Annotated in this window: 40 protein-coding genes, 2 tRNA genes, 1 pseudogene and 1 riboswitch; of the genes and pseudogenes, 24 read left to right on the top strand and 19 right to left on the bottom strand. The window is 40.8% G+C overall.

The features are described from left to right. Positions 1-51 precede the first annotated feature (51 nt). The 4 genes from cobQ (at position 52) to I8752_RS35805 (ending at position 2,795) form a co-directional block, all read left to right on the top strand. Complete coding sequence (cobQ, locus tag I8752_RS35820) at positions 52-1,539, top strand: cobyric acid synthase CobQ (protein WP_214436895.1); 1,488 nt, start codon at positions 52-54, stop codon at positions 1,537-1,539. A gap of 15 nt (positions 1,540-1,554) precedes the next feature. Next, positions 1,555-1,794 (top strand): 2Fe-2S iron-sulfur cluster-binding protein, encoded by a 240-nt coding sequence (locus tag I8752_RS35815; RefSeq protein WP_214436889.1) that lies wholly within the window; start codon positions 1,555-1,557, stop codon positions 1,792-1,794. 577 nt (positions 1,795-2,371) lie between these two features. After that, on the top strand, positions 2,372-2,584 hold the full coding sequence (locus I8752_RS35810; RefSeq protein ID WP_214436888.1) for a type II toxin-antitoxin system HicA family toxin: 213 nt from the start codon (positions 2,372-2,374) through the stop codon (positions 2,582-2,584). Next, positions 2,577-2,795: a type II toxin-antitoxin system HicB family antitoxin gene (locus tag I8752_RS35805; protein ID WP_214436887.1), complete on the top strand. Its 219-nt coding sequence runs from the start codon at positions 2,577-2,579 to the stop codon at positions 2,793-2,795. The genes I8752_RS35810 and I8752_RS35805 overlap by 8 nt, the downstream gene beginning before the upstream one ends. A 48-nt stretch (positions 2,796-2,843) precedes the next feature. Here I8752_RS35805 and I8752_RS35800 read toward each other — a convergent pair whose 3' ends face one another. From I8752_RS35800 to hisC, 4 genes are all read right to left on the bottom strand, one after another. Continuing rightward, positions 2,844-3,290 (bottom strand): SRPBCC family protein, encoded by a 447-nt coding sequence (locus tag I8752_RS35800; RefSeq protein ID WP_214436886.1) that lies wholly within the window; start codon positions 3,288-3,290, stop codon positions 2,844-2,846. Between the two features lie 56 nt (positions 3,291-3,346). After that, positions 3,347-4,786, bottom strand: coding sequence for a 9,9'-di-cis-zeta-carotene desaturase (gene zds, locus I8752_RS35795; RefSeq protein ID WP_214436885.1), 1,440 nt, complete (start codon positions 4,784-4,786; stop codon positions 3,347-3,349). A gap of 297 nt (positions 4,787-5,083) precedes the next feature. Further along, a complete protein-coding gene (locus I8752_RS35790; protein WP_214436884.1) occupies positions 5,084-5,260 on the bottom strand; it encodes a ribbon-helix-helix domain-containing protein in 177 nt (58 codons plus the stop codon). 2,031 nt (positions 5,261-7,291) lie between these two features. Further along, the gene (gene hisC, locus I8752_RS35785; RefSeq protein ID WP_214436883.1) at positions 7,292-8,353 is read right to left on the bottom strand and encodes a histidinol-phosphate transaminase; all 1,062 of its coding nucleotides are present in this window, start codon (positions 8,351-8,353) and stop codon (positions 7,292-7,294) included. 203 nt (positions 8,354-8,556) lie between these two features. On the opposite strand from hisC, the gene I8752_RS35780 reads away from it, so the two are divergent. The 5 genes from I8752_RS35780 to I8752_RS35760 all read left to right on the top strand — a co-directional run bounded on the left by I8752_RS35780 (position 8,557) and on the right by I8752_RS35760 (position 12,998). Further along, positions 8,557-9,135, top strand: a complete 579-nt coding sequence (locus I8752_RS35780) for a hypothetical protein (protein ID WP_214436882.1) — start codon at positions 8,557-8,559, stop codon at positions 9,133-9,135. Between the two features lie 25 nt (positions 9,136-9,160). Continuing rightward, positions 9,161-9,610: a TIGR00725 family protein gene (locus I8752_RS35775; RefSeq protein ID WP_225896124.1), complete on the top strand. Its 450-nt coding sequence runs from the start codon at positions 9,161-9,163 to the stop codon at positions 9,608-9,610. A gap of 568 nt (positions 9,611-10,178) precedes the next feature. Next, positions 10,179-11,381, top strand: a complete 1,203-nt coding sequence (locus I8752_RS35770; protein ID WP_404827143.1) for a glycoside hydrolase family 10 protein — start codon at positions 10,179-10,181, stop codon at positions 11,379-11,381. 216 nt (positions 11,382-11,597) lie between these two features. Then, positions 11,598-11,834, top strand: a complete 237-nt coding sequence (locus I8752_RS35765) for a hypothetical protein (RefSeq protein WP_214436881.1) — start codon at positions 11,598-11,600, stop codon at positions 11,832-11,834. Between the two features lie 276 nt (positions 11,835-12,110). Beyond that, positions 12,111-12,998, top strand: coding sequence for a polysaccharide deacetylase family protein (locus I8752_RS35760; protein WP_318780942.1), 888 nt, complete (start codon positions 12,111-12,113; stop codon positions 12,996-12,998). 113 nt (positions 12,999-13,111) lie between these two features. Here the strand turns inward: I8752_RS35760 and I8752_RS35755 are convergent, their stop codons facing one another. Together I8752_RS35755 and I8752_RS35750 are read right to left on the bottom strand one after the other, a co-directional pair. Further along, on the bottom strand, positions 13,112-13,867 hold the full coding sequence (locus tag I8752_RS35755) for a hypothetical protein (RefSeq protein WP_214436880.1): 756 nt from the start codon (positions 13,865-13,867) through the stop codon (positions 13,112-13,114). A gap of 31 nt (positions 13,868-13,898) precedes the next feature. Continuing rightward, the gene (locus I8752_RS35750; protein ID WP_214436879.1) at positions 13,899-14,063 is read right to left on the bottom strand and encodes a hypothetical protein; all 165 of its coding nucleotides are present in this window, start codon (positions 14,061-14,063) and stop codon (positions 13,899-13,901) included. A 124-nt stretch (positions 14,064-14,187) separates the two neighbouring features. Here I8752_RS35750 and I8752_RS35745 point away from each other — a divergent pair, with 124 nt between their 5' ends. From I8752_RS35745 to I8752_RS35730, 4 genes are all read left to right on the top strand, one after another. Then, positions 14,188-14,511 carry a phasin family protein gene (locus I8752_RS35745; RefSeq protein WP_214436892.1) on the top strand — a complete coding sequence of 108 codons (324 nt, stop codon included), beginning with the start codon at positions 14,188-14,190 and terminating at the stop codon, positions 14,509-14,511. A 78-nt stretch (positions 14,512-14,589) separates the two neighbouring features. Beyond that, positions 14,590-15,108, top strand: a complete 519-nt coding sequence (locus tag I8752_RS35740) for an FKBP-type peptidyl-prolyl cis-trans isomerase (RefSeq protein WP_214436878.1) — start codon at positions 14,590-14,592, stop codon at positions 15,106-15,108. Positions 15,109-15,420: 312 nt separating this feature from the next. Next, positions 15,421-16,059: a hypothetical protein gene (locus tag I8752_RS35735; protein ID WP_214436877.1), complete on the top strand. Its 639-nt coding sequence runs from the start codon at positions 15,421-15,423 to the stop codon at positions 16,057-16,059. A 10-nt stretch (positions 16,060-16,069) separates the two neighbouring features. Further along, a complete protein-coding gene (locus tag I8752_RS35730; protein ID WP_214436876.1) occupies positions 16,070-16,867 on the top strand; it encodes a pentapeptide repeat-containing protein in 798 nt (265 codons plus the stop codon). Between the two features lie 37 nt (positions 16,868-16,904). On the opposite strand, the gene I8752_RS35725 is transcribed toward I8752_RS35730, so the two are convergent. Continuing rightward, positions 16,905-17,777: a 6-carboxytetrahydropterin synthase gene (locus I8752_RS35725; RefSeq protein WP_214436875.1), complete on the bottom strand. Its 873-nt coding sequence runs from the start codon at positions 17,775-17,777 to the stop codon at positions 16,905-16,907. Positions 17,778-18,299: 522 nt separating this feature from the next. On the opposite strand from I8752_RS35725, the gene I8752_RS35720 reads away from it, so the two are divergent. Beyond that, on the top strand, positions 18,300-24,035 hold the full coding sequence (locus I8752_RS35720) for an alpha-2-macroglobulin family protein (protein WP_214436874.1): 5,736 nt from the start codon (positions 18,300-18,302) through the stop codon (positions 24,033-24,035). An 18-nt stretch (positions 24,036-24,053) separates the two neighbouring features. Here I8752_RS35720 and I8752_RS35715 read toward each other — a convergent pair whose 3' ends face one another. From I8752_RS35715 to pstS, 7 genes are all read right to left on the bottom strand, one after another. Further along, positions 24,054-27,380 carry an ATP-binding protein gene (locus I8752_RS35715; protein WP_225896123.1) on the bottom strand — a complete coding sequence of 1,109 codons (3,327 nt, stop codon included), beginning with the start codon at positions 27,378-27,380 and terminating at the stop codon, positions 24,054-24,056. A gap of 245 nt (positions 27,381-27,625) precedes the next feature. Further along, the gene (locus I8752_RS35710; RefSeq protein WP_214436873.1) at positions 27,626-29,041 is read right to left on the bottom strand and encodes an NYN domain-containing protein; all 1,416 of its coding nucleotides are present in this window, start codon (positions 29,039-29,041) and stop codon (positions 27,626-27,628) included. 520 nt (positions 29,042-29,561) lie between these two features. Then, the gene (locus I8752_RS35705) at positions 29,562-30,347 is read right to left on the bottom strand and encodes a phosphate ABC transporter ATP-binding protein (protein WP_214436872.1); all 786 of its coding nucleotides are present in this window, start codon (positions 30,345-30,347) and stop codon (positions 29,562-29,564) included. A gap of 561 nt (positions 30,348-30,908) precedes the next feature. Then, on the bottom strand, positions 30,909-31,688 hold the full coding sequence (gene pstB / locus I8752_RS35700) for a phosphate ABC transporter ATP-binding protein PstB (RefSeq protein WP_214436871.1): 780 nt from the start codon (positions 31,686-31,688) through the stop codon (positions 30,909-30,911). Between the two features lie 156 nt (positions 31,689-31,844). Next, positions 31,845-32,717: a phosphate ABC transporter permease PstA gene (gene pstA / locus I8752_RS35695; protein WP_214436870.1), complete on the bottom strand. Its 873-nt coding sequence runs from the start codon at positions 32,715-32,717 to the stop codon at positions 31,845-31,847. A gap of 45 nt (positions 32,718-32,762) precedes the next feature. Further along, the gene (gene pstC / locus I8752_RS35690; protein WP_214436869.1) at positions 32,763-33,755 is read right to left on the bottom strand and encodes a phosphate ABC transporter permease subunit PstC; all 993 of its coding nucleotides are present in this window, start codon (positions 33,753-33,755) and stop codon (positions 32,763-32,765) included. 88 nt (positions 33,756-33,843) lie between these two features. After that, positions 33,844-34,884, bottom strand: a complete 1,041-nt coding sequence (gene pstS, locus I8752_RS35685) for a phosphate ABC transporter substrate-binding protein PstS (protein WP_214436868.1) — start codon at positions 34,882-34,884, stop codon at positions 33,844-33,846. 524 nt (positions 34,885-35,408) lie between these two features. On the opposite strand from pstS, the gene I8752_RS35680 reads away from it, so the two are divergent. After that, on the top strand, positions 35,409-36,917 hold the full coding sequence (locus I8752_RS35680) for a UbiD family decarboxylase (protein WP_214436867.1): 1,509 nt from the start codon (positions 35,409-35,411) through the stop codon (positions 36,915-36,917). A gap of 46 nt (positions 36,918-36,963) precedes the next feature. Beyond that, positions 36,964-37,503 carry an SH3 domain-containing protein gene (locus I8752_RS35675; protein WP_214436866.1) on the top strand — a complete coding sequence of 180 codons (540 nt, stop codon included), beginning with the start codon at positions 36,964-36,966 and terminating at the stop codon, positions 37,501-37,503. Between the two features lie 16 nt (positions 37,504-37,519). Here I8752_RS35675 and I8752_RS35670 read toward each other — a convergent pair whose 3' ends face one another. The 3 genes from I8752_RS35670 to I8752_RS35665 are packed head-to-tail and all read right to left on the bottom strand — an operon-like array spanning position 37,520 to position 39,430. Next, positions 37,520-38,140, bottom strand: a complete 621-nt coding sequence (locus tag I8752_RS35670) for a hypothetical protein (protein WP_214436865.1) — start codon at positions 38,138-38,140, stop codon at positions 37,520-37,522. 45 nt (positions 38,141-38,185) lie between these two features. Next, positions 38,186-38,314 carry a hypothetical protein gene (locus I8752_RS38300; protein WP_263986781.1) on the bottom strand — a complete coding sequence of 43 codons (129 nt, stop codon included), beginning with the start codon at positions 38,312-38,314 and terminating at the stop codon, positions 38,186-38,188. Continuing rightward, on the bottom strand, positions 38,315-39,430 hold the full coding sequence (locus I8752_RS35665) for a glutamate--cysteine ligase (RefSeq protein WP_214436864.1): 1,116 nt from the start codon (positions 39,428-39,430) through the stop codon (positions 38,315-38,317). A 709-nt stretch (positions 39,431-40,139) separates the two neighbouring features. Next, a riboswitch (cobalamin riboswitch) is annotated at positions 40,140-40,365 on the top strand. Between the two features lie 22 nt (positions 40,366-40,387). Between I8752_RS35665 and I8752_RS35660 the strand changes: the two genes are divergently transcribed. Beyond that, positions 40,388-40,813, top strand: a complete 426-nt coding sequence (locus I8752_RS35660) for a DUF1636 domain-containing protein (protein ID WP_214436863.1) — start codon at positions 40,388-40,390, stop codon at positions 40,811-40,813. A 37-nt stretch (positions 40,814-40,850) separates the two neighbouring features. After that, positions 40,851-41,594 (top strand): cobalt-precorrin-6A reductase, encoded by a 744-nt coding sequence (locus I8752_RS35655; RefSeq protein ID WP_214436890.1) that lies wholly within the window; start codon positions 40,851-40,853, stop codon positions 41,592-41,594. A 620-nt stretch (positions 41,595-42,214) separates the two neighbouring features. Here the strand turns inward: I8752_RS35655 and I8752_RS35650 are convergent. Next, positions 42,215-42,418: a hypothetical protein gene (locus I8752_RS35650; RefSeq protein ID WP_214436862.1), complete on the bottom strand. Its 204-nt coding sequence runs from the start codon at positions 42,416-42,418 to the stop codon at positions 42,215-42,217. 519 nt (positions 42,419-42,937) lie between these two features. Here I8752_RS35650 and I8752_RS35645 point away from each other — a divergent pair. The 6 genes from I8752_RS35645 (at position 42,938) to I8752_RS35620 (ending at position 48,674) form a co-directional block, all read left to right on the top strand. Further along, on the top strand, positions 42,938-43,597 hold the full coding sequence (locus tag I8752_RS35645; RefSeq protein ID WP_214436861.1) for a hypothetical protein: 660 nt from the start codon (positions 42,938-42,940) through the stop codon (positions 43,595-43,597). 83 nt (positions 43,598-43,680) lie between these two features. Further along, on the top strand, positions 43,681-45,522 hold the full coding sequence (locus I8752_RS35640; protein ID WP_214436860.1) for a peptidoglycan D,D-transpeptidase FtsI family protein: 1,842 nt from the start codon (positions 43,681-43,683) through the stop codon (positions 45,520-45,522). Between the two features lie 88 nt (positions 45,523-45,610). Further along, entirely contained in the window at positions 45,611-46,456 is an 846-nt protein-coding gene (locus I8752_RS35635; protein WP_214436859.1) for a DUF6816 family protein, read from the top strand. Positions 46,457-46,542: 86 nt separating this feature from the next. Further along, the gene (locus tag I8752_RS35630; protein ID WP_214436858.1) at positions 46,543-48,354 is read left to right on the top strand and encodes an ABC transporter ATP-binding protein; all 1,812 of its coding nucleotides are present in this window, start codon (positions 46,543-46,545) and stop codon (positions 48,352-48,354) included. A gap of 111 nt (positions 48,355-48,465) precedes the next feature. Continuing rightward, positions 48,466-48,548: transfer RNA gene (locus I8752_RS35625), tRNA-Tyr, on the top strand. Positions 48,549-48,602: 54 nt separating this feature from the next. Then, a tRNA-Thr gene (locus tag I8752_RS35620) sits at positions 48,603-48,674 on the top strand. A 345-nt stretch (positions 48,675-49,019) separates the two neighbouring features. On the opposite strand, the pseudogene I8752_RS35615 reads toward I8752_RS35620, so the two are convergent. Next, a pseudogene (locus I8752_RS35615) lies at positions 49,020-49,304 on the bottom strand (IS701 family transposase); the annotation flags it as partial. Positions 49,305-49,379: the final 75 nt, after the last annotated feature.

The raw sequence follows: 49,379 nt of genomic DNA, 5'->3' as shown, positions 1-49,379 counted from the left end.
CCTCTGCCCCTCCTCCCCTCTGCCCCTTATTTTGAAAAACTGATAGTGACTATGAAAGCAATTATGGTAGTGGGAACAACATCCCATGCAGGGAAATCACTGATAAGCACAGCTATTTGTCGCATTTTGTCGCGGCGTGGTTGGCGAGTGGCTCCCTTTAAAGGTCAAAATATGGCTTTAAATGCCTATGTCACTGCCAGTGGAGGAGAAATTGGCTTTGCTCAGGCGGTACAAGCTTGGGCAGCAGGAGTTGTGCCTTGGGTAGAAATGAACCCCATTTTACTCAAGCCTCAAGGGGATATGACTTCCCAAGTAATTATTAAGGGCAGACCTGTAGGCAAGGTCAACGCTGCGGATTATTACGAGCAATATTTTGAACTGGGTTGGCGAACAATCGAAGAATCCCTACAGCATTTGGGTACAGAATTTGATTTACTAATTTGCGAAGGCGCTGGGAGTCCGGCAGAAATTAACCTCAAGCACCGCGACTTGACTAATATGCGGGTGGCTAAATATTTAAATGCACCAACTTTACTGGTAGTCGATATCGATCGCGGTGGTGCTTTTGCCCATGTGATTGGGACTCTAGAGTTACTAGAACCTGAAGAACGCGAACTAATTAAAGGTGTTGTAATTAATAAGTTCCGAGGACAGCGATCGCTTTTAGAACCAGGAATAAAATGGTTAGAAGCACGTACTGGTATCCCCGTTGTTGGTGTTATCCCTTATTTTCAAGAAACGTTTCCGGCGGAAGATTCCCTTGACTTACTCGATCGTAATTCACGCAAAACTCACGCTGACCTCAACATCTCCGTCATCCGCTTACCGCGGATTGCCAACTTTACCGACTTTGACCCTCTAGAATCAGAACCCACAGTTTCTGTAAAATACCTCAGTCCGAAACAAGATTTGGGACACCCAGATGCTGTAATTCTCCCAGGTACAAAAACCACAATTGCTGACTTGCTATTACTGCAAAGAAGCGGTATGGCAGAAGCAATACAACACTATGCCGCATCTGGGGGCACAGTATTGGGCATCTGTGGTGGCTTCCAAATGTTAGGTCAAATGATAGCCGACCCAGAGGGTATAGAAGGACAAGCTGGTAGATTTCAAGGTTTAAATCTTTTACCCATCAGAACAGTAATTACAGGGCAAAAAATAGCCCGTCAGCGCCAAGTTAGCTCAAATTACCCGCAAATGGGCTTACCAGTGAACGGATTTGAAATTCACCAAGGGCGATCGCGCATCGAACAGCCGCAAAATGAGAAAGGAGATAGTCAAGCCTATCAACCTCTATTCGATGATGTTAACTTAGGGTTAGTGGATAGCTGTCAATCAGTTTGGGGGAGTTATCTCCACGGGCTTTTTGACAATGGGCCTTGGCGACGCGCTTGGTTAAATCGCCTCCGTCAACAGCGGGGATTGAAATCTTTGCCAACTGGTGTTGCCAACTACCGAGAACAAAGAGAGCAGATTTTGGACTCTTTGGCCACTGAAGTCGAAAGCTATTTAGACTTAACACCTTTTTTGTCTTAGTTAAACTAGTATTTCATGAGCGTTCGCGTCCGCTTTTTACCAGATGATATTACCGTTGATGCCGAAGTGGGAGAAGCCCTATTGGATGTAGCAGACCGGGCTGGAGTGCTTATTCCTACGGGCTGTCTCATGGGGTCTTGTCACGCTTGCACGGTGGAACTTGAGGATGGAGAGATCCTCCGCGCTTGTATTACAGCAATACCACCAAAACGGGAAGAAATAACAATAAATTTATACAGTGACCCAACTTGGTAGATGAATAATCTAAATTACCAATCGTAGCATCATTAGCAGAATTGAATCCGCGCAATTGATACAAGTGATTTTTGGTAAAGTTGCTTCTCAATAATTTCAATAAAAAACGTTCACAGTGTTAAACATGAAAGTGTTTTGATATCAAGATTTTGGCGGATTCTAATCTAAATTAGGAAAATTTTGAGCGTTTTGTGAAATTTTAACCAATAATCAGATACAATTTACCAAAGCTGAGACTTACTCAGTTTGGTTTAATTTTATATTTAAAGACTAAATTAATAAAGCAACTTAATAACCGCTATCTTGCTGCTCTGCTAGTGGATACTGTTGCCTTTGGCTTTGCTGTTTTACAGTAAGAATCTCGTCTTACTTATGTGTAAACGGTGATGCCTACTACTTTGATTGACTATGGTAAAGCTGATGTTCCAATTAATCTTCTAAATTCTGAGAGGAAATTGAAAGGTAAAGGTAAACTATTAGCAATTTATCCTCAACACATCTGAATTGCTGAGGGTAGGCCAAAATAAATTGACTAATTATTTATTAATCTTATATTTAATATTTAAATTTTAAAATAATGACAAAAAAAATTAGAGAACTTAAGCAAATGCTTCGTCAAAATGGTTTTATAGAACTTCCAGGCAAAGGAAGTCATACTAACTGGGTACATCCCTTATATACTGGAAAAATCACCGTTTCAGGTAAAGACGGAGCAGATGCTAAGTTCTACCAAGAGAAGGAAATAAAACAAGCAATAGCGGAAGTCGAAAGGAAAAAACAAGATGAGTAATCTGAAATACCAGATGGTTATTCAATGGTCAGAAGAAGATAATTGTTTCTTGGTAGGATTACCGGATTTTCCCGGACAACGTTGGCGAACTCATGGGGATACTTACGAATTGGCAGTAACCAACGGCATTGAAGCCTTAGAATCTCTAATTATTGCTTACGAAACTGTAGGCGATCCCCTTCCAGAACCTACAGTGTGTAACGCCGCATAGTTTCAGTTTTTGCGATGTCAACTTGCCGACGGTAGTTAAACCACTGCCTTAGCTATTAGACTTGATATCCAAAGCATATTGTTTAAACCTTTCCAAATCAGCTTGAATCGTCGATTCAACTACCCGTCCTAAAAACAAGTTATCCATGATTTTGCCAAGAATACCAGGAATAGCATAGGAGACTGTCATTTTGACGATGCTACTGCTGTGGCGATCGTAAAAGCGAATCGCTCCTTGATTTGGCAAGCCATCAACCGATTCCCATTGAATAATTTGATTGGGGATAACTTTCAGAATGCGGGATTTCCAGGTAAATTCCAAACCGCCAGTATTTAGTTTCCAAAGAGATATATCTGGATTGTCAGGTGGAATATTGACTGAATCAATCCACTTCATCCAGCGGGGCATTTGCTCTAAGTCAGACCAGAGACTCCATACTAACTCTATGGGAGCTTCTACTTCTACTTGTACGCTATGTTCTAGCCAATCTGCCATTCTATTTAGATTTAAGATTTTGAATTGTAATAGATAAGCGATCGCAGCACTAATAGCTATTGCTTGACGTTCTCCAGAATTGCTTTTGCTGCGCGTCGTCCAGAAATTGTTGCACCTTCCATACTATCGATGTAGTCTTGCTGAGTGTAACTACCCGCGAGAAAGAAATTAGGTACTGGTGTCTTTTGGTCGGGGCGGTAGGCATCCATTCCCGGCGCTTCTCGGTAGAGAGACTGAGCCAATTTCACCACGCTATACCAAGTCATATTTAGCTCTCGTGATGAGGGGAACAGTTCGTGGACTTGCTTGAGGACGTGCTGCGCGATCGCTTCATTGCTTTGTTTAATAAACGGATCTCCTGGTGTCAGCACTAACTGCAACAATGACCCCTGTCCTGGACGATAATAATCACTAGGGCTAGTCAAAGCCAAATCCGCAAAACAAGAAAAATCAGCATCGGCAGTATACAGTAAATTATCTATCCCTACCGCATTATTTAGCTGTTTGCGTTTTTCCTCGTCTTGCAGTTCCGTCACCCAACCATCAAATCTCAGTTGCACGGTTGCAACTGGCACTGCATCCAATTTGTAAATATTGTCAAATTCTGACCATTTACGCCACTCTTGCGGTAGTATACGCTGAATTCCTGGCACATCACAAGCAAAAACATAAGCGTCCGCAGTAATAATTTCTGCTGTATCACCTTCGGCAACTGCTATGCCAGTGACGCGAGTTTGTTCGCTTTCTTCAGTAAACTGAATTTCTCGCACTTGCCGACGCGTATAAACTTTTGTGCCCCTAGCAGCCAAGTATTCCAGAATGGGCTGATGCAGATACTTATTAGGGGAACCTTCCAGCATCCGCAGTATTGAAGCTTCAGTTCTAACTGCAAAAAACTGGAAAATTGTCAACATACAGCGCGCAGAAATATTGTTGCAATCAATAAATCCTAGGGCGTAGGCAATGGGGTTCCACATGCGTTTGATGCTACCTTCACTACCACCGTGACTGCGAAACCAGTCAGCAAAGCTGATTTTATCTAGGTCGCGGATGGTTTTCATTGCTCCGTTGAAGTCTACCAAACCGCGAACTATGGGGCTAGTACCCAAGGCGATCGCATTTTGCAATTTATCCTGTAAAGAGAGTTGAGAAGTTGTAAAAAATGCTTTTAACCCATTAAAAGGCGCACCTGTCAAGAAGCGAAAATCTAAAGCTCCAGTACGTCCCCCTTTGTTGATAAAAGTGTGGGTATGTTCTTTAAGCCGTAAATTCGACAATGCCCCCACTTTATTCATCAAGTCGAACAGTTGGTAGTAGCACCCAAAAAATACGTGCAACCCCATTTCAATATGGTTGCCATCTCCATCAATCCAACTGCCGACTTTACCACCCACAAACGGACGGGACTCAAAAATCTGGACTTCACAGCCAGCATCAGCTAAATCTACAGCGGTTGCCAGCCCAGCTAGTCCCGCACCTACGATTGCAACGCGCATTCCGTCCTTCCTTTTCAGTTTCTTTACAGATTGTAACTGGGTTAGTGTCGGAATTTGCTACTTCTGTCAAGCCCACCACTATGTAGATGCACAATATAGGAAACATGTAGATGCACAACAGTGCTATACCTTTTGGTAATAAATTTGCTTTTTAATCCTGATGATGGGATGGGCTTATTACTTATGCAATTGTATTTATCTACACAAACTCTAGCCAATGAATGCGAACTAAAAAAGCGTTACAGATATTTCTTTGGTTTTAAAAATGATGAGTTTTGATGCGATCGAAACACCTCCTTATCTACTGGTTTCCTTACTATCATCGGATACAGGTAACCCTCTAATTAATTCACGAATCACATCAGTTGCAGGTCTACCTGTTTGCTGACAATATTTTTCTAGTTTCTCTGCTTCCTGTGCTGCTAAATTCACAGTTATACGTTTGACGGCCCATTTTTTATTAGTCATTACCATGTTATCTGCTGTGTGTTAACATCATCAAAAAAAACAACTAACTCTAGATGAAGACGATAAGATTATCAGAGTTTGTGTCGAGAAACAAGCAATCCCACTAATACTAAAAACGCTTGCTTTGTCAACTTGTTTATCATTTTCCAGTAAAATATAAGGATGGGATTACTATTGTGACAGGAAAGATAGCCAACTTTCACACTATAGATACAGTGACCTCCAGATTAATTCAACAAAGGTTGACATTTAAATTGTCTAAATGAATTTGAGATACCTCCTATTCACTCAAACAAGATTGCTCAAATTCTTCTTTATCAAAAGCATTTCGCCTTCTTTACCATTTAAGGTAACCTAATATCTCTAGAGGAAAGATATTCCATCATAAGACTTATAGGGTGTTACTTAGTAGCTATACCAACGTGGTATCTATAGCGAGCAATGGCCCTAAAGTATCTACTAAGGAACGATGCCTTCACAGAGAACAGTATTTTTAATTTCACCTAGTTAGGATCGTATAACTTGATAACAACCACATCAATGACTATTGTGTGTTGTCAAATCCTAGTTATTTTTACTGTTACATACATCTGCACTACTTATCTCTAGTTTATAGGTTAGGAAATACCTATTTGATATAGATTGCTATTTGCTTAAGTCTATCGCTTTCCTTCAGTAGTCTTGTTATTAGATATAGCGCAAGATATAGATGTTTAGATGTAAATATCCAATACTTTTGGAGATACCTTAAAACAATTATCTGCTATTAGTCCCAGATGATTTTGAGACTCATGTCTTGTTTCTAAAGACTACTGAAGGAGCTTAGTTTTGTTTTAGTTGTTAGACAAACTCTCCTAAAATTTTTGAAAAAATTGCTGATTTTTATTGGTTTTACCAAGAATTTCAGATTTAAAGTCTTATTTAGATTTTTATCATATTCATTTATATACTTTTCATGTAAATACTTTTTGGCTCATTGCTAATGTAGAATTTTGTCTTTATCTTCTCGATGTTTTATATCTAAAACACTTTAAAAATTCTTGTGCTAACCTCCTTTTTGAAAAAAAAATTATGCTTTAGCAACTTTTCACTTGTAGTAATATTTGCTGTCATTTTCTTGTGTACGGCTATTATAACCAGGATTTAGATGCTTTAAATAATCTTCATTCAATGACTATTTAATACACTCGTTCTTCTTCATAAAAAAAACATAAAGAAAAAGTTATTAACCTAAAAGTTTAATTAACATTTTTGACAAACAACAAAAATAATCAGCAAAAAATGCTTGAGATAACGATCGAATATTCAAGTTAAATCAATAAATATAGAAAAACTAACCTTTTGTTAGTTTGATGTTGGGTATTGTGCAGCTTTCTATCGACTTAATTTAACTACACAGCCATCAAAAAAATATGAAAATATACGTACTTTATGAAGTTTCGGTAAAGTGACCTTGTCATGAAATGATACCTGCAATCAGCAACTATAAAATAAGTAGAAGTCAGGAGACGAAGGCAGTCCCGATGAAAAAATTTTCATCACCATGCATGAAAAAGGAATATTCCCTACACCCCACACCCTACACCCTTTTTCAAGTCAGGAGGCGAAGGCAGTCCCGATGAAAAAATTTTCATCGCCATGCATGAAAATGGGGCTGGGGGCTAGAGACTAGTATTTTTACTCAGCACTCAGCACTGTCAATGCTTTAGAGGCTATTTTACTCTACGTTGCGGGAACCCTCTTTCGCGCAAATCTTTTGACTCAATTTGTGCAATCACCTTGGACATTAGATCCAACGTCAAAATTTTTACTTTTATTCTCTAAAAACTCAGAATTATCGCTAAGTACTGCATAGCGTAACTCAAACTGTAATCGTAAATTCATTTGTGTGTGATACCATTTCACCAAATAAATGATACAAATAATTTCTCCTCTGCCCCTCTGCTCCCCTGCGGCCTATTCGTATCAAATTTAAAGTGAAACGGTATGAGCTAGAAAGCAGAAAGAACTTTTATGTACTCGTGTTCCCTCATCTCCTTAGTTTCCAGACTCTAATAAATAAATCAGCGCCTCTATAAGGGTTTGATTTTGTTCGTCAGTGCCAACAGTAATACGTAATTTATCTTCTAGCCTTGGCTGGTTGAAATAGCGAATTAAAATTCCTCGTTCCTTCAGTTTTTGATAGAGGTATTCGGCGTTTCCCTGAGGAGGTTGTGCTAGTAAAAAGTTAGTTTGAGAATCCCAAACATGGAAACCTAATTGTTTTAAGTCTGTTGCTAGCTTAGTTCGGGAAGCCTTAATTTTTGCTACACAAGCATTTTTATAATCTTGGTCAGTGATGGCAGCCGTACCAACAGCACAGGCGATCGCATCAATATTATAACTGTCCTTCACCTTAAACAATCCATGCAACAGCTTGGGATTCGCTACCCCAAATCCCAACCGCAATCCTGCTAAAGAGTATCCCTTAGAAAGAGTGCGAATCACAATTACATTCTCGTATTCTTTTACCAAAGCTAAGGCATTGTCTTCCGTAAAATCCACATATGCTTCGTCAATTACTAAAACCCCTGATAACTGGCTGGCTAGTTTTCGCAGCTCATCTTTTGGCACAACATGCCCCGATGGACTATTTGGCGATGCAATGAATGTTACAGACCCATTAATAGCAACCAATTCTTCTACAGGTAGACTGTAATCTTCTCTATAAGCAATCTCAGTAATATCCGCAGCTTGGATCTCGGTTAAAGTGCGATATAGGACGTAAGTTGGCATTGGATAAACCACTTTCCGCCCAGGTTCAGCACAGGCGCGAATCACCACACTCAATAGTTCATCGCTACCATTTCCTACAATTATCCAATCGGGAGGAACTCCTAAAACTTTACTTGCAGCTTCTCGAAACTCTCCCCCCAAAGGTTGGGGATACCGTCGCAACGACTCGCCATCAATATTCTGCAACACCGCTAGGGCCGCAGGTGAGGGAGGATATGGGTTTTCATTGCTGTTGAGTTTAACAATCTGTGTACCGCGTGGAGGCTGTTCGCCGGGAACGTAGCTAGCCATTGCATCAACATTGGAACGGAAGTAATTGGTCATAAGCAATTTTTAATTCCCCAAGGCGGTACTAGCGGTTTTTGAGTAGGAACTATTAGTTTACTTTATAGCAATTTTACAATTACCCCGTATTTACCCTGACTGTACAAAGTTTTTGTCAATATATCTTGAAGTAGCTCCGCAATCCTACGAATTTAGTTTAGTAGTTGGGTATATGACTATAAAATTTAAATGTACCCAACTCAATGAAGCGATCGCCTTTCGTCAAAATCGCCATGATAGTTCTACTTTCTCTTGGCAGTCTTGGTATTGTTGGGGGAAGTTTTTTTCTCAGAAAAGCTTTTAGCAGCACTAGTGATTCGGAGATAATAACTGATACGTCGCGCTATGGAGAAATTCGCAATCACCTGTGGTCTGATAATAACGAAGTAAAACATTTTCCCGATAAAATTCCTATTGGCGATCAATCTGTACGTATTGCTTATTCTCCCGGCTTTTCACAAGGGGGTAGTTATTTTCAAGTTAGGCTAAAACAGCCGCCAGATCGGCTGCAAAAATTACTTTCACAATATAGAAATATTGCTCAACGCAAATATAGAGGTGGTAATACTAACGATCACGCTAATTTGCCTAATGGTGTGCCGACAACTTTCTTTTACACAAGTGACACTCGTGCAGAATCTTTTCCAGCCACTTATGAAATATTAGTATTAAATGCACAAGATAAAGGTAGCCCTGGTTTTAAATGGAATCATGGAGACAGCTACGGTGTAGCTATTGATAGTTCAGCTTCAGAAATTGTCTATTGGGCTGAAAAATGGTAGGTAAAAATTAAAATTAATCAGCTTCATGCGAAAAATTGTGATTGGGGTGATGGGGCCTGGAGAAAAGGCTAAAGAAAACGATTTGCGAAATGCTTATGAATTAGGTCAACTCATTGCTAAACAGGGATGGGTTTTATTAACTGGTGGTAGAAATGTGGGAGTAATGGATGCAGCAAGTAAAGGTGCAAAAGCTAGCAATGGTTTAACTATTGGCATCCTCCCCAATGATACCCAGGACGGTATTTCTCAAGCGGTAGATATTGCAATTTTCACAGATATGGGAAATGCTCGTAATAATATTAATGTTCTCTCCAGCGATCTGGTAATTGCTTGTGGTATGGGTGCAGGAACCGCTTCAGAAATTGCTTTAGCTTTGAAAGGAAAAAAGCAAGTGATTTTATTGACTGATGATGAAGAAAGCCAAGTTTTTTTCAGAAAATTTCCCCAGAAAGTGTTTATGTTGTGGAGAATGTAGCGGATGCGATCGCTACTGTTAAGGCAATTTTATCGTAATTATTAATCAAAGCAAAAACCAGAAGTAAATATAGAGGTTACAGAAGTGCGATCGCATAATACACTAAATCTCTAGCTAGCAAGTTTAGTCGTAGTAAAAAGAAAATGAAATTCCGTAAATATACTTAAGAGTTAGAGAAAGCAATATTTATCTTTAAATTCAGCCTTTACCCGGAATACAAACGCTTTATGGGGCACTTATGACCTATTAGCTGCGTCAAACATCCTGGTGTGCTAATTGTGCCTCAGTTTCTTTGAGGCAGATTTTTGCTGAGTCGCATTGAATAAACGAGTACTAACTAACCAATTTATAGTAAGCATAAATGCTTATAAAATATAAGGCTAGTAGGTTCCGTCGTAGAAACATGCGATCGCAAGTGTGGGTAGCTAACAGATTGTTCAAACCTATGAAATTAAGTTTCCTTCTCCAAGGTTGGCGACAGAGATGCCCTATGGTGAGGCGGTTCCAGTATTGGATGCCAATTCCTCCACTTGAGGTTTCCCCAAAATCGCAGTTGGTTTGCTTCTCGTTGATTGCGAACTTCCCAACCCAAAAGGCTTTTCGTCAGATATTGCTTAAGAGCCTTTTCCCGTTCCTAGTTTTGATATCGTTTGTTACGGTCTTGCTGGTGAATAGTTTCACCCCTGCGATCGCGCAACTACCACGTCAGGAAATTCGTGGAGTTTGGATGACCAACAATGATTTTAATACCCTCAAGGAACGCTCCAAGGTGCAGGAAGCCTTGAATCAACTACGAAGGCTGAACTTTAACACAATTTATCCTGTCGTGTGGAATTCCGGTTATGTAATGTATCCTAGTGCCGTGGCACAACGTGCAGATATCCAGCCTTTTGTTTTGCGAGGTACAGATGGACATGATATTCTTGCAGACCTGATTAACCAAGGCCATCGCAAAGGACTGCTCGTAATTCCTTGGTTTGAGTTCGGTTTCATGGCTCCCCCAACCTCAGAACTGGCATTGAATCATCCAGAATGGTTCACTCAAAAGCGAGATGGTAGCCAAACTTCGATCAGTGCTGCTGGTGAAGTGATGTGGCTCAATCCCTTCCATCCAGAAGTACAGCAGTTTATCACCAGTCTCGTTTTGGAAATCGTCACCCAATATGATGCAGATGGCATTCAGTTTGACGATCACATGAGTTTACCTCGTGAATTTGGTTACGACCAGTACACAGTGAAGTTATACACTCAAGAAACTAAGAAAAATCCTCCCAGCGATGCCGAAGATCCAGAATGGGTGCGCTGGCGAGCAGATAAAATCACAGCCTTTATGGTGCAACTCAACCAAGCTGTGAAGCAGAGAAAGCCCAAAGCGATTTTCTCTGTATCTCCTAACTACTATGACTTCGCTTACAAGTTTCAGCTGCAAGATTGGCTGAGTTGGATACGGCTGAATATTGTAGACGAGCTAATTGTGCAAATTTATCGTCCTGATTTGCAAGGTTTTATTGCCAACATTGCCCGCCCAGAAATTCAACAAGCCCAACAAGTCATACCAACTGGAATTGGAATCATGGCAGGGTTGCGAAATCGTCCAGTTTCAATTCAGCAAATTCAATCTCAGGTACGGGCTGCCCAAGGACGTGGTTTAGGTGCGATCTTTTTCTACTATGAAAGTCTCTGGAATGAAGCTCCAGAACCTTTAAGCGAAAGGATAGCTGCATTTCAAAGTCTCTTTCCTGCTCCCGCATTCCGTTCTGCGCTTGAATAACATCGTATAGCTATAGCTTGTTATTAGGCTTAACATCCCTATATCCCTATACCCAGCCATAGCAGGAGTTTCACGTTTTCTTAGTCACATTCCGCCATAGCATCTATGCACTCAATTTGAATCACAGACATTGAGTGCTTGGCGGACTTTTGAAAGTGAAGATCGAAGCGCTGCAATTAAAAGTAAAAGTGAGACTATTCCCGCTTTTTGAACTAATTGTCAGAAGTAGCAAACATTTTTTGGCTTCAGCGTGCGCGTCGTTGGTTAAAGTTCCAAGGTTGCGGTATATGCTGGGATAAAGAGCGATCGCATTATTTAGCTGGAGTGCCCGAAGTTCCAGACTTTTTCGGTCAACTACGCCCGACAATTTCTCATAGTTACGGTTATACTACCATCATCGCCGCCTTTATTGGACGGTTGAAAGCAATTTTTATACATGTAGGCGGCGAATAAGCGCAAATTTAGCTCAGTCTTTCTTTAGCACTAGCTGGAATGTTTCAAGTATCTTATTCTTTTAGTAGCAGATATATTTAACTACGAGCGAGTAAAAATTAGATAACAGGGAACAAAAATTTTAGGTAGTCTTCAATGGACAAGTCTATCAGAGGCAGATATATTAATTTACAAAAGAGTCCGACTATAGTTAAAAAATAGGTAGATAGGAATCTAGGAGCAAAAGTTAACAATTCCTGACTCTTGACTTATTACCAATATTTAAGGAGATTCAATGTGTTTACCAATAAATTATCTCAGATTTTACGAGTAGGAACAATAATACTGGTAACTGCTGGTAGTGGTTTTACTTTGAGTATGCTTTTACCTAAAAGCGGACTTAACCATGTGTTGGCTATGAAAAAGTCAGCAGATGAAACGATGAGTGCAACCGCCCAGAATGTTGTCCCAGTTCCAAACCAGACAGTAGAAATACCAAAAGAATTTCAGGGAAAGGTTGTTTATCAAGGCAAACTAAAACCAAAGGAAAAAGTCATCGCCTTGACCTTTGATGATGGCCCGGGGCCGAAAAACACAGCACAAGTATTAGAAATTTTAAAGAAAAATCATATTAAAGCGACATTCTTCATGATCGGGGAAATGGTGAAATATTTTCCCCAGATTGCCAAGGAAGTAGCTGCTGATGGTCATATAATTGGCAACCACACATGGCATCATTGGTATCGCCACATGAACGCACTGACTGCGGCTAGTGAAATTGACAAAACAGCAGACATCATCTACAAAACTACAGGAGTGAAAACAACTCTGTTTCGTCCCCCAGGTGGCTTTTTGCATAATGGATTAGCTGACTACGCCGAAAATCAAAAGTACGCTGTCATGATGTGGTCAGAAATGTCAGGAGATGCCGAACGTCGTTCGCCCCAAGTGCCAGGAATGATTGCAAATGTGCTAAAAAGTGCAAAACCTGGAGCTATAGTGTTAATGCACGATGGTGGCGGTAACCGTTCCCGAACAGTCAAGGCTTTACCAGCAATTATTGACGGTCTGAAGGCCCAGGGATATAAATTTGTGACAATACCCGAACTGTTGGAAATGCAAGCCAAAGAACAAACTCTAACAGCAGCATTACCCGCGAGCGCAAATCACGAACATCCAAATTAACAGTGATAAACTGTGCTGAGTTAGGAGTGAGGAATTAGGAGTCATATTAAGTCTGGTCGAGTGCTCATGATTAAATCTAACTTGTCTTTGCGTGCTCATATATTCCTACTTCCTTACATCGAACGCGACAATTTCTGATTTTTGATTTGTTTGGAACTAGCTTCTGTGAAGTCAGTAAAAACCTTTATTAGCTTATGAATTCCCTCGCTACCTCCGGCAATTAATCCTCCTGTTAATAATGCATCTAAACATCGAAATATACTTACTTGGATTGAATTATTGAAATCAATAACTACGAGTGGTTCAATAGAGCGAATACCTACTGCACTTATTAAAATTCCGAAAAAAAGGGATGTCCATAAAGCAATAATTCTTGTATCAGCTTTATAGGCTATTTGTTTGCGTTCTCTTTCATGTAAATCGTTAATTGTAGTAAAAAAATTCTCAGGTGGGATATTTCTGTTTTCTAGCTCCTCTGGATTTATATTGGGATTCTGCAACATTTGCTGTTCCAAACTCATTCCTTCAGGCGGAAGTCCACTGAACTTATAGATTTCAAAAGCAGCTGGTGAAGAATTTTGCTCTTCAAGAAATCTTCTGTTTTCAGAAATCAAGGTCTTTTGCTGTTGGATTGAAATTTCTAATTGTTCTGTTGTTGAACCTCGCCAAGTAGTTATAAAAACTTCTAAAGAACGTTCTAACAATAAAGAAATAAACAATAGTAACGAGAGCGACTGAATAATATCACTCAGCCCAAATGATTTTAAAATAAATGGTTGAGGTGATAACCATGCTGACAAAGTTACTATTAAAAAACTTATAATAATTAAGAAAATAAATAGAGGAGATTCTGGAGAAAGCTTGAGCAAAGTATCTATACTCCTGTTAACGTCACAATAATTAACACAGTGTTAAGGTGAGAACTACACGTGCTGAGTAACTTAACAGTCTTAATTTCAGACAACAGCAAACAATTGATTGGTCAATTCTGAGAACCAGAAGTGCGATCGCACCTGATACAGCAAATTTAAAATTATTGAATTGCCGATCGCTACGCTCTTTCATCTTTGTGCTTGCCAATTTGCCAAAATAGAGCTGTAGGCTAGAATAACTACCCTTCCAGCGTGGCTTGATGGCAAACATTCAAGAGCAAGGGTTGGCTGGTTTGATGAATGAAGAAGAAGGAAGTATGGACAGCAACAACTGGTTACAACAGTTAATGATGCTCGGCATTGGCACAACGTCTTTGATGGCAGAAAAACTGCGACAAGTCAGCGATGAATTGGTCAAAGACGGTAAGCTCAATCCCGATCAAGCTAAGGCAGTGATGGATGATGTTGTCGAGCAGTTAAAGTCCGAGCAGGGAAACTGGGAAGCTCAGATGCAAAGGCAAATGCGAAATATGATGCAGGATTTGGGGGTGGCTCGTCAATCTGAGGTGGATGAACTGCGCGGCAGAATTGACCGTTTAGAGCGTCAAGTACGCGATTTAGAAAATAAGCTTTGGCGTTAGGATGTCTTTTCTGATTTAAACTATATGTGTCCTGTTGGTATTCTTATTTTCAGATTACCTCAGTAGGGAGGACTGATTTTGAAAACGATTTTACTTAGCGTGGGGTTCATGCTGGTATGTGTTGTAGTTCTAGTATTGGCACAAGTTGGTAGTAAACAGGATGCCATCGCTGCTAATTTGACTCAAACAACACCAGCACCCACTAATGTTACTGAAAACAATATCTTGATTGCGAGCAAGCCTATGTCTGATGCCGATGTTGTAACTACCTCCTCTGGACTGAAATATAAAGAGATACAAGAAGGAACAGGGGCGACTCCTAAAACCGGACAAACGGTGACTGTTCACTACACTGGCACTTTGGAAGATGGTACAAAGTTTGATAGTTCGCGCGATCGCAACCGTCCCTTTGACTTTAAAATCGGTGTCGGACAAGTTATTAAAGGTTGGGATGAAGGACTCAGCACTATGAAAGTAGGCGGTCGTCGTGAGTTAATCATTCCCCCAGAATTAGGTTACGGTGCACGTGGTGCTGGCGGCGTGATTCCACCCAATGCCACCCTGATTTTCGATGTGGAATTGCTAGGAGTTAAGTAAGAAATACTATTATTCAGCAGTCAGTAGTTCTCAACTGCTGACTACTAACGAGCTAGCGCTGTGCGGTAAGTCCAGCTTCGCACAGCGTCTTTTTTAACACAAGGATAGGGGTTTCCCGACTGAGAACAAGTGGCGTAGTCTATAAATCTGAAAATTCCTGTAAGGGGTAATTTAGCTGAAAACATTGAAGCAAGCGATCGCAGCACCTCAGCCCTAACCCCTAAATTTTAGTGTCTAGCCTTATGGTAGTTTAAGGGTAAACTCATATATTGCAATAGATAACTTCTACCTTCATGACTGGAGAGCTAAACTTTGGGAATAGAACTACGCAGTTTCGTATTTCTCGACAGCCTGCAACCTCAACACGCAGCATATATAGGAACAGTAGCCCAAGGTTTCTTGCCATTACCAGGAGATACATCGCTGTGGATTGAAATCTCTCCTGGTATCGAAATTAATCGCATTACTGATGTTGCGCTCAAAGCTGCCTCTGTGCGTCCGGGTGTGCAGGTAGTCGAACGCCTGTACGGTCTATTAGAAGTTCATTCTGCCTCTCAAGGAGAAACACGAGCTGCTGGTCAAGCGATTTTGGCAACATTAGGAGTCCGAAAAGAGGAATGTCTGAAGCCGCGTGTTGTTTCTACCCAAATTATCCGCAATATTGATGCTTACCAAACACAACTTATCAATCGCACTCGACGCGGACAGCTATTATTAGCAGGGCAAACGCTGTATGTATTAGAAGTTGAGCCTGCTGCTTACGCTGCTTTGGCTGCCAATGAAGCCGAGAAAGCAGCAGCGATTAACATCCTGGAAGTGCAAGCTGTAGGTAGCTTTGGACGGCTGTACTTAGGCGGACAAGAACGCGATATTCTGGCTGGTGCGGCGGGAGCATTAACGGCGATTGAAAGTGTCGCAGGTCGGGTAAATTCCCAAGGGCGCAACGAATAAAGGAGAAAAAATGGCAAATCGAGAGCATCTGGCTTTACTGAAAGCTGGTGCAGTCACATGGATTGAGTGGAGACAAAAAAATCCCCAGATTGAAGCAGACCTGAGTGGCGCAAATTTGCAAAGTGAAAACCTCAGAGGTGCAAACCTCCAAGGAGCAAACTTGAGCAGAGTGGATCTAAGTAATGCTTTACTCGTGCGAGCCAACCTCAGCGATGCTGACCTCGGTAGTGCTAACCTTTATAAAGCAATTTTAATTGAAGCCAATCTCAGCGCAGCTAACTTGAGTATTGCTAATTTAAGCGGTGCTACACTTACACAAGCAAATCTCAGTTCTGCCAATTTAATTGGAGCTGATTTGAGTGAAGCAAATCTCAAAGGCGCTATCATCGCGGATGCTAACTTGATTGGAACTGACTTAAGCGGTGCTAACTTGAGAGATGCCGATTTAGGTACAACAAAGCTTTGTCGGACTAACCTCTGTTTTGCCAACATGATTGCAGCTAACTTGATTGGGAGTGACCTTAGTGAAGCAAAGCTTTACGGGGCAGATTTGATGGGAGCTTACCTTTATAAAACTGACTTATATAAAGCCAATCTAAATCAAGCTCACTTGAGTAGTGCATATTTGTTACGGGCTAACCTCAGTGAAGCTGACTTGAGAGGTGCTAACTTGAGCTGGACTAACCTTAGCAAAGCAAATTTAGCCGGGGCCGATCTTAGAGGCGCTAACCTCAGAGGCGCTAACCTGAAGGGAGCTAACCTCATCGGTGCGAATCTTCAAGATACGATTATGCCGAACCTCAAGTAATTCGTAGTAGGGGCGAACGGCCGTTCGCCCTTATTATCTAAACCCGTGCCAATATCGGCTGACTCTCTGTACCATTGAGTGAGTTTGCTTCTGACTCCGTACAGTAAATTTCACAGGAGTTATTTGGACTTTCGATCAGTTTGACTTTGTAAAGCTTTGCTCCCAATTCTTGAATGGGCGATCGCAGTAAATTACTAATGTAAAGTGCGATATTCTCAGCAGTGGGTACGACTTCGGCAAAGTAAGGAATGTCTTTGTTTAAAAAGGTGTGATCGAATGGCTCTACTACATAATCTTCTATCGCCTGATTCACAGCACCTAAATCGACAATCATCCCCGTGCGCGGCTCGATTTCTCCTTTAACAGTGACTTCTAGATGGTAGTTGTGTCCGTGACCGTGAGGACGGGCACATTTACCGTAAATCTCTGTGTTCTCTTCGTTACTGAGGTTAGGATGAGCCAGCCGATGGGCGGCGCTAAAATGAGTGCTGATGGTGAGGTAGGCTTCCATTGCGTTTCCCGTATAATCTGCCCAAAGTTCAGGATGTTCAAACAACTGCACGCGGACTAGAGGCAAATAAGGCACTAACCGTTGCCAAATTACCCGTGCAATATTCTCAGTAGTAGGTAGAGTTTCTTGAAATTCTGCCCACACATCGTTGAGATAAGAAAAGTCTAGTTGGCTTGTAACTTCGCGCTTGATTACCTGTTTCACGTCTGACAAGTTCAGCACCATGCCATATTCATTCAATTCTCCAGCTAGAGAAATAAATAAGACATAATTATGCCCGTGTCCGGGAAATCTAGAGCAAGCACCAAATTTCTCAATATTCTCGGCTTCACTCAGTTCTGGCAACCAATAACGGTGGCTTGCCGAAAATTGAGCGCGGCGATTAACAATACATTGCATGAGTATGGCAACAGAATTTAAAATTTCTTAACTTTTGATACTTCCAGCATAAACTAATTCCTCGGTTGTTTGTCATGTGACTGGGGCAACAGAGCAGGGGGCAGAGGGGTAGAGGAGAATTTCCTCATTCCTAGCCCCTTTAGTCTTTCTGGATACTCTCACTGCAAGCCACATATAGCCGTCGCCAGTAGTGTTAGGACATCAACAGACGATCAAACCTAGACACAAAAAGACTTTTCACCCAGTCCCCAGCTATATTATGCGCTTTTCGTCAAAAACTTCTACTAAATTGACATTCATCGGTGAAAGTGACTACATTTAGATAAATTATTTCTTTAAATAAAAACACCTGTTATTTGTTAAGAATTATAGTTATTTTCGGAATATTTATGCTGGAATAGTTATCTATATGAATAAAAATATAGCCGTCTTAAATAATTCGGTAAAAATAAAATTATTTGCTTCTTTAATAAGCTGTTAATTTGCGTATTCCCATATTTTTAAATATTCTCTCACCTAAACATGATTATTAAATTTTTAATACAATCTCTGCTTGCCCTAACGCTTGTATTAGGAATAGCAGGGTGCAATTTTTTGGGAATTTCTTCACAGAAAGAACAACTACCAGTTGTTTCCCCACTCACACCACCAAATCTACCAGATTGGATTGAACAAATTAGTCCCATTGGCGATGCTAAACCTCTTAACCAAATTCGCATCCGATTTAAAGAGGCTTTAATCCCAGTTGAAAGTCTTGACAGTTCAGAACAGCAAAAACTATTACAAAAATTTGCCCTTTGGCCTCCCTTACCGGGTGAATTTCGCTTTTTAACGCCGCGTATGGTAGGCTTTCAAGCTAATAAAGCACTGCCTAATGCTACTAGATTTCAAGTAACTCTAAAATCAGGTTTAGCAGACTTAAAAAATCATCGTTTAGATAAAGATTTAGCTTGGACTTTCAATACTGAATCTATCAAGCTAACTGACTTACCTGGAGTTAATCCAATTGAGAAGGCTGATGTCGAACCAATTGATTTACAGCAAAAGTTGCAATTTACCTCAAATGTGGAATTAAATTTAGCTTCCGTACAAGAACATCTACAGTTAATTCCAGAAAGTAAAAATAAAGGTGTACGTTTCCAAGTTGAATTATCTAAAGAAGAAAAACCAGTAAAAGACAGTGAAGATCCTTTAGAAAAATTTGACCCTTCAGCCCGCAATTGGATTTATCATCTCATTCCGCAGCAAAGCCTTGAAAAAGCAACTCGTTATCGCTTAACGTTTTCTGCTGGAGTTCTACCCAATTACGGTAATTTGCCTACCGATAAGGAAATTGTTAGTAAATTAACAACTTATTCGCCCTTAGCATTTCAGAAAATTAACTTTTATGGACAGCCAGATTCCAACGGAACCTATGGACGATTTCTCAAAGGCAGTCCTCAGCTAGAATTTAATAATATTTTAGTAGCAGATTCAGCTAGAGAAAATATTAAACTTAATCCTGCACCAAAAGATATTTCACGAGTTATCCAAGTAAACGATGAAGATAGAATTGTTACTATAAATCCTTATGCACTAGAACCAGCTAAGACTTATACAATTACTATTGGTGCAAATCTCAAAGATAAGTTTGGACAAACTTTGGGTAAGCCTGTCACAGTGAAGTATGAAACTGGAGATTTAGCTGGGGACATTTGGATACCGTCGGATTTGCATATTTTTCCCGCAGGTAAAGACTTACAGCTAAATATCAGCACTGTAAATCTGCCAGAATCTAAATACAAAGCTGCATATAAAGTAGTACAACCAACAGATTTAGTTTATTTTAATTCTGCTTATCCCCAGGGTAATGATAATGATTTATTACCGCAACCAAGTAAGTGGCAAAGCTTTAAGGTATCGGCTAAGAAAAATCAGTTAATTGATGTCACAGTACCTCTACGAGAAAAACTTGGTAAAGCTACAGGAATGTTAGCTTATGGCGTACAGGCACGCACTAATAAATATCAGGATAATGGGAAAACGCTGTGGCAAGAACCTACGACTTATGGCTTGGTTCAATTGACGAATTTAGGTGTATTTTCTCAGTGGTTTCCTGATTCGGGATTAATTCGCGTCAATCATCTTAATGATGGTTCGCCAGTGAAAGCTGCTGCTGTTGAAATTTATCCATCGAAATTACAAGCAAAATCTCAAACTGAAACCTCACCTTGTGCATCAGATAAAACTGATGAAAATGGAACTTTAAGAATTAATAGTGATAACTTAAAGCAATGTTTTGCTGGAAATAAAAGCTTTGTCAAATCACCAGAATTGTTAGTAATTGCCCGTGAAAATCAAGATTGGGCATTTGCTAGAACTGAAGAATATAGTGGTGTTTATGGCTACGGCATTGATGCAGGTTGGCAAGACGGGAAGCCGGAATCACGCGGAGTAATTTTCTCGGATAGACAGTTGTATCAACCAGGGGAGAAAGCTTGGTTTACTGGTTTCACTGAATATTTACAAAATGGCAATATTCAGCAAGATAAAAATGCTGTTTATCAATTAACTTTAGTCGATCCTGACGGGCAAAAAACCGATTTAGGTACGCAAACGACAAATGAGTTTGGGACGTTTTCCTTGGAAGTACCAATCAAGACTACGCAGCGTTTAGGCTATTATAAAATTCAAGGTAAGGGAAAGAATGGGCAGGAGATTTCTGGTGAATTTCGCGTAGCCGAGTTTAAACCACCCAATTTTAAAGTCGAACTCAATTTAGATAAAGAATTTGCCTTTTTAGATGACAAAGTTGAGGCAAAAGCTACAAGTAACTATCTCTTTGGTGCACCTGTGGAAGGTGGAGAAGCAAAATATTTTGTGACTCGCCAGCAGACAAATTTTATTCCTAAAAATTGGGAAGCATTCTCCTTTGGCAGACAATGGTTTTGGCCGGAGGAAAGTCCTTCTATTCCTAGCGACGTGTTGCAAACTAATACCCAGCTAGATGCTAATGGTAAAAGCGAACAAACAATAACGGTAGCTAAAGATTTACCATATCCCACCATTTATCAAGTGGATATACAAGTTGCAGATGTGTCTAATCTGTCTGTGGCAAACTCCAAAACTTTTACAGCTTTACCAAGTAATCGTTTGATTGGTTTAAAAAGTAATTTTATTGCTGATGCTGGAAAAGCTTTGCCAATTGAAGTTATTGTAACTGAGCCGACAGGAAAACCAATAGAAAATCAACGCCTACGTCTGGAATTACAACAGATAAAATACAGTAGTGTGACGCAGGTTGTAGAAGGAAGTCGGACTCCGAAAAATCAAGTTGAATACAAGACAGTTGTACAAACAGAAATTCAATCTACTAGCAGTCCGCAATCTGTAAATCTTACACCACCAGAATCAGGTTCTTACCGAATTCGCGCTAACTTTAGCGATGCTAAAGATGAGTCAAGCGCTACAGATTTGCAAATTTGGGCAACTGGAGAAAATCCGGTATTTTGGGGTTCGAGAGAAGAAGATATCCTAGAAGTTAAACTAGATAAAAAAGAATTTAAACCGGGTGAAACTGTCACTGCACTGATTCAATCTCCCTATCCAGATGCGGAATTGTACTTTGCTGTGGTTAAAGATAAACCGCTTTATCAGCAGATTACTAAAGTCAAAGGAGGCGCGCCCCAAATTCAGTTTCAAGTTACGCCGGAAATGTTACCTAATGCAGCAGTGCAAGCTGTGTTAGTCAGACAAGGCGCACCTTTAAATCAGGTAGAACCGGGAAGTTTAGATAACTTGGTACGCATTGGCTTTACACCTTTTAAAGTCAACTTGGCGGATAAATATTTACAGCTGCAAGTGAAGCCAGTGCAAGCATCACTCGAACCTGGTGCAGAGGAAACTGTACAACTGGAATTAAAAGACGATCGCGGTAATCCCACCAAAGGACAATTTACAGTTATGGTGGTAAATGAGGCGGTATTGCAACTTTCTGGCTATCGTCCGCCAAATTTGGTTGATACAGTTTACGCCGAACAACCAATAGCTACCCGTTTTAGCGATAACCGCCCAGATGTGATATTACAACCTCAAGATATAGCGAAACCCAAAGGTTGGGGTTACGGTGGTGGGTTTTCCAGGGGTGCAGCAAATACTCGCGCCCGCACAAATTTCCAAGCGTTAGCTTACTACAACGGTTCAGTTCTGACTGATGCTAATGGTAACGCCCAGATTACCTTCAAACTACCAGATGACTTAACTACATGGCGGGTGATGGCTGTCGCCACCGATGGAAATCTGCGTTTTGGTAATGGCGATGCAACGTTTGTTACTACTAAACCACTGCTAACTAACGCCATATTGCCACAGTTTGTTCGTCCGGGCGATCGCATCCTCGGCGGTTTATCTGTCACCAACAACACTGGAAATACTGGAAGTCTCACAATTAATAGCGAAGTTAGCGGTACGGTGAAGTTTGCCCAGAAGAACCCCACAACTACTTCATTGCAAACCAACGCTGAATCAGCTACTCATGCTTATCGCTTTGGGATGGTGGCTGATAGTGCAGGAGTTGGCAAAGTTCGCTTTAACACTCAATTAAATAATACAGCAGATGCTTTTGAAGTACCTTTGGAAGTTAAGCCGCTGGAAATTACAGAACAAGTTGTGGAAACGGGTGTCACTGAAAAGTCGGTGAAAATTCCTCTGAATGTTGATAAAAACACCTTCCCAGAAGCGGGAGGTTTAGATATTCAGCTAGCGAGTACCTTAATACCAGAAATTAAAGCACCAGCCAAACAAGTTTTAGAAGATGATGATTTACCATTTACCGAACCTGCGGCGAGTCAATTAATCATTGCTAGCAATTTGCAAATTTTGGCACAAAAATATAGTCAAACCTTTGCAGAATTTAATCCTAGCCAACAGGTAAATCAAGCAATCGAACAATTGCAAAAACTCCAAGTAGCAGATGGCGGTTTTGCAGCTTTTCCAGGACAAGAAAAATCCGATCCTTGGATTTCTGCTTACACTGCTGAATCTTTAGCCAAAACTAGTCAAGTATTCCCTGGTTTGGTCGATTCTGGAATGCTGTCTCGCTTGAAAGGCTATTTGCAGAAAGTTTTAGCCAATCCCGGACAATACGACTTTTGCAAACAATTATTGTGTAAAACTCAACTGCAACTCAATACATTGATGGCTTTAGCAGAACTGGGAGACAAACGCAATAGTTTCCTGACAGATATTTATCAACAGCGCAACAACTTTGATTTTGTTACTCAAATTAAACTGGCGCGATATTTATCTCAATTCCCAGAATGGCAAGATAAATCACAACAAATGTTGAACCAGTTACAAAAAAATATCTATGAAACTGGTCGCACAGCTGTTGTAAGTTTACCCGACAGTTGGGGATGGATGAGTTCATCTACTACAGCACAAGCGCAAGCTTTACGGTTATTTATTGCCAAACAAAGTAAACCAGAAGTAGTAGATAAATTATTCCAAAGTCTTTTGGCACTGCGGCGAAATGGTACATGGCAAACTAACTATAACAATGCCCAAGCACTAACAGCTTTGGTCGAATACAGTCAACTACAACCTACACCATCGAATTTTGTGGCCACAGTGCAACTAGCTGGTAAAAAATTGGCAGAAAATCGTTTTAATGGCTACCAAAATCCCAGTTTAAATGTGAACGTGCCAATGAATAAATTACCCCGCGGCCGTCACGATTTAACGCTGCAAAAATCTGGGAAGGGAACTCTGCATTATTTAGCTGCCTATAATTATCGCTTGCAGGGAAATCAACCGGGTAGATTTAATGGTTTACGAGTTACAAGGGAAATTAGCAAAGTTAATGAAGAGAAAGTTTTGCAAAAAACTGGTCTTTACGCTTTTGATAAACCATTGACTTTAGCATCAGGACAAGTATTTGATATTGGTTTAGAAATTATCGCCGATCGCCCCGTGCAACATCTAGTAATTAAAGATCCATTACCAGCAGGCTTGGAAGCAGTAGACGCGAGTTTCCAAACTACGACAGCTGCCTTGCAAGCAAAAGCCGATAGTTGGCAACTGGGATTTAAAACAATTTACCGCGATCGCATTATCGCCTACGCCGACCGCCTTGAACCAGGAGTTTATAGTCTGCATTACTTAGTTCGTTCTGTGACTCCCGGTACATTCCTCTGGCCTGGTGCGGAAGTTCATCTGCAATACGCACCAGAAGAATTTGGACGTACTGCCGATTCTACACTGATATTAGAGGACAAGTAATATAGCTACGAATTGCTATTACCCAATGGGATAAAGCAATTGGACAATTGCTTGTACTAACTTCTCTGGTTCCACAGGCTTGGAAATATGCATTTGAAATCCGGCAGCTAAGGCTTGCTGCTGGTTGATTTCTCCTGCATAAGCAGTAAGTGCGATCGCTGGAATGGTTCCTCCTTGTTGGGGCGACCACTTTCTAATTTGCCGAATCAGGGCATAACCATCCATTTCTGGCATTCCAATGTCACACAATAGGAGATTGGGGACAGACTGATTCAAGAAAGTTAATGCCTGTACTGCCGAGGCGGCTGTCTTCACTTGCGCGCCAGATTGTGTCAGGATAAATTCTGCCAAGTCCCGCATATCTGCATCATCATCCACAACCAATATCTCAACACCTGTGAGGTTTGTCACAGTTTCGGAATGACTGTGATTGACAGATGGTTCCTGCTCGACAATATTTAAAGGTAGCAGGACGGTGAATATGGTACCTAAATTCTGTCCTGGACTATCTACTTGAACGGTTCCTCCATGCAGTTCGGTTAAATGGCGCACAATCGCCAGCCCCAATCCTAGCCCGCCGAATTTTCGTGTGGTTGTGGCATCTTCTTGCTGAAAGTATTCAAACACATGAGGTAAAAACTCTGGGTTGATACCAATGCCTGTGTCTTTGACTTGAATCTCAGCATACATGCCACCCTGCTTTAGTTCTACCTCAACTCGTCCTCCCGATGGTGTGAACTTCACAGCGTTGGAAACAAGGTTCCAGACAACTTGTTGCAGGCGGTTCGCATCGCCAAAAACTGTTCCATAAATTGGGTTGAGTCTGGTCTGAATGTGAATGTTTTTGGTTTCTGCTGCCAGTCGTACCGTTTCTGTAGCTGCTTGAATTGTTGCAGCTAAATTAACTGGAGCGACGTTTAAGGTCATTTTTCCTTGAAGGATGCGGGAGACATCTAACAAGTCTTCAATCAACTCCGCTTGCAGCTTGGCATTGCGTTCGATTGTTTCTAAGGCTTGTTCGGCTTTTGTTGAGTCTAAGCGCCGACTTCGTAACATTTTTGTCCAGCCGAGAATCGGATTTAGGGGCGATCGCAATTCGTGGGAAAGCACCGCTAGAAATTCGTCTTTAACTCGGTTAGCAGCTTCGGCTTTGGCGCGATCGTGTTGAGCAACTCGGTACAACTGAGCATTTTCCATAGCTAAGGAAGCGCGGTGAGCTAGTTCTTCGGCTAGTTGCAAGTCGATTTGGTCGTATCGCAGTCCAGACTCGGCAGAAACAAAGGTAATTACACCAAGAATTTGTGTTTGAGTTTTAAGTGGCACTGTCATGATAGATTTGAACCCAACTTGGCGCAAAATTTCTAAATGTTCTGGATCGCGGGCTGCTTGTACGAGCAACTCCTCGGGAATATCGGCTAAGAAATCAGATTGCCCAGTTCGTAATGTCAATGCAGCACCGCGAGGAGCATTCGGGTCTAGAGGATATTTTTGTCTGATTTGCTGCGCCCATTGGAGTTTTGCCGGGTCGGTATGAGCTACTGCAATCTGCTCAATGGAACCATCTTCTTCAACGATGTGAATAGTACACCAATCTGCCAACTCGGATACTGCTAGCTGTGCCAATCGCTCCAAGGTGATTTGGTAATCGAGCGAAGAGGCCAGGACTGCACTCGCTGACGCGAGAAAGCTTTGACCGCGCTCTAACCGTACTTGCTCTGTTACATCTACGACATATACTAAAACGTCTTCTACTCGATGGTTTGCGTTTGTTGTGGGCAAATAGTAAACGTTGTAGTAACCGGGGGAGCGATCGCTACGTCCGGGAACATTGATGGCAAAACTAGAAGAAATAAAAGGATTCCCTGTGGTGTAAATGTGATGAAAGACTTCGACTAATTTAGAATCGAATTGACCAAAAATTTCGGGAATTGAACGTCCGAAGTGCTGTTCGCGGGTGAGTCCGTTAATTTGGGCTAATGCTTCATTAATGGCAATAAATCGCTGGTTGGTATCTAACAGACCAATGCCAATCGGTGAGGTTTCAAACAAAGCTGTTAATTGGCGCTGTGCGACTTCCACTTGCGTCCGAGCGATGCGTTCTCGTTCTAGCAATCGTTCTCGCTCTTGTTCGGCTTGCTTGCGTTCTGTGATGTCAATGAGAACGCCAATCATGTGCGTCGGTTGTCCTTGGGCATTATATATAAATTGTCCTCTAGCTTCTGTCCAGCGAATAGAACCATCCGTCCAAAGAGTTCGATATTCTTGGTGATATTCGATTCTCTGGAGCATAGCTTGTTGCAGAGCTATTTCAGTTTGAGCTAAGTCATCTGGATGAACGCTATTGAGCCACATTTCATAGCTGGGTTGGCACTCGTTTGGTTGAAGTCCCATGATGGCAAATTGGCCGTCTGACCAAGTTACCGTATTCATCTGCATATCCCAGTCCCAGGTTCCCATGCGACCGACCATCAAGGCTAGTTGCAGCCTAGCTGTGCTATCTTGCAATGCCTCTTCTGCGCGCGATCGCTCGACGGCTAGCCAAGTTTTTTGAGCAATTCGCTCCATCAGTGCCACATCCTCTTTTGTCCAGTGGCGAGGCGAAACATGATGCAGCACAAGCAAGGCCACAAATCGGCTTTCTTTCACCAAGGGAACGCACAGTAAAGATTTTGTCTGAATTGCTTCAAAGGCAGCCGCTTCTGGGTTGCTAATCCGAGGATCGCTATCTACATCATCTACAACTAATGTTTTGCCCTGTTTTAATTCAGCAATGATTTCAGCACCAAAGAAATTCATCTGGTAACTGCCAACCACGCTGATGACACCATTGCAATAGTCGCGATCGACGACGATGTATTCTTGGCTGGCATCAATTTCACCGTAGGTACAGCGAGTAACTTGGAAGTGTTGCCCTGTACCATTAACAACTCGCCAGATGATTTCCTTCGAGTCTTCAATGGTACGAATTGCGTCATTCAATTCGATGAGAAATTGCTGCTGTTCTTCTTTGTACTGGAGCTTCTTGAGCAGTTCTTCAATTTGTTGTCGTGCCTGTATTTGGCGTGGCGCATTTTCTACTAAGGATTGCAGCTCTTGTTTTTGCCGCTCTAAGGTGGCGATCGCTTGCTGCTGTTCAACGATTTGTTGCAGCAAGGCGTTGCGATCTACCCCATCATTCCCCAGGTTACGGGCAAAGCGTTCAATCGCCTCAGAACGGGAAATTCCTTGTGTGTGAGCCTCTTCATCAAGTAATTGCCATGCTGTACTGGTAAGAGATAAGCTCACTCTTTGTTTGGTTTCTGAGTCCCAATTGCTAACAAATTTACCAGTGGCATCGCGCTTCATGAATATTCATCCGTATGCATACACGGCTTCTTCTATTCAATCCGAGTTTCTTGCTAATCAGGATCTGCCTAAAGACTGAGGTTTTAGCTTAGATTAGAAACCTTGTAAGTGCTGAGTACTGAGTGCTGAGTGCTGAGTTAAAAGTCAGGAGGCAGGAGGCAGGAGGCAGAAGTCGCAAGTCGCAAGTTATTCTCCCTCATCTCCCTCATCTCCCTCATCTCCCCCTACTCCCCCTACTCCCTTTTTCATCTGGAAGTCCCTAACCCCACCTTCCATCCTTGTTCTGTTTGCTTTAAGTTAAAAGAACTACAGGACTGTAAAAATTTAATAAAATTACCGCTCAGTTGCAAAGATTTGATTTGCTCGGTAATTGGTTTACCATACTGCTGCTTAAATGAGCTACCTAAATTTCCAATGTTAATGTAGCTGTCAGGAGATTGTTTAGTTAACTCATTAATAATATACTTGAGCGCTTGTTCTAAATCTGCTTTGGAAGTAATACGAGATAGTAAAGATGCATCGGCACTCCTTATTAGACTATCATCCTGGTTATTACTAGCTTTGGCTTGTTCGATTTCAAATAGTGTTATGTAACATTCAGACGCTTCATCAACTTGATGAATCACAAAATCAGCAGGATAGTTAATAAAAATATCTCTAGCTTTTTTACCGGGAAGATGTTTAGAAATAACTTGACTTATATTAAATTTATATTTATTTTTAAAAGTTTGAGAAATAGTAGCCAGCTTAACCCAACAACTTTGAGTATGTTTTTGTTCGACTTTGATTAATTCTTTAATTTGTTGAAGAAATTGTTCAAGTGTTGGTATTTCGAGTCCAGAATTAAGGAATTGTTTAACAATCTTACCCTGAGAATAATTTAATACTATAATACCTTCTCCTTGCTTACTAACCTGATATACGATTAATCCATTCTGCTGAAGATGATTGCAAAGGTTAGTCATCACTTTATCTGACGAACATACTAAAACTTCTTTGGCATTTGGGTAACGCTCGCGAACAGATGAGCCAAAAGCGATCATTTTGCCATCAGCATTGTCCTTACCAGTAGGTACATGAATTAAGTCATAACCACGTCCGTGTAATTCAACATCTCGTTTACCCATACTGCACCAATTGGCAAAGGCAATTTTAACTTGAATGGGATAATTACAAACTTCTTTTAAAAATTTTTCTGTTTCAGTGTTAAGTTGTAAATTTTCTGCATCCAAAAGTAATACTGCTATCCCTGTCTGAGTAATAGTAAGCGAATTAGCAGCAGATTCATATTGTTGAGATAATTTGAAATTTATGAGTTTATCTGAACCATTTAACTCAGTTGTTGCAGTATTAATTTGACGAAGTTTTTCTACTAATTCTAATAAGATTGGTGAAGTAAAGGCTTCAGGAGTTAACATAGCTTTCAGATATTTGTGCAATTTTTGTAGCAATGCATCTCTATCTGAAATTGGACTGAGTATTTCTATAAATTTTGCCGTTAAATTCAATTGATTAGAAGAACTAAGCCACTGAACATTCCTGTACTTTTCGAGCAGTAATTCTGGCTGCTGTTCTTGAATAGCAATAATTGCTTGACATACATAGAAACCAATTTTATTTAATTGTGTAGAATCATGGACAGTCAACTCTTCATTTGGCATAGCTCACATATTACAGTAGGACAACCTGGCTAATACCATCATTAAAGACGGTAATTTTCCCATGTTATATCTGGGCAGGAAACCATCTGAGAACCGTAAAACTGCCTAAACTGTTCCAGATAAAACAGAGAGGAAAAGGTTAAGAGGTTGTTTGAAAAGTCTAATTTGTTACTTGCCTTTGCGACTAGAAGTCGCGGCTACACGAGACTTTACCCCTTCGGGGCGGGAGTGGGGAGTAGGGAGTAGGGAGTAGGGGAAGAAATTAGCCCCGAAAAAGGTTAAAGCCTCGCCCGCAAGTGGCGCGAAAAATCCTTGTATTGCACAAGATAGGTTGAAACCCCGCCCCGAAGGGGGCGGCTTAGTTTCCCTACTCCCTACTCCCTTTTATCCACCTTTGTGGGTTCAACAAGCTTGATTTTCCGTTAGTCCGAGTAGGCGGACTTCGTTTGTGTAGTAGCGAATTATATTCGCCTAAATTTTATTTTTACTTTATAAATAACCTCTAATAGGCATACCTTAACTAAGGTAGACGAGCAAAAACGTAGTCACGGGTACGAGAATCAATCGGATTGGAAAACATTTTTTTTGTAGTACCAAATTCAACTATTTGACCGATGCGATTTTCATTAGTATGAAAGAAAGCTGTAAAATCAGATATCCGAGCGACTTGCTGCAAATTGTGACTAATAATCACCATTGTTAATTCAGAACGCAAGCGCAAACTTTGGATTAAAGTCTCAACTTTCATGCTAGCAATTGGATCGAGACCAAAACAAGGCTCATCCATTAAAAGAATTTTTGGTTTGACTGCTAAAGTACGGGCAATGCATAATCGCTGTTGTTGACCAGCAGAAAGTTCTAAAGCCGATTTGTGCAATTTATTTTTCACTTCATCCCAAAGGTCGGCCTCTTTAATTGCAGATTCTATAATCTCATCCAATTCTACTTTCGGTCGCCAGCCTACTATTTTCACTCCATAAGCAACATTATCATAAACGCTCAAAGGAAAAAGATTTGGTTTGGGGAGTACCATGCTGACTTGCCGACGCAGCCTATTTAAGTTAATCCGACGTTCATAGATATTTTGATTAAAAAATTCTACTTTCCCTTCAACGTGTGCTTCTCCTTCTAATTCACACATGCGATTTAGACATTTGATAAAAGTCGATTTTCCACAACCACTAGGGCCAATAATTGCTGTTACTTTGCTTTGGTAAATCTCCATTGATACTCCTTCGAGTATCTTTTGGGTATCGTAATAAAAATTGAGATTTTTGACTTTGATGGCTGGAATTAGTTTATTCATCTCTAAAAAAACATGTGCAATAAATATTGACTCAACAAAAACATTGTGAAGTCAATATGGACTCCTTACGGCTTTGCAGAGCAAAAGTCAGCATTCATTGATGCTAAACAGCAGTATGAAATAGTAGATATTTGAATCAAAATCAACGTCAATTTTGGCGTTTTTTAGTCAAAATTAACTGTTTATCTGGCAATTCAAGATTTTGTCAAGTATTGCATCAATTTACAATCAAGCAACTAACAATACAGTAATTTTTTTTGCGATCGCCTAACTAGTTCAACTTGAAATAATACGTTTTTTCTGGTGAAATTGTCATCTAATCATCGCATTAGTTTATACTGCTACCTGGAGTATAGCTACTTTATAACTTTGAGTCTATATATAAGTAGATTTACGCGATAAATTTAAGTAGGGTAAAGCTACAGTAATAATTCGTAATTCGTGAGTAGGTCTGGTTTTGGTGGTTCTCCCGCTTTGGCAAGCAGGGGGGGAAGAAATTAGATAATTGTATTTAGATGCAAGAATTGAGTACTTTACCGATGCACTCCCCTGAGATACAACTTAACCAAAACGCCCGGAAACATAGTCACGGGTGCGAGAGTCGAGTGGGTTGTTAAAAATTTGCTCTGTAGTGCCAAATTCAACCATTTGACCGATACGACTCTCATCAGTGCTGAAGAAAGCTGTGAAATCGGAGACACGAGTAGCCTGCTGCATGTTGTGAGTAACGATCGCAATTGTCAATTGGGAGCGTAAACTATGGATCAGTTCCTCAACTTTCATCGTAGCGATAGGGTCAAGAGCAGAACAAGGCTCATCCATCAGCAAAATTTTGGGTTTGACTGCTAAGGCACGGGCAATGCATAATCGCTGTTGTTGACCGCCAGAAAGTCCCAAAGCTGATTTATTTAGCTTATCTTTCACTTCATCCCAGAGAGCAGCATCTTTGAGGGCAGATTCGACAATTTCATCTAATTCTGTTGGCGATCGCCTGCGTGATATTCTCATACCATAGGCAACATTTTCGTAAATGCTCATCGAAAAAGGATTTGGTTTTTGAAACACCATCCCAATTTGACGACGTAGCTGATTTAAGTTGATGCGAGAGTTATAAATATTCTGACCCAAAAATTCGACGCTTCCTTCTACTTTTACAGAACCTTCTAATTCACTAATCCGATTAAGAGTTTTGATGAAGGTAGATTTACCACAACCACTAGGGCCAATAATTGCAGTTACTTGGTTCTGGTAAATATCCATTGATATTCCTTCAATGGCTTTAGACTTGCTGTAGTAAAAGCTTAAATTTTTGACTTTTATAGCTGGAATTAAATTACTCATACTTGCAAATAAATTAAAATAAAAAATAGAAAACTTTTACTTGGTCGCGCCCAGAATACGCAGACCATACGTCTACTTGGTGTGGAATGGCAGTCGCTCCACTTGGGGAGACAAATATGAGCGTTTTGTAACCCAATCCCCAATCCCCAATCCCTTTTACTTTCTCTTTCTTGTAATTAAACGAGATATGAGACTAACACATAAAACTAAGCTTAGTAAGACTATAGAAGTAGTCCAAACTAATTGGTTTTTTTGGGGATCGGGGTCGTTATAAAGATTAAAAATTAATACTGGTAGAGAAGCTGTAGGACTCAATAAATCTGCCGACCAATCTAGGCTAAACAAAGCAGTAAAAAGCAGAGGTGCTGTTTCCCCAGCAGCACGGGCCACAGCCAATAATATACCTGTGGTAATTCCGGGTATAGCAGCTGTAACGACAATACGAAAAGTAGTTTGGAAGCGAGTTCCACCCAAAGCAGCGGAGGCGAGACGTTGTTCGACAGGAATTAGTTTTAAAGCTTCTTCTGTTGTAAGAACGATTATAGGTAACATGATGACAGCTAAAGCAAAACCACCTGCGATCGCACTAAATCCTTTAGTAACTAAAACAATAACACCGTAAGCAAATACACCCACTACAATTGAAGGCACACCACTAAGAATAGTAGCAATAAAGCGAACAACGCGAGTTGGGTTAGTTTGACCAAATTCTGCTAAAAATATCCCTGTTAACATGCCTACAGGAATACTTAGTAATGAACCGATACCTACAACTGTTACTGTCCCTAAAATGGCATTGCCAAAACCATAATCAATCACTGATTTGACAAACATATCTGCTTTTAAACCAGATATTCCTCGATGGAGAATTTCCCATAAAATAGATAGTAAAGGAATTAACGCTAACCCTGTCAAAGCAAAAGCGATCGCATTCATTCCATAATTAAATAATAATCTTCCTGTTGGTAAAGGTCTGTATAATTCTGCTGTCAAAGATTTATCTATTTCTGATTTTTGATAACCACTCATAATAATTCGTAATTCGTAATTTAGATACACTTATTTGTTTAGTTATTATCTATTTTTCCTACGAACCCACTGCACTAATAAGACAGCACCAATATTTACGGCTAAAGTCAAACCAAATAAAATTAAGCCCAAATAGCTTAAAGCGCCAATGTGCAAACCTGGTTCGGCTTCAGCAAATTCATTGGCTAATACAGAGGGAATTGTATAAGCTGGATCGAGTAAGGAAGCACTAATTTGAGCAGAGTTACCAATTACCATAGTTACAGCCATTGTTTCGCCTAAAGCGCGTCCTAAGGCAAGCATTGCAGCACTTACAATTCCTGAAAATCCAGCTGGTAGTAATATCCGAAAAATTGTTTCCCAACGAGTGCTACCTAAAGCCATTGACGCGCTACGTAATTCTTGAGGTATCGCCATTAAGACATCGCGGCTAATTGCTGCCATTGTCGGCAAAATCATAATGGCTAGAATAATTCCCGCAGTTAACATATTTGTTCCCACAGGGTCTTCTGAATTAAATAGTGGTATCCATTTAAAATGAATAGCTAACCACTTTTGTAGGGGTTCTAAAACTGGAATAAAAATAAAAATACTCCACAATCCAATAATGACGCTAGGAATTGCTGCAATTAATTCAACAATAAATGCTAGAGTACTTTGTACAGTTTTTGGTAAGAAATTTTCGCTAGTTACTAAAGCAATGGCTATGCCTACTGGGATAGCACATAAAATTGCGATCGCACTACTAACTAAAGTTCCATAAATATAAGGTAGTGCGCCAAAAATTTGGTTTCCTGTATCCCAATCTTGACTCCATAAAAACCCAATTCCAAATTTACCAATAGCTGGTTGAGCTTCACTAAAAATTACCCAACTCATCGTAAATAACACAGCAACAGTAGTTACTGCAAAAACATACACAAGCCATGTGAATCCTTTATCGAGCCAAAAACTCGTGCCATCGGTAGCTGTCAATTGAATATTTTCATCGCTGAATGTTGATGAATTTTTGTCGTCTGATTGAGATGAATTTGCCATGAAAAATTAAAATGCTAAACTCTTTGCATAGTATTAAGGTGGGCTATTGACCCACCTTACTTAAAGAAATAAGATTGCAAATTTGGGTTTATTTAACAGTGCTATTCACTGTTTGAAGCACGCGACTAACAACATCAGAAGGGATTTTAGTGTAGTTGAGATCGTCGTTATATTGTTGACCGTCTTGCAATACCCAGTTAATCCATTTTTTAACAGCATTTGCTTTAGAAGCATTACCATACTGTTTGTAAATCAGCATCCAGGTAAGTCCAACAATAGGATAACCTTGTCCTGGATCTCCTACAAAAACGCGATAGTTATTGGGAAAACTTACAGTTGATAAAGCAGAATTTGCCGATTGTAAAGAAGGAGATACAAATTCTCCTGCTTTGTTTTGTACTTGTGCTGATTTTAAATTGTTTTTAACAGCGTAAGCATATTCTACATAGCCAACAGCTCCAGGGGTACGGGCTACTAAGGCAGCTACACCAGGGTTGCCTTTGCCTTTAAGGACGTTTGGTAAAGTCCATGTTGGAGCAGTGTTAGCTCCAATTCTCCCTTTAAAGTAAGAACTGATAGCACTTAAGTGATTAGTAAAAATGAAAGTTGTACCGCTACCATCAGCACGAACAACAAATTTAATTGGTTGATTTGGTAGATTTACACCAGGATTATCAGCTTTAATTTTTGCGTCGTTCCATTTAGTGATTTGACCTGAAAAAATCGCTGGTAATGTAGATCGAGATAATTTCAGATTGTTAACACCTGGAAGATTATAAACAACAGAAACTGCGCCACCTGCTGTAGGCACTAAAATTACGCCATTCTTAACTTTGTTAATTTCATCATCTTTCATTGCAGCATCACTGCCACCAAAATCAACAGTTCCGGCAATCACTTGACGAATACCGCCGCCACTACCAATTCCTTGATAGTTAATTGTTAAATCTGGATGCTTCTTTTTAACTTCACGGGCATATCTTTCATAGAGAGGAGCCGGGAAAGTTGCTCCCGCTCCATTGAGAGTTTCTGCTTGGGCGATCGCTCCTAAAATAGGACTAATAAAAACAGCAGATGTTATCAATGAAGTAGTAAATACTCCACGTAAAGCAGTAGTTGAAAAACTCATATTACTCCGTAGTTTAAGGAATTGCTTTTGCTGCGATCGCAGCTTATAGATAAGCTATATTATTTATTAATTAAATCAATTTAAAAATAGGTAAACTCCTAGTTAAAATTTATTTAAATCTAAGTTATAATTAGGTTGCAATATTAATTATTAAATATTTTAAAGTTATTCAAAACCAAGCTAAATAATAAAATTTACTAGACTTTTTAAAGTAAGCTCAGTTTAATAGCCAAGCATTAAGCTGATTTTATTTTTTAATTACGATGTAGATAAGATTCCTAAATTAAGATTAAAAATTCGGGTATCTGAAACTTTGAATTCTCCCTAATACAATGTAACTGCTATAACATTTACTATTGTTGCGATCGCAAAACTGAAAAACTCGTCAAAGTTATCTCAGTTACAGAGGTAATTAACGCCTGACCGATACCAAAATATGAGGGAGATCGTTCTTCACGGCTAACAAATGACTAATAATATAAGAAAGCGCTTCACACTTCTTAAATATCAGCTTTATTAGAACAATGGCGAGAGATTTGCGAGGATTCATCAAAATTCTGGAACAAAGAGGACAATTAAAGCGGATTTCAGCTTTAGTTGACCCTGATTTAGAAATTGCTGAGATTTCCAACCGGATGCTACAACAAGGTGGGCCGGGGCTATTATTTGAAAATGTTAAAGGTGCATCATTCCCGGTGGCGGTGAATTTGATGGGAACGGTGGAAAGGATATGTTGGGCAATGAATATGCAGCATCCAGAGGAATTGGAAACTCTGGGGAAAAAGCTGAGTATGCTGCAACAACCAAAACCGCCAAAGAAAATTTCCCAAGCAATAGATTTTGGCAAAGTCCTGTTTGATGTGGTAAAAGCCAAGCCAGGACGTGACTTTTTTCCCAGTTGTCAGCAAGTGGTAATTCCAGGCGATGAATTAGATTTGCACAAGCTACCTTTAATACGTCCTTATCCTGGTGATGCTGGTAAGATTATCACGCTGGGGTTAGTAATTACCAAAGATTGCGAGACAGGTACGCCAAACGTGGGTGTGTATCGCTTGCAACTGCAATCACAGAAGACAATGACCGTTCACTGGTTATCCGTGCGCGGTGGGGCGAGGCACTTGCGGAAAGCCGCCGAACGCGGACAGAAATTAGAAATTGCGATCGCCCTTGGTGTAGATCCTCTAATTATCATGGCAGCTGCTACACCCATTCCGGTAGATTTATCAGAATGGCTGTTTGCTGGACTTTACGGCGGTTCTGGCGTGCAGTTGGCAAAGTGTAAAACAGTAGATTTGCAAGTTCCCGCCGATTCAGAATTTGTCTTGGAAGGAACGATTACACCAGGGGAAGTCTTGCCTGATGGGCCTTTTGGCGACCACATGGGTTATTACGGTGGCGTGGAAGATTCGCCTTTGATTCGCTTCCAATGTATGACACACCGCAAAGATCCGATTTACTTAACAACATTTAGCGGTCGTCCGCCCAAAGAAGAAGCGATGATGGCGATCGCGCTTAATCGCATTTACACCCCGATTCTGCGGCAACAAGTCTCAGAAATTGTCGATTTCTTCCTGCCAATGGAAGCTTTGAGTTATAAAGCGGCGATTATTTCTATTGATAAAGCATATCCAGGACAAGCGCGAAGGGCAGCTTTAGCATTTTGGAGTGCTTTGCCACAATTTACTTATACCAAGTTTGTCATTGTTGTGGATAAAGAAATAAATATTCGCGATCCGCGTCAAGTAGTTTGGGCGATTAGTTCCAAAGTTGACCCCACACGAGATGTATTTATTTTGCCAAATACACCCTTTGATACCTTAGATTTTGCCAGCGAAAAAATTGGTTTAGGTGGACGTATGGGAATTGATGCCACTACGAAGATTCCCCCGGAAATTGACCATGAGTGGGGTGCTACTTTGGAGTCAGATCCAGATGTAGCGGCAATGGTAGACAGACGATGGGCAGAATATGATTTAGCTGATTTGCAGTTAGGAGAAGTCGATCCAAATTTGTTTGGCTACGATATGAAGTAAAATATGACACCAGCGTTAGGGCTGGTGTCAAAACTTGGAAAAAATAATGAACAAAAATCCGAAAAATCCTGCTTTAAATCTAGTAATAGGAGTAGCACTTGGCTGTATTAGCGTAATTACTAATAGCGATATAGCTAATCAAATAGCATTAGCAAAATCTATCAAGCCACAAAATTGCGATGTTTTCGCCTACGTCATCGATAAAAATCCACAGGGTTTAAATGTGCGGAGTGGCGCAAGTATCAATCACAAAATCCTCGGACAAATACCCATCAACGAAACAGTAAAGATGATCGCTACTGCTGGAGATTGGGTGCAGATTACAGATGCTAGCGATGGTTTTCCTGGAACTGGATGGGTGTTTGGGCCAAAGTTAGGTATTTCAACGCGGGGTTATGGTACTAATGGCGTGGATCTTTATGCCAGTGCCAGTCAAAAAAGCCGAAAAATAGGCAAAATTCCCTCTAATGTGAGTGTTAAATTATTAGGTTGTCGGGGTGATTGGGCGCGGGTAGAATATCAAGGCGTTAAGGGTTGGTTGAAAAAAGAAGATCGGTGCGCTGCTGCCTTGACAACTTGTTCTTAAAATTCAAGTGTCTATTTTAACTTTCTCGAATCCACAGTGCTAACCCTCCCCCACGCCCGCGAGCTGCAATGAAATTTTCTGTGACTATAAAGAAGGCAAAGAAGGGTAGTTTTGCTATGGGTTGGTTGTAAAAATCCTCAGACTGCACTTTACCAGAGCGAATCGGTCTATTGTAGACAAGGCGATCAAAAATACCGATTAGCATCTGGTTAAAATCAAATGCCAATAGATTTTTTTTACCTAAATATTGTGTTGGCCCCATCAGTTTCAACGACACCGTGCCTAATTGAACTTGATTACTAACTTCACCTCTGCCTAAACCTTGTTCTAAAGCAGCGCTAAAAGAAATGTAAATTGCTACAAATTTGGGCACATACAAACCTTTGCCTAAGACAATTCCTCCTCGTTCTCTAGCTTTTTTAGTGCCTGTAGCAAAACAAAGTCGCCATTTGCCCAAAAGAGCATCAAAGCTGTAAGTTAACCGTTGCTGCTTAGTGGCTTTTTCTGCCTGTAGCAAGGCATTTACCATTTCCTCAGTAGTCGGACGTTTAACCTTTTGTCCTCGAAATGCAGCCGCCGCTTGTGATAGCACGCTTATAAAATCAGGTGTAGTTGTAGATGTCAAATCAGCTGTCATAAAGGCACTTTTTGCTTTTGTGATAGATTGTAGCGTTAATCTCTTTTATGACTTTAAATCGATCGCTAGCTTGATGAAGTGCGATAATTTATCTGCGATCGCTCTTACCCTAAAGTTAATACACTTACTCGAAAATCTGCCAATAACTGTCGAGTCCTTAATCCAGTTTCCCATTTATCCTTGATTTTTCAAATAGTAAGTCTGTCTTAGTGCCTCTTCTATAGAACCTACTCGCTGAAAGATTTCTATTAGCTCGTGAGATTTTATTTTTCGCTTAGTTAATAATATCTTCAATGGTGTTAACAACTCAACATCTGGGTCATCGCCAAGAGCAACCTCAGATGCTTGCAAAACTTTAGTAGAATTTATCATAATATCTTCGTTACCAAAACCTTCTTTTGCTGATAATTGATGCAAAGTTGCATCGGGTGTAGTTGCTCTCCCAAGTAAGGTTTTATCTAAAATTAAACCTTTTAATAATGCCAGCAATGCTGCATAAATCGAAAAATCATCACAACTATCGCAAGCCTTAAATTCTATACGACCCACTTCAGCCGGAATGCGAGCAAGTTTTGTCAAAGAAGGTACGCTCTTAAGCAATTGTTCCTGTTTCTCAACAAAAACTAAAGCTGCCGATCTTTTGCCTGTTCTCACAAACGTTCGTACTGACAAACCATCCCATAAACCTCCGTCATAAAAAGGAGAACTATAAGTAAAGGGAACAATATAAGGACTGTAATAAGTTAACTTTTTACCAATATCAATTAAACTTTCAATAGATAAGTTTGAGACTGAAATATTCAAATCTGGCCCATATGTCACCATATAAATATTAGCAGTTTGCTCATCAGGGTAAGCTTGTAGCTGTTTAATTTCATAATCATTTAACGGGGGTTGAGGTTCAAAAACTTTATTGTAGGGATTAAAGCTATGCAACACTGGTATAAAACCAAAATTCGTGGCAACTTCATGCAGTAAGTGAAAACTGTTTGACAACTCTGTAATAGCAGTTTGAATATTAGAGTGTATAGTCGTTCTAATTTCAATGCCTTTAGGTAAACAGTCAATTACTTTGTCGGAATCCGCAAATCGTTCAAATCCCTCAATGTACCATCTTTTCTTCTTGATTCCAGCATCGCCAACTCGTAATTGTAGATAATCATTGGGGTATGTAGGTAGCTTTTCAATAATTTGCTCAAAATCTGCAAATTTTGTGTGAGTAAAATCGGCAAATTTTCCTTCCTTGTTAAGAAAAGCTACTTCATGCTCAATGCCAAAAAAGAATTTCATTTACACCTTAATTACTAGTATCAATTTTCTTTAACTAATGCCAAAGAATATAAATTATGCAAAGATAAGCTGTTGAGAATGCTAGGCCCACTCAAGTGCATACTCAGCAGTCAAGTATCGTTCCTGGCAAACAATCTGCTATATGAAAGTAGTTTGCAATAACAACTTTATCAAATTTATAATCAATTACATCAATAATCTCTCACGACTTTGGATTTATGAGAAATTGCAGCTGCTACCTGAAGCTGGCAAACTCCGATTTATAGTTTAATTAATGGTATTTATTGAATATGATTGAGGTTAACTTTGGTTTTTTTCATCAATACCTCCACAATACAGATTAACTTCTACTTACAGTTTAAGTAGAAAAATTCTCAAGATTAATCTCAGACAGATTTTACCCTAAGACAGAGTATTGCAAACTAGGAAATTTATGCGATCGCATCTGCTAAAGTATGGTGAAGTTTTCTCGTTACATCTCCTTTGTTTGAGTTTTTGATGTGATTGTTATTGCGAAGTATCAACTGATTTGATATTACTTTCTACCTTCATGCACCCGAAACCAGCGCAGACATGTTTGAATCCGCTCGGATCTTTCTGGATGTGAGTGTTGTTGGAATGCACGGGCTGTTTTGCGACTTCACTAGCAGCGCGTATAGCAAGTTGCAAGCACGTACTGTCGGTTGTTTCTATTGTGGATACTGATGGTATGATGGATGGGCAATTCGGTTCTGGTGGGGGTCAGCTACCAGAAATAACGGGGAAAGTTCGGTGTAAATCCGGCACTGTCCCGCAACTGTGAACCAGTTTGTGATTTGAGATAAACGAACCAAACGATCGCGCCACTTGCTACAACCGATAAATCATCGCAACGCAATGGCTCTAAAATCTCAAATTGGGTGAGTCAGGATGCCCGCCGAAGTATACTTATCAGTTCTACACATCTGCGAGGTACAGATGACTGCCACTACAAATATTTCTACTACTAATCGCTCTGGTATCGAGCACATCTTGTTTGTATGTACAACCTGTGCCAGTGTTTGGCAAGACGGAAAACGTCAAGGTGAGAGTGGAGGTCAAAAACTTCTACAGCAGCTCGAACAGCTTGCACAAAATTGGAATTTACAAGATGAATTTCCTATCCAAGAAGTGGAATGCATGAGTGCTTGTAACCGTTCTTGTGTCATCGCCTTTGCTGCTCAAGGCAAGTTAACATATCTGTTTGGCGATCTAACTCCTGACGGCAGTGCATCTGCTGTACTGGAATGTGCTAGTAAATACTACGCCAATTCTGATGGTTTACTGCCTTGGTCAGAGCGACCCGAACCGCTAAAAAAGGGTATCCTAGCCAGGATTCCACCCTTAAGGAACTTGCAAAAATAGCGAGCTGAGGAGGGTGGGAGAGAAGAATATCATTATGATGCGCGTTTTGATTTTGGGGGGAACCGGAGATGCTGCCGAACTAGTTGCAAGAGTTGCGGCTATCCCAGGAATCGAGGCGATCGCATCCTTAGCCGGTCGCACCCGCGAACCATCAACCCCAATTGGCAATGTCCGTATTGGGGGCTTCGGCGGTGCTACTGGATTAGCTGACTATCTGCGTCAGATGCATATCGATTTACTTATTGATGCCACCCATCCCTTCGCTACTCAAATTTCCTGGAATGCGGCGACTGCTGCAACCGAAGTAGGCATACCGCGTCTGATGATGATTCGCCCTCCGTGGGAGAAAATGAGTAGCGATCGCTGGATTGAAGTTGACAATATCGATGCTGCTGCCTTTGTCCTCAAAAATCAAGCCCAGCGCGTATTTTTAACCGTTGGCAGACAAGAACTAGCCGCCTTCGCTCACCTAAAGGAAATGTGGTTTATCATGCGAATGATTGACCCTCCCGCTGCTGATGCTGTTGTGCCGCCAGGAATCGTACTGTGCGATCGCGGGCCTTTTGCCCTGCACAACGAAAGACAAATTCTTATTCACCACAACATCGATGCGATCGTTAGTAAAAACAGTGGTGGTGATGCAACCTACGCCAAGATTATTGCAGCGCGAGAACTTGGATTGAAAGTTGTTATGGTAAATCGTCCAGCTACACCGCCAGGAGAGCAAGTCGCAGATGTTGATGGTGCTTTAGCATGGCTTTGTGACAAATTGCCAAGCTAGTATGAAGAGTGCTGAGTGCTGAGTTAAAAGACCGTCCACTTTACTTGCGGAATATCAACCTTCTCCCGATTGTAAGATTCCGCCACTTGCTCCTTTTGGCTACAAGCCAAGACCTACGAGGGGCAGGGCATTTACCGAGTGCGAAAGCACTGAGTACTCTTTTTCTTACTCAGCACTCAGCACTCAGCACTCAGCACTCAGCACTCAGCACTGAGTATAGTAAACAATAGAATGGGCAACAACGATGAAACTGAGCAGCAAGCATAAATTTTAGGCAATTGCTTTAACAATTGCCTATCGGGATCGTGTATTTTTTGTCTTTTAAATATTTCAGATCGAAAAAAATGCAACTACGGGGCTAAATTTTTCGCGATCGACTGGTTGGGTTTTAAAAAAACTTTCGTCAGGCAACAACTGTAGATGGACACTTGATTGGGGCAAAGACCGTCATCACAAGTATCCTCTACTTGTTGCTCTCATTAACAGACACTTTAGCCAACGCAAGGCTTTTATCCACTTCAAGAGGATAATCAGATTTTAGACCGAAACTAACGAACTCAATGATGTGTAGTGAGGAGCAGTATCATTAACCTGCTTTAAGTCTGATATCGACTTGCGGTCTAAGGAGACTTTTTAGGGGTAGCGGCAGGGGTAGTAGCAGGTGTAGTGGCAGGTGTAGCAGCAGGAGAACCGGCATCATTCGGTTCGCCAGCAGCTGGTGTAGTAGTGGCAGTACCGCTAGGTTCATTGGTACCACTTTCACAAGCTACGAGAGTTCCAGCCAAACTTAACAATAGAACCAAACCAAGGATTTTTGTTTTCATAACTCCTCTTTCACCAAATTGTGGCAATAAAAATTTTTCGCCTGTTGAATACGATAACCTAAATTGTTGCTTTTTTTTAAATATCAATCAATTACATTTTTAAAAACAATACTTTAGAGTGATTTTTTTTGCTTTGGTTATTATGCGCTAGCCTGATTACTTTCTGGGTATTTTTGATTTGCGAGCAAGATAACTTAATTATCGAATGTAGATTCCCAAGTTTTAGCGGCAAATCCAGATATCATACCAAAAATTGTCATATTTTCGTAAACTCTTGGCCCTTGACATATTACGTTGCCATACTTAAAGGCAACACCAAAACCATAGGATCGTCCAATTAGCGATCGCTAATTGCAAGTACTGCAATATCTTAGTGATGCCAACATTGGTGCAGCTAGCTATAAAAACACTTAAAACAGTGTAGGGTGTTAAATGTACTTATCACACAAATGACGATTTTAACCTTAGCAAAAACAAATAATTAGTTTAAAATACAGTACTTTCAATCTAAAAAAATTTATGGCTGCTGCTCGCAAATCAGCTGTTTCTGCAACTGGTACTAGGTTCCGGCGAGATTCTACTCCGTCTTCAGGGAAGCGGCGCTCCGCGCGGAGTGCATCTACAGTTGCTACTGAAACTTCATCAGTATCCTCCCGCAGACAACGGCGTTCTGCAAAAGATTTATCGGTTTCTGCCCCTAACCGAGGGCAATTGGACAATCAGCAAGTCTTTAACCATCAAGAACAGTCTAGTACAACGCAGAAAAATCCGAAGACTGGTTCTTTGCGCCTGCCTGCCATGCCTACTACTGGAGCAACAAGTTTGTGGTTGCTGCGATTGTCCAAGTTGCATCGTTATTCTTCAGTGGTGGCGTTTTTGTTAGTAGCAGCAACTTTGGTAGTTTATGGTTGGACAGTATATTCTCAAGAACTGTGGAGTCAAGATTACGCCAAAATACAAAACCTGCGGCGTAATGAACGACAGCTAACAACAACTAACGCGACTCTAAAAAATAAAATGGCTGAGGAAGCTGAACAACCAACAGCAGGACTGGTATCACCAACTCCAGCAAGGACGATTTTTGTGCCCTTAGCACCTAGTAATCAAAATTCTACACTTCCCAACACAAAACCAAATCCCCAAACGCAGCAGCAAACCCCCTCGCCGCTGGGATATTAAAGTCAAGAGTCAGTAGCCAGCGCATCGGTAGAAAAACTAATAACTGACAACTGACAACTGACCACTGACAAAGGACAACCCCAATGGAGAAGCCACCGAATAAATTAAGATTCAGAAGCTTGCGGAATCCAGACTTTACAAAACGGCAGAAAACTTCCGCTCAAAAGTTGATGGAACCACCTGCTTCTAATATCTCAGACCGGATTCCGAACATCAGATCCCGGCTATTGATAGTATGGGGCATATTAATTGCCGCAGGGTTGGGATTGGCTATCAATTTATATCAGTTGCAAATTGTGCGGGGGCCAAAGTTAACACAGCAGGCGCGAAACCAGCAAATGGTGAATTTGCGACCTTATACACCCCGGCGTTTGGTGGTAGATCGCATTAACAATGTCTTAGCAATTGACCGTCCGGTGTATACTTTGTTTGCCCATCCCAAGTTGTTTGACAAGTCTAATCAACAAATGGCAGATTTGCTGGCTCCATTGCTGGATAAAAATGCTACTGATTTAGTAAAAACTTTTCAAGGTCAAAAAAGTGGGATTACGCTTGCAACTGCTCTACCAGAAGCAGTTGCCGATCGCATTACCGGAATGCGCTTAAATGGTTTAGAACTGATTCAAAAATACTCTCGCTTTTACCCAACAGAGGATTTGGCTGCTGATGTAGTAGGGTACGTAAATCTCGACCGTCGCGGTCAAGCTGGTGTGGAATATTCTCAAGAAAAGTTGCTAGAACGCTCTGTGCAAACGGTGCGGCTCAGTCGAGCGGGTAACGGGGCACTGATGCCAGCTTATGCACCTGATGGGTTTCTGCATTTTGACGATATGCAACTGCAACTGACTATCGATAGTCGCTTACAACGCGCTGCCCGCGCTGCTCTCAAACAGCAGATGGAGAAGTTTAGAGCTAAACGCGGGGCAGTTATTGTGATGGATGCTTTCGATGGTTCTCTACTTGCTTTGGTTTCTCAGCCGACTTATAATCCCAACGAATATTCTAAAGCGGATATTTCACTGTTCAAAAACTGGACTGTAGCCGATCTTTACGAGCCAGGATCGACTTTTAAACCTGTGAATGTAGCGATCGCTCTCGAAAATGGTGTCATCAAACCAGATGATATGTTTAATGACCCCGGTTCGATTCAAGTTGCTAACTACACCATCAGAAATGCCGAACACAACGGTTATGGGCGGATCAGCATTGCTCAAATTCTCCAAAATTCCAGCAACATTGGGATGGTACAAATCATCCAAAGATTGCGCCCCTCACTTTACTACAACTGGCTAGAACGCTTGGGTCTAGGGCAAACCGTTGATACAGATTTGCCTTTTGAAGTTCGCGGTCGGCTCAAAAGTCAAGAAGAATTTATTACATCGCCCATTGAGCCAGCTACTACATCCTTTGGTCAAGGCTTTTCTTTGACACCGTTACAACTAGTACAAATGCACGGAGCTTTAGCCAACGGTGGCAAATTGGTTACACCCCATGTAGTTAGGGGGTTGATTGATAGCAAAGGACAGATGCATTATTCACCAGAACTTCCCAAACCCCGGCAAATTTTTTCAGCCACGACAACTCAAAAGGTGGTAGAAATGATGGAAACCGTTGTTACCGAAGGCACTGGTAAGGTATCGCAAATTCCTGGATATCGGATTGCTGGCAAAACTGGTACAGCCCAAAAAGCCAGTCCTAATGGCGGTTACATTCCTGGCGCGAGAATCACGAGCTTTGTTGCTATTTTGCCAGCAGAATCTCCTCGCTATGTAGTGTTTGCATTGGTAGATGAGCCAAAAGGAGAAAATGCCTATGGTTCTACAGTGGCCGCACCAATTGTCAAATCTGTGATGGAAACACTGATTCCCCTAGAACAGATTCCCCCAAGTCAGCCAGTTAATCAAGCGACAAAAACACCACAGTAGGGATGAGGGGGATGAGGGAGATGAGGGAGAAATTTCCCCTACTCTCTATATTCAAGAGAGTCGATCGCGGTAAAATCTACAACCAAGCATGAATAAGATTTCTTTGGCTTACACCCCTTTTCAACACATACTTTGGAGTTTCTGCTTAATAGTATTATTTGTTCTGGGAGGCGGGGACGCTGAAGCAGGCGAGTTGTCCGAACGGTTAGCAAATTTTCCTCAATGGGAAAAATTAACTTCTGTGCAACCGACTTCGGGAGATTTAATTTATCCTGGGTGGATGGCTGGGACTTGGCAAGTAAAGAGTACTTTGGTTGATTTAGCTGCTCCTTTGGCCCCAGATATTGTAACACCTGGATTTGAAGGTAATCGGCGACAACTAAATCAGCCTGTGAGTTTTTTAGTACGCTTTATCAAGCGATCGCCTTTTACTGGTTTAAAATTTCTCTCTAGGGGAGACGAAAAATCAGCAATTTTAATAGCAGATAGAGCATTTAATAGCTTGAATTTGGCTAGGGCTTATTTAGGGGATGAAGCTGTGTTATCAGTCAAAGTAGATCCAGAATCGCCCAATCGCCAGATTACATTTTTGCGTAGTAAATGCTCTGAGGGTAGATTTTGCGATCGCCAATTGGTTTCCCTTGTGACTGCACGCGCTACAGAAACTACACCAGACGGCAAGTTTATTACTACAGAAGTTTTTCAACAACTGTTTAAAGGTGGTTCGCATCCTTATTTTAATTCTGTTGAATCTACCACAGCCTATCGCCAACTTTCTACATCTAATCCAGCAATAGATGCAGATCAAGTTACTGCTGTCTACCTTTCTCCCCAAGATCCAGATTACTTTGCCGCAGCTTCAAGGCCTGTTGCTCTTTATCGCTATCGCCTGGAATTTTTCCCCGCAGAACTGCTAGCTACTTCCAAAGAATGATTTGTCATTAAGCTCTTGACTACATAGCACTACAAATGTAGTATAAAGATTCCAAGCTAACGCTTGCGCTCTTGGATAGGTGCATCATGGCAAAATTTCGAGATATTATCAATTATTTTCATCCCTACTGGAAGCTGAGTGTTTTCAGTATTACAGCATCCAGCATTTACGAAATTATTGACTTGGTTGTTCCTTATGCGATTGGACAGATTTTGAATATTTTGTCGGGGCAACCGTTAGATATACCACTCCAACAGGCGATCGCCAGCATTTCATCTTTTATCAATTACCCAGTAAATAAACTTCTATCTTTAGGTGTATTACTGGGTTTAATTTTCGTTGTCACTGTAGTCAGAGCGCCAACACAGCCGTGGTTAACCGCTTGGTTTCACTGGGATATAGCTATCAGGGCGCGTCGGGATAAATTTCAAATAGCCATCGAAAAAATTCTAACTCTCCCATTGGAATTTTACGATGAAAATAACCCCGGACGCATTGCCGGACGAATAGCTAGAGGTGTTACTAATCATACTTGGACATATCCAGAAATTGCTGGTCAGTTAATTCCTAAACTGATTCGTGTGTTAGGAATTTTTGTGTTTATCTTGCTAATTGAGTGGCGGATTGCACTTTTATATCTAATATCCTTTGTCATTATCCTTGGCTTTGGTTTGAAGGAGTTACAGCGCATAATTAAGCAAGAAAGTCGCCTAGATAAATACTCAGAAAATACTGAAAGTCGCAATTCCGAACTAATTACTAATATCAAAACAGTAAAAGCATTTGCTACAGAAGCTAGGGAGATGAAGCGGCAAAACCAACGTTTGGTTCGCGAGCTAAAGGTGCTTGATTATCGCATCCATAAAGGATACGTGAAACTGATTACTTGGCAGAAGACTGTAATTCAGTTTTGCGTGTTTGCAATACTGGCTTTAACTTTAGTAGCTACAGTCAACGGTAAAATTTCCCTCGGTCATTTTGTTATGACCTTAACTCTTTCCAGCATGGCGTATGCCGAATTAGAACCTATTAGCAACTTAGCTGAAGTTTTTGCGCGTCGCTATTCTTCGATGCTGCGGTTTCACGAATTTCTTCAAGAGCCAACTGGTTCTGATTCAGCTAGTCTTTTAGAAGCAGAAGAATCATCCTATAAATTTACCGGAAAACTGGAGCTTGCCCGCGTTAGTTTTGGGTATGATGCTAACCGTCAAGTTTTACAAGATATCAACTTGTTGATTGAGCCATATCAAACAGTAGCGTTAGTTGGGCGTTCCGGTTCTGGTAAGTCTACTTTAGTAAAGCTGCTGTTACGGTATTTTGAACCTCAAGAAGGTCAGATTCTGATTGATGGTCAAGATATTCGCACCTTAGATGTGGGTAAGTATAGAAGGAGATTGGCGATCGTTCACCAAGAAGTAGACGTTTTTAACGGTACTATATTGGATAACCTCACCTACGGCAGGCCAAGCGCTAGTTTTGAACAGGTTCAGGAAGCTTGTAGAATTGCCAGAGTTGATGAAGTAGTTGCAGCATTGCCTCAAGGTTATTACACCATTGTTGGAGAACGCGGCGTGAGGTTATCTGGAGGACAAAGACAGCGCTTAGGAATTGCTAGGGCGTTGCTAGTAGAACCAGATATACTAATTTTTGACGAAGCTACCTCTAGCCTAGATTACGAGTCTGAGCGTTCAATTCAACTGGCGATGCGATCGCTTCAGGGAACTTGCACCACAATTATAATTGCCCACCGTCTGAGTACAGTACGGGAAGCCGATAAGATTGTGGTTCTAGATCGAGGAAGGGTTGTAGAGGTGGGTAGCCACGAAGAACTTTTGCGTCATGAAGGCATTTATTACCGCTTGCACTCGCTCCAAGAAACAGGAGAACTCTTGAGTTAAGTACAAAAAACTGGGTTTGTTGAATCAGCCCAGTTTACTTTATAAAAAATTTCTGGCGATCGCTTGAAATTTCTCAAATCTGGTGCTACGATAGTCAATCGTAGGGTAAACGGGTCGGTGTCCGAGTGGTTAATGGAGACGGACTGTAAATCCGTTGGTTTACGCCTACGCTGGTTCAAATCCAGCCCGGCCCATTTTAGATTTTGAATTTCATCAGAATTCAAAATCTAAAATCCTAAAGAAAGTTCGCCCGTGTGGCTCAGTGGTAGAGCACACCCTTGGTAAGGGTGAGGTCACGAGTTCAATCCTCGTCACGGGCTTTGTGAAAATACCTTGTACCAACAGTTGTATGTAGTTGCATAAACTGATGTGTACTATATAAGGATCACTTTATATACCTAAGCACAAAAGTTGCATATTGACCAGCCAGAACTGCTTAAACGCATACTTGTAGGTTTTAGACTCTAATGAGTAAAAATCGAGCGCTTGACAATATATACTAACGTTTGCCGATAGTAACGCGAAACGATATCATTGTGATTGTCAGTTTCAAATCTGAAGAGACAAAGCTAATTTTTGAAGGCTTTACATCTCCTCAATACCCACCCAATATTCAGAAGACTGTTTTACGAAAACTGCTTATCCTTGATGCAACAACATCAATTAAGTTTTTTTAATCTTCGGCTCTTTAATTTCTCTACTGACCAATCTGAATAGGCTATAAAATGATGTAATGACTGTGCCGAGTTTATACTTACTACTTTCGCTATTTCTGGTAATGATTTTCTTTTTATTGGTGAAATTATCCCTAAATGTAAATATTTGAAGCATTCATAATTTCTTACTTCTTTAAACAGGTCTTTGTACTCTGCACAATATGCATCTACGAGCGCAACTGTTGGCTGGGCATCCCTTGGCAGATGTTTCAGGATTTGTAATTCTACATCCATTGCTCTACTTACCTTGTAGAGTTCTATTTTTCCTTTATTCTATTCATTCTATCCGGAAAGTGACAGAAGAGGGGT

This window comes from Dendronalium phyllosphericum CENA369 (assembly GCF_016056275.1).
Classification (GTDB): Bacteria; Cyanobacteriota; Cyanobacteriia; order Cyanobacteriales; family Nostocaceae; genus Dendronalium; species Dendronalium phyllosphericum.
Note: the sequence above shows the minus strand (reverse complement) of the source record. Positions and strands in the feature narration are given on the sequence as shown.

Coding starts and splice junctions, on each gene's coding strand:
- I8752_RS35645 (WP_214436861.1), top strand. CDS start 42,938: ATGGCTGCTGCTCGCAAATCAGCTGTTTCTGCAACTGGTACTAGGTTC.
- I8752_RS35790 (WP_214436884.1), bottom strand. CDS start 5,260: ATGGTAATGACTAATAAAAAATGGGCCGTCAAACGTATAACTGTGAAT.
- I8752_RS35715 (WP_225896123.1), bottom strand. CDS start 27,380: ATGAAGCGCGATGCCACTGGTAAATTTGTTAGCAATTGGGACTCAGAA.
- hisC (WP_214436883.1), bottom strand. CDS start 8,353: ATGACCAATTACTTCCGTTCCAATGTTGATGCAATGGCTAGCTACGTT.
- I8752_RS35745 (WP_214436892.1), top strand. CDS start 14,188: ATGGACAGCAACAACTGGTTACAACAGTTAATGATGCTCGGCATTGGC.
- I8752_RS35710 (WP_214436873.1), bottom strand. CDS start 29,041: ATGCCAAATGAAGAGTTGACTGTCCATGATTCTACACAATTAAATAAA.
- I8752_RS35655 (WP_214436890.1), top strand. CDS start 40,851: ATGCGCGTTTTGATTTTGGGGGGAACCGGAGATGCTGCCGAACTAGTT.
- I8752_RS35640 (WP_214436860.1), top strand. CDS start 43,681: ATGGAGAAGCCACCGAATAAATTAAGATTCAGAAGCTTGCGGAATCCA.
- I8752_RS35805 (WP_214436887.1), top strand. CDS start 2,577: ATGAGTAATCTGAAATACCAGATGGTTATTCAATGGTCAGAAGAAGAT.
- I8752_RS35680 (WP_214436867.1), top strand. CDS start 35,409: ATGGCGAGAGATTTGCGAGGATTCATCAAAATTCTGGAACAAAGAGGA.
- I8752_RS35650 (WP_214436862.1), bottom strand. CDS start 42,418: ATGAAAACAAAAATCCTTGGTTTGGTTCTATTGTTAAGTTTGGCTGGA.
- I8752_RS35775 (WP_225896124.1), top strand. CDS start 9,161: ATGCGAAAAATTGTGATTGGGGTGATGGGGCCTGGAGAAAAGGCTAAA.
- I8752_RS35780 (WP_214436882.1), top strand. CDS start 8,557: ATGAAGCGATCGCCTTTCGTCAAAATCGCCATGATAGTTCTACTTTCT.
- cobQ (WP_214436895.1), top strand. CDS start 52: ATGAAAGCAATTATGGTAGTGGGAACAACATCCCATGCAGGGAAATCA.
- I8752_RS35635 (WP_214436859.1), top strand. CDS start 45,611: ATGAATAAGATTTCTTTGGCTTACACCCCTTTTCAACACATACTTTGG.
- I8752_RS35705 (WP_214436872.1), bottom strand. CDS start 30,347: ATGAATAAACTAATTCCAGCCATCAAAGTCAAAAATCTCAATTTTTAT.
- I8752_RS35720 (WP_214436874.1), top strand. CDS start 18,300: ATGATTATTAAATTTTTAATACAATCTCTGCTTGCCCTAACGCTTGTA.
- I8752_RS35725 (WP_214436875.1), bottom strand. CDS start 17,777: ATGCAATGTATTGTTAATCGCCGCGCTCAATTTTCGGCAAGCCACCGT.
- I8752_RS35810 (WP_214436888.1), top strand. CDS start 2,372: ATGACAAAAAAAATTAGAGAACTTAAGCAAATGCTTCGTCAAAATGGT.
- pstA (WP_214436870.1), bottom strand. CDS start 32,717: ATGAGTGGTTATCAAAAATCAGAAATAGATAAATCTTTGACAGCAGAA.
- I8752_RS35670 (WP_214436865.1), bottom strand. CDS start 38,140: ATGACAGCTGATTTGACATCTACAACTACACCTGATTTTATAAGCGTG.
- I8752_RS35675 (WP_214436866.1), top strand. CDS start 36,964: ATGAACAAAAATCCGAAAAATCCTGCTTTAAATCTAGTAATAGGAGTA.
- zds (WP_214436885.1), bottom strand. CDS start 4,786: ATGCGCGTTGCAATCGTAGGTGCGGGACTAGCTGGGCTGGCAACCGCT.
- I8752_RS35815 (WP_214436889.1), top strand. CDS start 1,555: ATGAGCGTTCGCGTCCGCTTTTTACCAGATGATATTACCGTTGATGCC.
- I8752_RS35750 (WP_214436879.1), bottom strand. CDS start 14,063: ATGAAAGAGCGTAGCGATCGGCAATTCAATAATTTTAAATTTGCTGTA.
- I8752_RS35630 (WP_214436858.1), top strand. CDS start 46,543: ATGGCAAAATTTCGAGATATTATCAATTATTTTCATCCCTACTGGAAG.
- I8752_RS35800 (WP_214436886.1), bottom strand. CDS start 3,290: ATGGCAGATTGGCTAGAACATAGCGTACAAGTAGAAGTAGAAGCTCCC.
- pstS (WP_214436868.1), bottom strand. CDS start 34,884: ATGAGTTTTTCAACTACTGCTTTACGTGGAGTATTTACTACTTCATTG.
- I8752_RS35660 (WP_214436863.1), top strand. CDS start 40,388: ATGACTGCCACTACAAATATTTCTACTACTAATCGCTCTGGTATCGAG.
- I8752_RS35665 (WP_214436864.1), bottom strand. CDS start 39,430: ATGAAATTCTTTTTTGGCATTGAGCATGAAGTAGCTTTTCTTAACAAG.
- I8752_RS38300 (WP_263986781.1), bottom strand. CDS start 38,314: ATGGGAAACTGGATTAAGGACTCGACAGTTATTGGCAGATTTTCGAGT.
- pstC (WP_214436869.1), bottom strand. CDS start 33,755: ATGGCAAATTCATCTCAATCAGACGACAAAAATTCATCAACATTCAGC.
- pstB (WP_214436871.1), bottom strand. CDS start 31,688: ATGAGTAATTTAATTCCAGCTATAAAAGTCAAAAATTTAAGCTTTTAC.
- I8752_RS35730 (WP_214436876.1), top strand. CDS start 16,070: ATGGCAAATCGAGAGCATCTGGCTTTACTGAAAGCTGGTGCAGTCACA.